Source organism: Paenibacillus xylaniclasticus, from assembly GCF_004001065.1.
Lineage (GTDB): Bacteria > Bacillota > Bacilli > Paenibacillales > Paenibacillaceae > Paenibacillus_T > Paenibacillus_T xylaniclasticus.
In genome coordinates, this window is record NZ_BIML01000023.1 from 1 (window position 1) to 57,671 (window position 57,671).

The window sequence follows — 57,671 nt, forward strand, 5'->3', positions numbered from 1 at the left end:
GGCTCGCGGCGCTGGAGCCGCTCGTACGGACGCTCGCGGAGCGGCGTGCTGAGGTGGATCGGCTGATTGCTGAGGAACGAGGGCTGGCAGCGAAGCTGCAGGAGATGGAGCGCACGCTTGCGCAGCTGCGCGGGGAGAAGCATGCGGCGGCCGAGCGTATCGCAGCGGACGATGCGAAGACAGCGAAGCTGCCGGAACTGCTGGAGCAGCTGGCGAAGCTGCGGGATCGGCATCGCATTCTCGGCGAGCTGGCTGAGGCGGAGCGAAAGCTCGGCGAGTTGGCCCGCGCGGAAGCGGAGCTGACAGCCTCGGTGAAACGGATGCGAAGCGAGCACGACCGGCTGGAGGAGGCTTGGCTTGAAGGTCAAGCTAGTTTGCTCGCTGTACATCTTCACGATGGTAAGCCGTGTCCGGTATGCGGCAGCACCGAGCATCCGGAGAAGGCGGTACCGGCGGGCGAGCTGCCGTCCCGTGAAGCGCTGCAGGCGAAGAAGGAGCAGCTGCAGGCGATCGAACGTGAGCTGAGCGCTGCGCTGGCGCAGGCAGCGGCCGAACGGGAACGACTTGATGGTCATAATCATCAGCTGGATGAATATGGTATAAGGAAGGACTTGCCGCTGCACGTACAGCAAGCATCGACGCTTGAGGATGGCAAGCGGCTGAAGCAGGAGACTGATCATTTGAAGGTCGTCCGCGATGGACTCGCTCAATTACGCGACAAAGCAGTATTTATCGACCGTCGTCTGGAGTCGGTTCAACGCGAGAAGGATCTTCTGTCCGAGCAGCTTCGTGAGCTGACGGTCAATCGAAGCGCGAAGCAGTCAAGGCTGGAGACAGAGCTTGAAGCGATTGATGAGCCGCTTCGCACGCCAGAGCGTCTTGCTGCCCGGCTGAGGGAATACAGCGATCGCGCTGCTGTGCTCACGGCAGCGTGGAAACAGGCGGAGGATGCGCTGCAATCTGCCTCTACTCGGCTTGCGGAGCTGCGTGCGGCGGCTGTACAGCTGGCGGAGTCATCCGCAGAAGCGGACAAGGAGCATGCAGAAGCGTCTGACCGCTTCGCGGATGAGCTGGAGAAGGATGGCTTTGCAAGTAAGGATGAATACTTATCTGCGAGGCTGACCGAATCGGCAAGGGCGCTGCTCCGAGAGCAAGTGGACAGCTATCGCGCTGCAGCAGCTGCGGCAGCCGATGCTGTTCTACAATTAGAGCGAGAGCTGGAAGGTCAATCACCGGCGGATACATCAGCGATTGAAGCGTCATTATCGCTTATTCGAGTCGAGCTGGAGGAAGCGCTGCTTGCGCTGCAGACGGCGGATCGTTATGCCCAAGCGTCTGACCGGCTTCGTGCTTCGATTGCACAAGCAGCCGAACAATGCGCATCGCTGGAAGGACAGCTGGAGCAAGTGGCCGATCTGTATCAGATGGTGAAGGGCGACAACCCGCTTAAGATGTCGTTCGAGCGGTATATTTTGATCGAATATTTGGATCAGATTTTGCATGCGGCGAACGAACGGCTTCGCAGCTTGTCCGATGGTCAATTCGTTCTGCTGCGCAGCGACCGGCTGGAGGCAAGGGGGAAGCAGAGCGGCTTAGGACTCGATGTTTATGATGCTTATACAGGGCAGAACCGCGATGTGAAGTCGCTGTCGGGCGGTGAGAAGTTTAATGCTTCACTGGCGCTGGCGCTTGGGATGACGGACGTTATTCAGTCGTATCAGGGAGGCATTTCGATCGAGATGATGTTCATTGACGAAGGCTTCGGCTCGCTCGACGAAGAATCGCTCAGTAAAGCGATCTTGACGCTTGTCGATCTGCAGAAGGCCGGCCGTATGATCGGCGTCATCTCGCACGTAGAGGAATTGAAGCAGGCGTTCCCGGCTGCAATCGAGGTGAGCAAGACGAAGGAGGGGCACAGCCGGGCGTCCATCGTTCTGAAGTAGGAGGAATGGGCTGCCGATGCACAACGACGTGCGTTACCCTGTTTTCCGATATACGCTTACGCTTGAAGATTACCGCCATTTTCATTTCTATCATAATCGGAGGCTGGCCGTCCTATGGCTGCTCCTCTTGTTTGCTTTGTTCGTTGGAACAGCGATTATTGCAGGACCAGAAAGCAGATCAATAGCTGAGACAGCATCAGTAGGCATATACTTCTGCTGCTTGTTTGGTGTGTTGATGTGGGCTGTTTATCGTTGGCAGACGCGGCGGTCGTTCAGAGCCAATCCGTTCATTCGTCAGGAGCAAGCGATAGAGTGCGGACCAGCCGGGCTTCGAGTAATAACCTCATCCAGTGATCTTACAATTCAATGGAAGGAAATATCGCAGGCTATTGAGTTTCCTCGACAATTTGCATTATATATTTCAGAAGGACAAGGGGTAGTAATTCCGAAAATGCATGTTGAGCCAGCGGCTTTTCGCCGATTACTGGTGCATTATATTCCTCATAACCGAATTAAGCTCATTGCACGATAGAATACAGATACGCTGCCGAGTCCATCGCTTGTGGATTCGGCTTTTTTATGTGCGGTGATAACAGGAGGAATAGCCTAGGTCGGACGATGGGATTCAGCGGATTAATAGAGTGTACATTCTAACATAAAGTTCCAAGAAATTTATTGTAATGTTGCTTTCATATTAAAAAAATAAAGTACAATCTTTAGTTCTTCTGGTAAAAGGTTTGTTAGAGGCAAGATATAATCTAATTTAGGAAAGGGGGACTAGTCCGACAAGTTAAATGTAAGCGCATAACAAAATTAATTAAGCTACTTCGGAGGGGATCGAACTAAATGAGCACAAAATTTAAAAGACTCGTCTCAATGCTGCTTGCAGCCGCATTGCTCATTCCGACCAGCTGGGTTGCACCTGCTGCTTCAGCTGCTTCGGACGTTACAACTGTGTATCATGAATCGTTTGAGAGCGGTGTTGGTTTTGCAACCCAAGCTGGCAATGCGCAGCTGACGCATGTGACCGGTATGACATTCACGGGGAACGATGACGGAGGCGCATTGTATGTCAGTAACCGGGTTAATAACTGGGACTCTGTTGATTTTAAATACGCCGACCTTGGTTTAGTAGACGGCAAAACATATACGGTAACGGTATCGATCTACGTTGATGCTAACGAAACAATTCCTGCCGATGCCAAAGCAGCGCTTCAAACAGTAGACAGCTATAGAAATTACGCTGATACTGCTTTTGTTGCGGGACAAGCGGTTACGCTGACAAAGGAATTCACTGTAGACAAGTCCAGTGATTCCGCTCTGCGTGTTAACTCCAATGAAGCGGGTAAGACTGTACCTTATTATATTGCAGATATTAAATTTACGACTGCTGCTTCGAAACCTATAGAACGTGAAGTCTACCATGAAAGCTTTGAGAACGGCGCTGGATTAGCGACTCAAGCTGGCGGTGCTACGTTGACGCATGTGACTGGATTGCAGTACACAGGTAATGATGACGGAGGCGCATTATATGTCAGCAACCGGGTTAACAACTGGGATTCCGTTGACTTCAAATACGCCGACCTCGGTCTTGAAGATGGCAAGAAGTATACGGTAACAGCATCCGTATATGTAGATGCTAACGAGACGATTCCTGCTGGCGCTCAAGCTGCTCTTCAAACGGTAGACAGCTATAGCAACAATGCCGGAACTGCTTTTATTGCAGGACAAGCGGTTACGCTGGTGAAGGAATTTACTGTGGACAAATCAGTAGATTCCGCACTGCGCATTAACTCCAATGAAGAAGGTAAGACCGTTCCTTACTATATTGGAGATATTCGGATCACTGAGCTAGTAAGTAATGAGCCAGAACCAGTAAGACCACCAGCGCAAACCTTTGAAACGATTACCTTCGAGGATGGTACAACTGGCGGATTCGAGGGACGTTCTGGTACTGAGACGCTGACCGTGACAGATGAAGCTAACCATACAGAGAATGGCTCTAAAGCACTCAAAGTCGAGGGTAGAACGGTTACTTGGCACGGTCCATCTCTTCGCGTAGAGAAATATGTTGACAAAGGCTATGAATATAAGGTTACAGCTTGGGTGAAGCTGATCTCGCCTGACAGCTCCCAGATTCAGCTATCGACGCAAATTGGTAACGGTGGCTCCGCTAACTATGTTGCCCTTGAAGCGAAAACAATCAGCACAGCTGATGGCTGGGTACAATATGAAGGTACGTATCGTTACAACAGTGTAGGCGATGAGTTTTTGACGATTTATGTTGAAAGCTCTAACAATGCAACAGCATCGTTCTATATTGACGATATCAGCTTTGTAAGCACGGGCTCTGGTCCAGTTGAAATTGATAAAAAATTGATTCCGATCAAAGATGCTTATAAGGATCACTTCCTGATCGGTAACGCAATTTCGGCTGAAGATTTGACGGGCGTCCGTTTTGACTTGCTCCAAATGCACCATAATGTCGTTACGGCAGGCAATGCGATGAAACCAGATGCGATGCAGCCTACGAAAGGAAACTTCACCTTCACAGCTGCGGATGATATGGTTAATAAAGTACTTGATGCCGGTATGAAAGTACATGGCCACGTGCTCGTATGGCATCAACAATCTCCAACCTGGCTGAATACGTCTGACGGCAGCACACCGCTTAGCCGCGAGGAAGCATTGGAGAACTTGAGAGCGCATATCAAAGGCGTTATGGAGCATTTCGGAAATAAAGTAATCTCATGGGACGTAGTCAATGAGGCTATGAACGATAACCCTCAGAACCCAACGGATTATAAGAATGCACTGCGCAAAGCTCCATGGTATAACGCTATCGGTTCGGATTACGTAGAGCAAGCATTCCTGGCAGCAAGAGAAGTGCTGGACGCTCATCCGGACTGGGATATCAAGCTGTATTACAACGATTACAACGAGGATAACCAGAATAAAGCAGAAGCTATCTACAGCATGGTCAAAGACATCAATGACCGTTATGCGGATGCGCATGATGGCAAAAAGCTGATTGACGGTATTGGCATGCAAGGACACTATAACCTCAGTACGAATCCGGAGAATGTAAAAAGATCCCTTGAGAAATTTATTTCCTTGGGCGTTGAAGTAAGCATCTCGGAGCTGGACATTATGGCAGGCAACAACTCGCAGCTTTCCGATGAACTTGCGAAAGAGCAAGGTTATCTATATGCCCAGCTGATGAAACTGTTTAAAGAGAACTCGAAATATATTTCTCGCGTGACGTTCTGGGGAATGGATGACCGGACGAGCTGGAGATCGACTCAAAACCCATTGCTCTTCAATGGAAATCTGCAAGCGAAACCGGCTTATCATGCTGTAATCGATCCGGATAAATTCTTAGAAGGCTATGTGCCTTATGTGCCGGATTCAAAGCAAGGTACGGCAGCATATGGTACCCCAACGATTGACGGCCATATTGATTCTGTCTGGAATAATGCCGAAAGCATTGACATTAACCAATATCAAATGGCATGGCAAGGTGCAAATGGTACTGCCAAAGCGCTGTGGGATGACCAGAACCTGTATGTGCTTGTGCAAGTAAGCGATGCACAGCTTGATAAGTCAAGCGCTAACGCTTGGGAGCAAGACTCTGTTGAAGTGTTCCTTGATCAGAACAATGCGAAGAAAACGTACTATCAAGAAGATGACGGCCAATATCGTGTCAACTTCGACAACGAGACGTCCTTCAATCCAGACAGTATCGCTGAGGGCTTTGTGTCCGCAACGAGTGTTTCTGGCACCAATTATACGGTTGAAATAAAAATTCCGTTGACGAAGATTACGCCGGCTAACGACAAGAAAATCGGCTTCGATGTTCAGATTAACGACGGTAAAGACGGCGCTCGTCAAAGCGCTGCAACTTGGAACGACACGACAGGAAACGCTTATCAAGATACGTCCGTATTTGGCGTACTGACGCTGAAGGGCAAACAATCGTCTGGCGGCGGCGGTGGCGGCGGCGGTGGTGGTGTTATTCCAAGCAACAACGACAACACTGACAACACCGACGATACCGGCAACACCGGCAACACTGGTGACACTGGCTATAAATCGAAATTCAGCGACGTACCATCCAATCACTACGCAGCTGGTGCAATCGGACGCCTCGCTGATCTTGGCATCATTAAAGGCGTAACGGGCGATACGTTTGCTCCTAAGGCAGATGTTAAACGTTCGGAGCTCGTCCTGATGATCACTCGTGCTCTCGGTCTGGAGACGATCGACGGCGCTGATACTGGCTTCAAAGACGTGCCTTCAAGCCGCAGCGATGCTGGTGCAATCGCAGCAGCAGTTCAAGCAGGTCTAGTCAATGGCGCGAACGGCAAATTCCGTCCGAGCGATTCGATGACTCGCGAAGAAGCGGTTGTCGTCCTGATGAGAGCATTCCGCTATGCGGTTGAGACGCTTAACCTTGATATTAGTAAGCTGCCTATGTCTGGGGCTGAAGCGTTCAAGGACCAAGGCTCGATCTCGAAGTGGGCTTCTGACGACATCGAAACAGCGGTAATCCTTGGTTTTGTAACGGGCGATACATCCGGTAAATTCCGTCCGCAAAGCACGATCTCCCGTGCGGAGACGGCGGTTCTTATTGACCGTATGATCACTGCCCTGTCGAGCTTGAAAGGCGATAAGTAATTGGATTTATAACATGACTTTCTAGGAAGGCTTGTCCGCTTAGATGCGGGCAAGCTTTTCTTAGTTTGCCGTTCATACTGAACATGTTGTCCGGATATGATAAAATAAAGCTTGATTGGAGGAGATTCGAATGAGTCGCATAGCTAACAATTTAACGGAGTTGATCGGCCGCACGCCGCTGCTGCAGCTTACGAACTACGGTAGAGAGCTCGGCCTGGAAGCTTCTATTGTCGCAAAGCTTGAATATTTCAACCCAGCTGGCAGTGTGAAGGACCGGATCGGCTTTGCAATGATCAAAGCTGCAGAGGAGAGCGGCAAGCTGCGCCCCGACTCCGTTATTATCGAGCCGACCAGCGGCAATACGGGTATCGCCCTTGCATTTGCCGCTGCGGCCCTAGGGTACCGGCTTATTATTGTGCTGCCGGAATCATTCAGCTTGGAGCGCCGGGCACTTATGAAGGCACTCGGAGCAGAGCTGGTGCTGACGCCAGCGTCGGAAGGAATGCGCGGGGCAATTAAGAAGGCAGAGGAGCTGAAGCAGCAGTATCCCGGCTCCTATATTCCGCAGCAGTTCGAGAACGAAGCGAATCCAGCTATTCATCGCCGCACGACAGCAGAAGAAATATGGGCGGATACCGATGGCGAGCTCGACGTATTCGTTGCAGGCGTTGGAACGGGCGGGACGATTACCGGGATCGGCTCCTTCCTCAAGGAACGCAAGCCATCCATTCAGGTTGTAGCGGTGGAGCCTGCTGACTCACCAGTTCTGTCAGGCGGCAAGCCTGGTGCTCACCGGATTCAAGGCATTGGAGCCGGCTTTGTACCAGCTGTTTTTAAACGGGAGGTTGTGGACGAGATTATTACGGTGGCGTCGGAAGACGCTTATGACACTTCTCGGAAGCTGGCGAAGCAGGAAGGGCTGCTGGTCGGGATTTCGTCCGGCGCTGCGGTATATGCTGCTACGGTACTGGCGCGCAGACCGGAATATAAAGGTAAGCGAATCGTTGTCATTTTGCCGGATACGGGTGAGAGGTATTTGTCTGCGGGCTTGTATGGAGCGCTTGAGTAATTTCTAGACAAATATTTTATTAAAATAGTTGACTAATGTTTTCATGAAGTGTATTCTATAAGAGTCGCTTCTAGCGAAACGAGGTTAATCGCTGATGTAGCTCAGCTGGTAGAGCAACGCATTCGTAATGCGTAGGTCGGGGGTTCGAATCCCTTCATCAGCACCATATTTACGAATTACGCGATCCATTAGGGGTCGCGTTTTTTTGTGTGCTTCTTGATTTCCGAGTCATCCATGCGGGGTCTCGTAGTATAATAGAATCATTTAAAGCCAATCGATGGAGGTCTGGCATGACGCAAATCAATAAACTGGTAAGCTCGGATGAGTTTACAGGCTTTTATTTATTGAAAGAATTGGATATTAGGCAAACAAATGCAACGCCACCCAAAGATTATTTCGATATCGTATTGTGCGATTCAACTGGCCAGCTGCCGGCTAAGATGTGGGACGTATCCTCGACAGATAAGGAAACGTTCTTCCCTATGGGACTTGTGAAAGTACGCGGTATCGTGCAGACGTATCGAGAGCGACTCCAGGTCAAAATTGTTCAGATGCGCCTTGCGAAGCCTGAAGATCAAGTGTCGATTACTGATTTTATTCGTTCGGCACCGATACGGCCTGTCGATCTCATTTATACCATTAAGCAAGCGACAGCTTCTATTATTGATCCGGAAGTGCGGACAATTGTCGAGTATTGTATTGGCAAAGCTGAGGATAAACTGATGCATTATCCGGCGGCAAAGACCCATCATCACGCATATTACGCGGGACTTGCCTACCATATCGTTAGAATGCTGGAGCTTGGTGACTTCGTGTGCCGTCAGCGGCCGTTCTTGAATGCGGATATGCTGAAGGCTGGCATTATTTTGCACGATGTGGCGAAGACGGAAGAAATGACGGCCCAACTCGGCGTCGTGTCGGAATACAGCGTCACTGGCAAATTGATCGGTCATATCGCACTGGCATCCTCTTGGATTACAGAAGCGGCAATTAACAATAATTTGCCTCTTGATTCCGAGAGGGTGATCGGATTACAGCATCTCGTCTTGTCGCACCACAATACTGGCGAGTGGGGCAGCCCTGTTCAGCCTCAGACGGCCGAGGCGGTTGCGCTTCATTACATCGATTCGCTTGATGCGAAGCTGCAAATGGTGGAGGACGCGCTTGATTCGACGCCTGCTTCGGAAGCGTGGACGCCAATCATACGCGGATTAGAAAATAAAGCGGTCTATCGAACGAAGCCTTAATGTATTGTCTACCAGGATAATGATTCTCGCCGTCTCATCAAGAAAGGAATATGGATTATGAAAGCATCAAGCAATCAGCCGGCTGTTCGAGCTAGACCGGCTGCTGCTTCGTTCATCCTGGGCGGTGGATTCGTCCTGCTGCTGTTCAGCATGGCACTATCTGCCTCCTTCGGTGCAGCAGACATAAAGCTTGTAACCGTGTGGACGGCTGTATTCCAATACAATCCGGAGCTGACGACGCATCAAATTATTCAAGAGCTTCGGCTGCCGCGTGTCGTGGCCAGCGCATTGGTCGGCGCAGCTTTTGCTGTTGCAGGCGCGCTTATGCAGGGCATGACGCGCAATCCGATGGCCGATTCCGGGCTGCTCGGCCTTAATGCTGGAGCCGGATTCGTACTTGCATTGTGTCTCGCATTGGCACCGAGTTTATCGTATAACTATACGCTGCTCTTCTGCTTTATTGGGGCAGGGATTGGTGCAGCGCTCGTATTCGGCATCGGATCGTTTGCCCGAGGCGGCATGACTCCGGTTCGACTTGTACTTGTCGGCTCAGCCGTTTCGCTGCTGCTTCACGCCTTGAGCCAAGGTGTCGCGATGTACTACCGTGTCGGACAAGACGTTGCGTTCTGGATAGCCGGCGGAACAGCTAATGTTAGATGGTTTCAGATCGAGATGCTGCTGCCTTGGATCATCGCTGCGATTGCAGCAGCTGTGCTGCTGTCGAGATCGATTACGCTGCTCAGTCTCGGCGAAGAGATTGCGACGAACCTTGGACAGCGGACCCGGCTTGTTCGAATTGCGGCAATGGCCATCGTGCTTGTGCTCGCCGGCGCATCAGTCTCGGTCGTCGGCGCTGTGTCATTCATTGGCTTGATCGTGCCGCATGTAACCCGCTATCTCGTCGGAGTCGATTACCGGTGGATCATCCCTTGCTCAGCTATGATTGGCGGCATCTTGGTCGTACTAGCCGATTTGGCTAGTCGAATGATTAATCCGCTGAACGAGAATGTTCCCATCGGTGCCGTCATTGCGCTGGTCGGTGTTCCGTTCTTCCTCTACATTGCACGGCATGAGAGGAGGGGGCTGTAATGCAGACCTTAGGACGACCTTCTGTCGAGAGTCGGCGTATCCGGCGAGCAATTGTTGTGATGACGATTTTGGCGGTGCTTATTATTATCACCTTCATCGTCAGCATGAATACAGGCTTTATCCGTCTGTCTCCGTCGGAGGTGCTTAGAACGATGGTCGGACTGGGAACGGAGCGGCAGTGGATGATCTTGTTTGATTTTCGCCTTCCGCGCATCCTCATTGCCCTGATGATTGGTGCTGGACTTGCCGTCTCTGGCTGTGTGATACAAGGCGTATACCGTAATCCGCTTGCTGATCCCGGCCTGCTCGGCATTCAGGCAGGAGCGGGACTGGCGGTTACAATGTTTACGTTATTTTCTACGAGCTCGAGTGTGTTATCTATCTTTATGCTTCCTCTGCTGGCTCTTGTTGGTGCAGGGCTCGCGGCAGTGCTTATCTATATGCTTGCCTATAAGCGTAATGAAGGGGTATCGCCGACCAGCTTGGTTCTGACGGGGCTTGCTGTTGGTGCAGGCATTCAAGCCGTTATGATTGTGCTGTCGCTGCGAATTAACACAGAGCAGTATCATAACGTACTGGCGTGGATTGAAGGCAATATTGGCGGGATCAGCTGGAGGTTCGTGCTGACCTTGCTCCCGTGGATTGTAATCCTGATTCCTTACGTGATGTACCGTTCGACCGTATTGAACATCCTTAGTCTTAGCGATCAAAGCGCGGTAGGGCTCGGTGCGCCCGTACAGAAGGAAAGACGCTTGCTGCTTATTGCCGCTGTTGCTCTTGCGGGCTCCTGCGTTGCAGTAGGAGGCGGGATCAATTTCGTCGGCTTATTAGGCCCGCACTTGGCTCGCGTGCTTGTAGGGCCGAAGCATCAGCTGCTGCTGCCGACGAGCGCATTCATTGGCGCTCTCCTGACGTTAGTTGCTGATACGATTGGACGTACGATTCTGATGCCTGTCATGGAGGTACCGACCGGTATCGTCGTAGCTGTCATCGGCGCGCCTTATTTTTTATATTTGCTCGCCAGAACGAAAGCCTAGTTCTATGAGAAAATACAGCCTCCGGAATAACGGCTAGGACGCAGCCGATCCGGAGGCTTTTTGCGCTTGCAGTCTTAGCTCGGCACTTGATCTCTTTTCCGGAAGAATGATTTGAGTGCGTTGTATACTTCTGTCTTCTCTCGAATGACGTGGTACATGAAATGCGGAAATTGAATGTGTTTGTACGCTGACATGAGGGTGCTTGAGCGGTTATATTGATTCACTTCGCCGTATCCGAACAGGTTCGCCCGCTTTAGCAGCTCGCCGATTAGCTTGACGCAGCGCTCATTGTCGCTTGTCAAATTATCGCCGTCGGAGAAGTGGAACGGATAGATGTTATACAAATTCGGAGGGTAACGGCTGTCGATGATTTCGATTGCCTTAATGTAAGCAGAAGAACAGATTGTACCTCCACTTTCGCCTCTGGTGAAAAACTCCTCCTCCGTCACTTCCTTCGCTTCGGTATGGTGGGCGATGAACACGATCTCGACCTTCTCGTACTGGTGACGTAAGAAGCGGGTCATCCAGAAGAAGAAGCTTCGGGCACAATATTTTTCGAACGACCCCATGCTTCCAGATGTATCCATCATTGCTATAATAACTGCGTTTGACTGCGGTTTTATAATTTCTTCCCATGTCTTGTAACGGAGATCGTCAGGCGAGATGTGGTGGATGCCCGGCTGCCCGCTTGTTGCGTTGCGGCGAAGATTTTCTAGAATCGTCCGTTTCTTGTCGATGTTAGACATAATCCCTTTCTTGCGGATGTCGTTGAACCGGACCTCCTTCGTCTCCAGCTGATCGCGGTCCTTTTGCTTCAAGAATGGCAGCTCAAGCTCCTCGAACAGCATCGCTTCAAGCTCTGCTAAGCTAATTTCCGCTTCAATGACATCCTCTCCAGGCTGATCGCCAGCTCCTTCTCCTTTGCCGGGACCCCGTGCCGCTTGTGGATCGACGCCGAGTACGTCCCCGACCTGGCTATCGCCATCCCCTTGGCCAACATGCTTGTTTTTGTTGAAATTGTAGACGATCCGGTATTCGTCGAGGCTGCGAATCGGCACTTTGATGACCTGCTTGCCGTCGGACATTACGATACTTTCCTCGGATACGAGATCAGGCAGGTTCTGTTTGATCGCTTCCCTTACTTTTTGCTGATGGCGCGCTTGATCCTGGTAGCCTTTGCGGTGCAGCGACCAATCCTCGCGCGATACGATAAAGAGGGGCTCGTTCTTGGAGCTCATGCGAAGGACACCTCCTGTCTATAGCAGATCGATAACGTATAATGGCAGCACGCTTCTCGATATAGCCTCTTGTTCCTAACTATATTCAAGCTGTAGATCGGATATGAGGGCGTATGTCCGCAGCTGATCGCTTGTTTATATGCTTACTTCGTCTTCTGCGAGTGTTCAGCACTAGAAGGGGGCTATGGTATAATGGGGCGATGTATATGAACTGAAAGAGTCTGGCTGTGGAAGGAGGATGTACAGGATGAAGGGAACAATGAATAAGTATGGCGCATTTGGTGCACTGCATGCACTGCTTGCGGTGGCGCTTGGCGCATTTGGAGCACATGGATTGAAGGATATGCTAGATGAGGACATGCTGTCGGTATTCGAGACAGGAGTCCGGTACCATATGTATCACGCGCTTGGGTTGCTTGCGGTTGCGGCGCTGGCAGGAAGAATCGAAAGTGTACAACTACTGAGAAGAGGCGCGTTGCTGCTGCATATCGGCATTTTTATTTTCTCGGGAAGCTTGTATGTGCTCAGCTTGAGCGGCATCGAAGTGCTTGGCGCTATTACGCCGATCGGAGGCGTGTCGTTTATTGCTGGTTGGGCGATGATCGCTTCTGCGTTGTGGAAGAGCCGTTTGGCCGGTTAAGCTGCTAATCGGAAGGCACTTAAGTGCAGCGCGAGCGAGCGAGCCGGCGAAAATAGGTGCTCCATGTCGTCGACACATTCTAGCATTTTTTTCTACCGTGAACCGAATCGTTCGTATATAATAAAACCAATATACAATGAACGTGAATTTTCGGTAGAGGAAGGTCTTTCATGTGAAGAATCGGAATAGGACGCCCAAGACAAAACAGAATAACTTCGATTCAGGCGGCAAGCGATCCTTGCGATGGCTGTTTGTTGCGGTATGGTGTGCTGTAGTGATGGTTACGGGATGTACGGTTACTCTCATCGTTCGTCAGCAGTTCATGTATGCTGTATTGACAGGGGCGGCGGCGGTTGTTACGGCACTCGCAGCGACGGCTATTGCGCGATGGGGGCTTTATGAGTGGAGCCGTTACGAGGCAGCAGCATCGGGAATTTTCCATACCCCTCTGCCCTTCATTGAACTAGACGCGGACCTTAGAATTGTACAGCTGAATGCGGCAGCTGCCGAATCGCTTGGGTATGGAGATACGCAGCAGTTGATTGGTGAACCGTTCGAACGTTTTGTAGAGGCCGCGGATCACTCCGCCATCATGGAGAATGCCGAGCTTGCGAGAAACGGAATAAAATCACAGCTGTCGATTGGCGTCTGCCCGTTATTCGGAGGTACTGCGCAATGGCGGGTGATATTTGCGCCGGCGTTAACACCGGGGAGCAGCGGAGCGATCGGCTGTATATTAATTGCTCAAGATTTAGCGGAGACGAAGAGGCATCATGAGCGAATTCGTCATATGGCATATTACGACGATATGACGGGGTTGCCGAACCGTCGTCTCTTCGTGCAAGAGCTTGGTAAGCTGCTGAAGGAATGTGAAGATTCTGATCTGGTCGTCACAGCAGCTTTGATCGATATCGATCATTTTAAACATATTAATGCCTCGTTCGGACATAGCTTCGGCGATATGCTGCTGCTGCAAGTCGCGGATCGGCTGCAGAACGGGCTTAACGCACAGCAATTCGTTTGTCGCATGGAAGGTGACATGTTCGGGATCATCTTAACCGATCAGTGCGGCGGGCAGCAAGCAAGTGAGTCACTCCAGGAGCTGCTCAAGACGATAGAGGAACCATTCGAGCTTCAGGGAATACCGATTCATGTATCGGCGAGCGCAGGATATTCGACAAGTCAACAAGAGCCGAATGACGGCGACCGGCTGCTGAAAAACGCCAATATGGCCTTAATTAAGGTGAAAGAGAATGGAAGGAACGACTATATCGCTTACTGCGAGGAGTGGGATGAAGCGTCTCTTGCTCGGTTGCGTATGCAGCATGATTTGCGGCGGGCGGTTATGAATCAAGAATTTTTCCTTGACTACCAACCGCAGTTCGATATGCTGACGGGTACCATTGTCGGAGTTGAAGCGCTAGTACGCTGGCATCATCCGGAGCGGGGGCTAATACCGCCGTCCCAGTTCATCCCGCTTGCAGAAGAGAGTGGCATTATCGTTCAGATCGGCCAATGGGTGCTGGAGGAAGCATGCCGCCAGAACAAACGATGGCAGGATGCGGGACTTCCGCCTATACCGGTGTCGGTTAATCTGTCTATGCGACAATGCTGGCAGCCGAATTTCCCGGACAATGTCGCTTCCGTACTTCACAAGATCGGGCTGGAGCCGCAATATTTGGATCTCGAAATTACGGAATCGATGACAATGGATACAGCTCGGCTGACGAGCTGTCTCGTGGAGTTGAATAAGCTAGGCATCAGCATTAGTATTGACGATTTTGGAACAGGATACAGCTCATTTAGTTACCTGAAAAATTTCCCTGTCGACCGACTGAAGATCGATAGATCTTTCGTGAGCGATATCGATCACGATCCCGACGATGCAGAGATCGTCGCGGCAATTATCGCTATGGCGCATAACCTGAATGTGCAAGTGATCGCAGAAGGCGTAGAGACGGCGCAGCAGGTTCACTTTCTAAAGCTGCACCGGTGCGAGAAGATGCAGGGCTATTACGGCAGTCCACCGGTGACAAGCGAACGAATTGCGGAGATGTTAGCCGCTGCTTAATACGAAGGCCGAGCTTCGAGCAGTACGAACTGCTTGAAGCTCGGCCTTTATACATCATAATACCACCGGTGAATCCACTAACAGCAGCCTCCCGCTGTAAGCCAACAGCTGCATCCAATGAACAGCCCCCCAAATATTTAGATTGGGGTACTGCTGTCACAGAAACGGCACTGCTAATTTAGAGTGAGAAATCGTCAATTTCGTTCATCTTGAATGTATAGACTTGTTTCTCATCGACATGATACACCGTAATTAATCTTGCATCCTCATCGATGTTAATGATTCGTCCCGGAATGTTGAGCGAGACGCCAAGTCCTTTGTTAACTTTAAGCCGAATCAACTTATTCTGCGTCATATATTCGCGGAATTGCGCTGAGATAAGTGCAAGCGGATTGTCTGAATCTTTCGCTGCAACTGCGGGTCGGCCGGCCGACTTCGAAGCGCTTGATGAAGCTGAAGTGGAAGTCGACTTGGTATTCTGCGAGCCATTAGCCGGAGCAGCTTGTGCTGCTGCAGTAACGGACTTGGTAGAGTTGTCTGGCGTGCTGGTGTTCATTTGCTGAAGCTGTTCAATAATATGTCCCAACTCACTGCCGGACAATACACGGAAATCAGGAAACCCGCCATTGTTGAGCACATGGAGTAAATACTCGAGCGCTTTCGCGTTCGTTTCTCCCTGGACGAGTATTTCCACTTGAAAAAGATGGGTCTTGAGACCTTTATTTGAAGCAGTCATGTAATTCCTCCGGCCTTGATTGTTTGTGTTACTAATATACCAGATTGACACCAGTAGGACAATAAAATGATGGCGCTTTCAATGAGGAAAACAATAGGCAGAAGCGCGCCATCACCACCTAAAATAGAGTGCATATAGTGAGGTAGCGGCAATACAGCCAGATCGAGTAAGAAGGAGGGGAGTCAGAGGCCTTATGATGCGTATGGTCCCTTACGAACTTGATAATGGACAGACGGTTATTGGTGTTGAAGTAAAGCTTCCTAAGACGACATTGTTAGCTTGGATGACGGATAAAGGTTACATCATGTGCGGTGCTTTAGACGTCGGATTGCTAAACCGCGATCTCGCCGACCGAGGAATACTGGCCGGAAGAGCAGTGGGCGTACGCACACTGGAGCAATTAATGGAGGCCCCGTTGGAGTCGGTTACGACACATGCTGAGTCGATCGGAATTCATCCGGGGATGACCGGCAAGGAGGCGCTAGTCCTTTTGTCCTAAAATAATTAGTTTCTTTGCTGCTATTATTGAAAAGCCTCTGAATCAAACTGAGTAATAGAGGAGCAGCTTGATCTAGAGGCTCTTGTTACGAGAACTTATTATTTATGCACGAACAGCTTCTTCAGATTGACGTTGAACGGGGGCTTTACGATCCCTTTTTCCGTAATGATTGCGGTCACATATTCGTTCGGTGTCACGTCGAAGGCCGGATTGAACACTTTCACGCCTTCCGGCGCTGTACGTTTGCCGAAGCCCTCTGTAATTTCTTCCGCATGGCGCTCTTCGATCGGAATAAGATCACCGCTAGGCGTATTCAGATCGATCGTGGAGAGCGGGCAGGCGACATAGAACGGGATACCGTGTGCTTTTGCTAGAACGGCAACGCTGTACGTGCCGATTTTGTTCGCGACGTCACCGTTCGCCGCTACGCGGTCTGTGCCAACGATGACCGCATTGATCCACCCTTTGGACATGACCATACCCGCCATATTGTCGCAAATAAGGGTAACGTCGACGCCAGCTTGCTGCAGCTCGAACGCGGTCAGACGTGCGCCTTGGAGAACAGGGCGCGTCTCGTCGGCGAACACTTTCAGGCTCATGCCCCGTTCCTTCGCTAGATAGAACGGTGCTAACGCTGTGCCGTATTTGGCTGTTGCCAATCCGCCAGCATTGCAATGCGTCAAGACGCCCATGCCGTCCTCGAACAGTTCAAGTGCATGCTCGCCAATCAGTCGGCACGTTTCTTCGTCTTCACTTTGAATTGCGATTGCCTCTTCCAGCAACGATTGCTTCAAGCTATCCAGCGTACCGCCTGCGGCAGCCAGCTCGGCAGCGCGTGCTTTCATCCGGTCCAGTGCCCAGAACAAGTTCACAGCTGTAGGGCGGGAGGTGGCCAGATAGTCGGCAGCTTGGTTTACAGCTTCCAGCCATTGCACTGGCGTTCCTTCCGCATCTCGTGAGCCGAGTATCACGCCGTATGCGGCAGCGATTCCGATCGCTGGCGCACCGCGAACGGCGAGATGCTTGATTGCATCCCATACGCTTTCAGACGTCCGAAGCTCAAGATATACGACTTCGCCCGGGAGCAGTCGTTGGTCTAGCAAGTCTAGATGTGTCGTTGCCCAGATGACCGATTGAAGACCAGCATATTGTGAAGCGGTTGTCATGCTTAGAATCCTTCTTTCTTTACAATTTCAATCACGTGCTCGATTGATTCCGCTTGGCGGTTCGTTCGGATCAGCTCCGTACCGATGGCGAGCGCCAGACGCTGCGCCTGCTCGCGGACGGCTACAACCGGGATTGTGTCAATGTCGGCAACGTGCGCAAGTCCATAGATGCGGCGAACCATTTTGCAGCCGGCGAAGCCGATTGAATCTTGAAGCAGACGCTTCATATATGCATCCTGATAGCCCGGTGTGGAAAGCGCCAGACGGTCAATGCAATGCTCGTTCCAGAGTGCGCGGAACTTCGTTTCGAATTGGTTCCAAATGCTGCGAACCATCTCCAGCAGATCGTTGCGGAAGCGTGCACGGGCATCGGCGTCTGCGCTCCAATGAGCTTGGCCGGCAAAGTTCAGCAACAGATTGCCCAGCACGGCGCCGATATCGAAGCCCATCGGTCCATAATAAGCAAATTCAGGATCGATTACTTTCGTCGATTCCGGCGTCGCGAAGATGCTGCCGGTATGGAGATCGCCGTGCAGCAGCGCCTCGGCGCGCGTCAGAAATTTCTCGCGAAGCAGAGCAACCTCGAAATGAAGCGCTTCGTCCTTCCAGATCTGTTCGACGGCGTCTTGAATTTCGGCCGGGATGTCATTGGTGTCTGCGTTGGTATAAGGGTGATCGAAAATAAGCTCTTCAGTTATTTTGCATAATTCCGGATTAATGAAGTCGCGTACGAGCAGCTTCTTCTCCTGTTGATTCATACCCAGATCGGATGTGAAGAACAGCGTGTTCGCCAGAAAAGTCGAAATATGGTCAGCGAATAGCGGATACGACGTTCCTTCGATCAGGCCGCGGCGCATAATGACGTGGCTGCTGAGATCTTCCATGACCGTCAGTGCAAGCTCCTTGTCATAGCGGTAAACATGCGGTACGAGGCCTGGCGCAAGCTTGCCCTGTAGGATAAGCGCCTCGCTCTCGATGCGAGCGCGGTCCAGCGTTAACGGCCAAGATTCGCCTACAACCTTCGCATATGGAAGCGCCTGTTTCAGAATAAGACTACTGCTACTTGCTGGATCTGTAATATGAAATACAAGGTTAAGGTTGCCATCGCCAATTTCACGCGATTGGAGCTTAGCGCCTTCCGGGAAGACGCCTTCGATAGAGCGTGCGATCTCGATCGCTTCCTGCTCTGTTAATGGATGATACGTTGTCGTCATTGCGGAACACCTCCGTGAGATTAATGTAGAAATGCTTATAGAGTAAACGGGATCGGTGCCCGCGAGAGCTGCCGGCCGTCTAACGTCGGAACGAATTGAAATTTGTCCGAATCACCTTACTTAGTATACTGAAATATGTTTCACGTTGGAATACCTTGTTGCTATAATGGAAAATGGACTGCAGGGCTTTAGCCGGCGGTATGATTGAACTAGGTAAAGGGGATACATATTATGGCAGATACTAATCAACCGGTTGCGCTCAAGGAATGGGCAGTTACCGTTCAATCGCTAGCGGCCGGCGAGCTGATCGTCGTCATGCGCAAAGGCGGAATTATCGAAGAGACGCGCGACTTTCGTTTGCTGCGACCAAGCTTTTATTTGATGCCTGCATATGAGCATCAGCGCGAGGAGCTGCTAAAGGAGCCGTATCGAGGGCGAATCGCCGGTACAATGGAGGGCTGGTCGGGCGATGCGGAGTTGATGACGCTGAATGCATATGCGGATGCGGTTGAAGATATTGAAGTATACGACAATGAGACATTGGAACGTATTTTTGACGAGCATATATGGACGGAGACATTTGCAGAAGACCGTCTGAAATGGAAGAAGAAGAATCCGCTGCACGTACTGCTGCTGCGCGTGTACAAGCTGGATCACCCCGTTCAAGTGCCGATGCGTCCCGCCTATACGGGCTGCAAATCTTGGGTTGTATTGGAGGACGGGGTGCCTGCTGTAGGTATGAAGCCGGTACTGACGGATGAACAATTCGAGCAGGCAGCAAGCAGGATTCGGAAGCTTCTTCAAGGGCAATAACAGCGTAAAGAAGCGATCGTAACGAACGTCTTCATCGAACCTTTATGAGGCCTCATGAAACGCACATTGATTTGTAAATAAACTTATAATAAAATAATTATTGAGAATCAATGAGAATCAGACAGGCTTGTACGTTGTGCATGTCTGCTTAAGCGGCACTTGCTTCGAACCCGTTCGACATTCGTGTGCGCCTAGTGAGTGGACTGCCACAACTGGAAAGATATTTTCAACTATTTGGAAGGAGCGGCATACATGTCGACACAATTCGTCATCAACGACCTGAGAGCGTCGGTAGAAGGTAAAGAGATTTTGAAAGGTATCAATCTTGAAATTAAGGGTGGAGAGATTCATGCCATCATGGGTCCGAACGGTACGGGTAAAAGTACGCTCGCATCCGCTCTGATGGGCCATCCGAAATATGAAGTAACGGGCGGAACAGCTGTACTCGACGGCGAAGATATTCTCGAAATGGGCGTTGACGAGCGCGCACTTGCAGGCTTGTTCCTTGCTATGCAATATCCGAGCGAAATTACGGGCGTTACGAACTCCGACTTCCTGCGCAGCGCGATCAACGCACGCCGCGGCGAAGGCAACGAGATCAGCTTGATCAAGTTCATTCGTCAGATGGAAGGTAGAATGAAGGATCTTGAGATGAATCCGGAGTTCGCGCACCGTTACTTGAACGAAGGCTTCTCCGGCGGCGAGAAGAAGCGGAACGAAATTTTGCAGATGATGATGCTGGAACCGAAAATCGTTATTTTGGACGAAATCGACTCTGGTCTCGATATCGACGCACTGAAAATTGTATCGAACGGCGTGAATGCGATGCGTTCTGAAGACCGCGGCTTCCTCGTCATTACTCACTATCAACGTCTGTTGAACTACATCAAGCCTGATTTTGTACACGTCATGATGCAAGGCCGTATCGTCAAATCCGGCGGTCCTGAACTGGCAGAACGTCTGGAGAATGAAGGCTATGATTGGGTGAAAGAAGAACTGGGCATCGTAGACGAAACGGTCGGCCAGGCTTAATCGGAGAAGGGGGCATTCGAGCATGAGCATTCAATTATCGACTCCCGTTAACCGGCAGGCAGCCGAGGCGTTGTCGCGAAGCAAGGGAGAACCGGAATGGCTGACGGCGAAACGCGCCGAGGCCGCAGAGCTGGCGGAGACGCTGGAGCTGCCGAAAGTGGAGAAAACAAGAATCGACCGCTGGAATTTATCGGCATTCGGTCAATATAAAGCGGCACAGCCGGTCGCACAGCTGACAGAGCTGCCGGAAGACGTTCAGACGCTTGCCGCGCAAGCGGAAGCGGGATTGCTCGTACAACGCGGTTCTGGCGCCGTGTATACGAAGCTGTCCGACGAATTAAAAGCGAAAGGCGTCATTTTCACCGACCTGGAAACAGCTGCCCGCGAGCATGCTAGTCTGGTGCAGTCTTATCTGCATACAGTCGTTGCGAATAACGAGAACAAACTGACTGCACTGCACGGTGCACTCTGGAACGGCGGCGTATTCGTATATGTGCCGAAGAATGTTGAGATCGAGCTGCCGCTGCAAGCGGTATTGTTCAACGACGATGCGGAAGCGGCATTTGCACCGCATATTCTGATCGTTGCCGATACGCACAGCCGCGTAACTTATGTCGACAACGTCGTGACGACGGGCGCTGCTGCATCGGCTGCATCTGTACATCATTCGGTTGTTGAGATCGTTGCCAAAGCCGGTGCGCAAGTCAATTTCGCATCCATTCATAACATGAGCGGAGAAGTGGTTGACCTGTCGATTCGTCGTGCAGCGCTTGACAATGATGCACGAGTTGAATGGGTAATCGGCGATCTGAATGACGGCAATACGCTGTCGGATACGAAATCGGTGCTCAATGGCAACGGATCGTCATCCGATTCCAAAGTCATCAGCATCGGTTCGAACGTACAGAAGATGAGCTTGACGACGCAAGCGGTACATTGGGGCCGCAGCTCCGACAGCCAGATGATAACGCGTGCTGTTATGCGTGATGAAGCAACAGCGATTATTAACGGCATTACGAAGATCGAGAAGGGCGCAACGAAAGCGAACGGCGAGCAGACGGAGAAGGTGCTGATGCTCAGCCCGAAATCGCGCGGCGACGCCAACCCGATTCTGCTGATTGATGAGGACGATGTGACGGCAGGCCACGCAGCAAGCGTTGGCCAGGTTAACCCAGAGCAGGTATATTACCTGATGTCACGGGGCATTTCCAAGAAGGATGCGGAACGGCTCATTATTTACGGATTTTTGGCGCCGGTTGTATCGGAAATTCCGATCGACGCCGTCCGTGAGCAGCTTCAGCGTCTGCTCGAAAGGAAGCTAGAAGCATGAATGTAAATGCGATACGGGAGCAATTCCCGATATTGCATCAGGAGATAAACGGGCACCCGCTCGTTTACTTGGACAGCGCGGCGACTTCACAGAAGCCGCGCTCCGTCATTGATGCAATAACCCGCTATTACGAATGGGATAATGCTAATGTTCACCGCGGCGTTCATACGTTAGGCTCGCGCGCTACGGAGGCCTATGAAAGCGCCCGCGCTAAGGTTGCAGCATTCTTGAACGCTGCAAGCGAAGAAGAGATCGTATTTACACGCGGAACGACAACTGCACTTAACCTGGTTGCAAGCAGCTACGCTCGCGCGGTATGCGGCGAAGGCGACGAGATCGTCATTACGCCGATGGAGCATCATAGTAACCTTATTCCGTGGCAGCAAGCTGCGAAAGCGACTGGGGCAACGTTGAAATATATTCCGATGCAGCCTGACGGCACGATTACGCTGGCGGACGTAGAAGCGACGATTACGAGCCGGACGAAGGTCGTCTCGATGACATATGCTTCCAACGTTCTAGGCACGATTAACCCGGTGAAGCAGGTAGCGGAGATTGCGCATCGCAATGGCGCCGTTATGGTTGTTGACGGTGCACAGAGCACGCCTCATATGAAGGTAGATGTACAGGAGCTTGACTGCGATTTCTATGCGTTCTCAGCTCACAAAATGTGTGGGCCTACCGGTATGGGCGCGTTGTACGGCAAGAAAGCGCTGCTGAACAAGATGGAGCCAATCGAGTATGGCGGTGAAATGATTGACTTCGTCGAGCTCTATGAATCGACTTGGAAGGATGCACCGACGCGGTTCGAGGGCGGCACGCCGCTTATCGCTGGCGCGATAGGATTGGCAGCAGCGATCGACTTTCTGCAAGAGGTTGGTCTGAGCAATATTCACGAGCATGAGCAGAAGCTTGCCGCCTACGCATACGAGCGGCTGTCCGAGATCGATGGCATTACGATCTATGGACCGAAGCAAGGACGCGTTGGACTCGTCACATTCAATCTGGGTGACGTACATCCACATGACGTAGCAACGGCGCTCGATTCCGAGGGCATCGCGGTTCGCGCGGGCCATCATTGCTGCCAGCCACTTATGCGCTGGCTGAATGTGAGCGCAACGGCACGGGCAAGCTTCTATCTGTACAATACCGAGGAGGATGTCGACCGGTTAGTCGGCGCCCTTGAGCGGACAAAGGAGTTTTTCGGCCATGCAATTGGATGATTTGTATCGCAGAGTCATCATGGACCACTACAAAAATCCGAGAAATCGCGGTACGATGGAGCATGAGTCGGTTACAATTAACTTGAATAACCCCACTTGCGGCGACCGTATTGCTTTGCAGTTGAGAGTGGAGGACGGCAAAGTAATCGACGCGAAGTTCAGCGGCGAAGGCTGCTCGATCAGTCTATCGTCGGCATCCATGATGACAGAAGCTATTAAAGGCAAGACGTATGAGCAAGCACTAGAGCTCGCAGACCGATTCTCTTCTTTGATGAAGGGAGAGCCGGTTGAGTTCGAAGAGCTGGAAGATATCGAGGCGCTGTCCGGCGTGAACAAGTTCCCGGCCCGTATCAAATGTGCGACTTTGTCGTGGAACGCGCTCCGCAAAGGGATCGAGCACCAACAGCAATAATATCGTAGAACGCGCTCGATTTCGGATCGAGTATTCCTATACAGACCTATTTTATGAGGAGGCGTAATCAGCCATGGCGAAGAAGATGCCAGAGTTGGAAGAGTACAAGTATGGCTTTCGTGACGAGCACAAGGCAATTTTCCAATCCGGTAAAGGGTTGACGCCGGAGATCGTTCGCACGATTTCGGAGATGAAGGGCGAGCCGGAATTCATGCTGAATTTCCGTCTGAAGTCGCTCGAACAGTTTAACAAAATGCCGCTGCCGCAATGGGGAGGCAAACTGGACGATCTCGATTTCGACGACATTCAATACTACGTCAAGCCATCCGAGAAACAAGGTAAGACGTGGGAGGAAGTACCGACTGAGATTAAGGAAACGTTCGATAAGCTTGGAATTCCGGAAGCGGAGCAGAAATTCCTCGCCGGCGTCTCGGCTCAATACGAGTCCGAGGTCGTCTATCACAGCATGCAGGAGGATCTGGCGAAGCAAGGCGTTATTTTTACTGATACGGATACGGCGCTTCGTGAGCATCCGGAGCTGTTCCAAGAATATTTCGGTACGGTTATCCCGCCGGCGGATAACAAGTTCGCAGCGCTTAACAGCGCGGTATGGTCGGGCGGCAGCTTCATCTACGTGCCAAAAGGCGTGAAATGCGAAATTCCGCTTCAAGCGTATTTCCGGATTAACTCGGAGAATATGGGTCAATTTGAGCGTACGCTCATCATCGCTGATGAAGACAGCTTCGTACACTATGTAGAAGGCTGCACAGCGCCTGTATACAGTACGAACTCGCTGCACAGTGCGGTTGTTGAGATCATCGTGAAGAAGAACGCTCGCGTTCGTTATACGACGATTCAGAACTGGGCACCAAACATTTATAACCTCGTTACGAAACGCGCTGTTGCGGAAGAGAATGCGACGATGGAATGGGTCGACGGCAACATCGGCTCCAAACTGACGATGAAATATCCTGCGGTTGTTCTGAAAGGTCGCGGCGCGAAAGGTATGGTTCTGTCGATCGCGGTTGCAGGCAAAGGTCAGCACCAGGATGCAGGCGCGAAGATGATTCACCTGGCGCCAGAGACGACATCGACCATCGTGTCGAAATCGATCTCCAAGCATGGCGGTAAAGTAACGTATCGCGGTCTCGCTTCGTTCGGACGCAACTCCGAGGGCTCGAAAGCGAACGTGAAGTGCGATACACTCATTCTCGATAACGAGTCGACGTCGGATACGATCCCATATAACGAGATCATGAACGACAACATTACGCTTGAGCATGAGGCGACCGTATCCAAAGTGTCCGAGGATCAGCTCTTCTACCTGATGAGCCGTGGTCTGTCGGAAGCAGAAGCGACTCAAATGATCGTCATGGGCTTCATCGAGCCGTTCACCAAAGAGCTGCCGATGGAATATGCGGTCGAGATGAATCGCCTTATCAAGTTCGAGATGGAAGGCTCGATCGGATAGAAGAGTCCCTCGACCCTATATTGTTTTGTGTGAAGGAGGCGGACTTTTATGAGTTCGCCTTCTTTTTATGTGTTATGTGCGCCTAGCATCGGCGCTATCAGTAAATGTCGCGTTCGAGGGTGGGGGTTTAGCTATCTCGAAGATATGGACTCTTTATTCCTGATTTGCTGCAGAGATACATTGAAGCACTCGTGTGATTGATGCAGGAGTGTTTTTGTTATGTTTTGATTCAAATTGTAGACTCGTCAAACTTCCGTAATAGTAGAATAATCGCAGGTAAAATAGATTCAGTCCAAAATAATCATTTTGATCGATATTTGTGAATGATTTGTGAAGTTGTGGCTGTGCAATCGGAGACGGTAAGTCTCTCGCAGTAAATGGAACTACATCCGATAGATAAGGGATAAGATCCGAAGAACTAGCTGTGAGGAAAACTGCTGAAAGAATACAACTATAACAATAATTTTACAATGTTATGAATATTTTACTAAAAATAATCTATCTAGTAGTATTTGCTTCGAGGTGCTGGCCAGCCCCAATGGTGTGCCAATTGGATGGAGCGGTTCGGCAGCAGCCTGGACTTCCGCTAATGGAAGCGCTGGTACGACTTCCGTGTATGTTAATCTCGTAGCTGGCCATAAGTACAGCGTCGCAATTCTTCCGAAGAGCGAATATAGTGAGACGATTCCGTACTACTTCGGCTCACCATATCTCTTCCCTATAACATAATATATGGGTTAAAGATAGATCGCCATCCACCTAAACTCACGGGCAGGATTGGCGGTCTTTCTTATTCACGGCTCCATGTCTGAATGAATACCAAAAAACGTCTGCTCATCGCCCAAACGAGAAGCAGACGTTTGATTTATAAGAATACGGATTTTACTTCTAACTGCCGCTCGTTCATCAGGTCGACGAATTGGTCTCCGATCTGAATGAGAGGGCGGAAAAACTCGGTCGGATGGGTCATGACGATCGTTCCCGTTCTACCGTCGCTTAGCTCTGCTTGTTTGCCAATAAAGTTCGGAATCATATGCTTGATGAACGTATGGGCGGTATGTGGATCAAGCTCCATAAAGCTCATCCGATGTATTTCTTTCAGAACATAAAGCAGATCACGTCTTTCACGGTAGACGCGCATCGAAATCATCGCGCTGTAGACGTCGACGACGGCAACGATCTTCGCGGCAGGATGAATCTCATCGCCTTTCAGACCTTGCGGGTAGCCGGTTCCATCCACCCGTTCATGGTGTTGTGCGGCTACGAGCGCTGCGAGCGTGTTATTCATCGAGTTGGTAATGATCTCATATCCATAAGTCGGATGGCGTTTGATCTCGGCAAACTCTTCATCCGTCAAACGTCCTGGTTTATTCAAAATTTGCTCGTTAATCCTGCATTTGCCGATGTCGTGCAAAAAGCCAGCCTGTCCAATATTGAGAGCCTCTTCTTCACTGTAGCCTAACCACGAAGCCAAGTAATACGACAGCATGCCGACTTGAACGGAGTGCTGATAAGTATAGTCATCCTTCGAGTTAAGCAGAAGAAGCATGGATACGACGTCGCGCTCAAGCTTGAATTGGTTGACAAGCGGTTGGTACGTATCTTGGACAAGCTCTTCATTAATGCGGCCTTCTTGAAACGCCTGCTCGAACATTAATTTGCAGCCTTGAATCGTGTCTTCATATACAGGTTGCACGGTAGGCATCCACTTGGGACTCATACCGGATTCTAAAGTTCGCCCCGCACTCTTATCATTTTCTCTTGGGACCTGTGAAGTTGATCTGGAAGCGATTTCAACATAATCGATTTGGTGTTGAAATAACATTGAGATCTCACGGTTGCTTAGAGTGGCACCCTTGGACAGAACGGGAAGGCCGAAGTCGTTAAAAGCATCCTCAATAAGTTGATCTCCGTCCTTTAAGTCGGTGACGTGTACCCGCATATGACACCCCTGCTAGTATAATTTGTTAGTCTGATAGTCTAATAGTATCAATTCTCACCAGTATTGGCAATATAACTAACGATGAATTTTAGCGCAAAATCTGGAGAATCTCCGATATATAGGGTCAAAAATTCCCTGTGTTAACGTTTTATTGTCGTAAAATAGTGGAATATTATGCCCCAAGTAATGATTCATATAGTTTTCTTGCAACAATTAGGTTGTCGGTCCCTTGTATTAATGCGCGTCCATCCGAGAATAAGACGAAAGTCATATTGCTGTCTTGGAGCTCTAGACGAAGCAAATAGCGGGTTAAAACAATACGACCAGCGGCCGACAGACGACGCGCAACTTCTGGCAGAACTGCTTGCATCTCTCTGGCCGGTGTAATTTGTACCGTATTTCGCCCACATAGAGAAGCAGCGCTCGTTTCATCATGGCACGCTTCCAGATGGTCAAACCGGCGTAACTGACAGACGGGACAATCCGGTTTGCTCGATTGGTCTGTCCGAATCCCGAACCATTGGTTATGCCACACATCGGCCTGCATCAGGGAGGCGTTCATTGCCTGCCGGTTGCCTGTAAGCCATTTTAGGGCATCAGCCGCCTGCATCGATGCAATGATATCGATGATAGGTGAAATGACGCCTGCTGTCTCGCAAGTATCAATGGCTCCGGCAGATGGAGGGACAGGGAACAGGCACTGAAAGCAAGGGGTTTCACCCGGAATGAATGAAGCTGTAACTCCAGATCCTCCTACCGCTCCTCCATATATCCATGGGATATTATGTTTAATACTAATTTCATTGATTAGATAGCGGGCAGTGAAATTGTCAGTCCCATCCAAGATGAGATCAAAGCCCGTTAGCAGCTGCTCGGCGTTGTGAGGCGCAAGATCAGCAACGACCGGTTCAAGCTCGACTAATGAGTTAGCCGCCTTCAAACGGTGATAAGCGGCTTGAGCCTTTGGCAGCATTTGCTCCGCATCTTCTTCCATATATAACAACTGCCGATGGAGATTGCTCCATTCGACGATATCGCGGTCGATCATACGAAGCTTGCCGATACCGCCGCGAACAAGATGCTGGGCGATGACGGAGCCAAGGGCCCCCATGCCGACGATGACTGCAGAGCTTCCGCTCAGTTTCAATTGACCCGCAGCGCCAATAGGAGCATAACGCATTTGGCGAGTATAGCGGCTGTGCGGACGGCTTTCGGATTGATGCTGTTCGGTCATAAGTTATCGCGCCTTTCCATACATTTAGCCTAATTCGAAGCACCGGAGCGTTCCAGCGGATTCCAAGGTCCTAGCTGATGTCCCTTCCATTCTGAACCGTCTTCCCATATTTCTTTTTTCCAGATCGGGACGATTTGTTTCAGCCGTTCGATCGCATAACGACTTGCTTCGTAACATGCATCGCGATGCGGAGAAGAGGTTGCGATGACAACGCTAATATCAGCAATTTCAACGACGCCGGTTCGATGGGCGATTGCGCATAGTGTGCCGGGCCAGCGCTCCGCAATTTCAGAGCCAATCTGCTCCATCGTCTTGATGGCCATTGGCGCATATGCTTCGTATTCAAGGCGGACGGTACGCTGGCCGAAGGTCCATTCACGCGTCGTGCCGATGAATGTGAGGGTCGCGCCGTTATTCGGAGAAATAACGAGGCGCGACACGGCTTCAACCGAAATTGGGCCGTCTGTTAATTGAAACAAGCTGTCGCTGCTCGCAACAGATGGCTGCTCTATATATTCTTCTCCTCCGGATACGGGAGGGAGCAGCGCCAGTTCGTCCGAATATCGAACGACTGTATCATCCTGCGCATAAGCTTGATTACAAGCGACAAAGCATAATTGGAGCAAATCCTGATGATCGGGATGCAGGCTCGCAAGCTGCTGCTTTAATTGGGCAGCGGCCATTTCGTCTTGCGGCAGCATTAGCTCGAGAACAGGTGTGCCGAATCGGTCATTCAACCCAGCGAATAATCGAATGGTCCATCTATAGTTCATGGAAGGAAACCTCTCATTGCTATGGAATAAATATGTCTATAGCATATCATAATCGAATAAAAAATGTTATGCTATTTCATATTGAAATGTTTGCGAATCGAAAGAAAAGGAGGCTGCCGACAATGCAAAGCTTGACGGATCGCTTCGGTCGAGTACACAACTATTTGCGAATCTCGGTGACGGACCGGTGTAACCTGAGATGTCTCTATTGTATGCCCGAAGAAGGTGTACAATTTACAGATGCATCTAACCTGCTCTCCTATGATGAAATAACCGAGGTCGTCCGTACGGCAGCTGCACTTGGCGTTACGAAGCTTCGGATAACAGGCGGCGAGCCGCTTGTCCGGCCTGGCTTGGACGGATTGATCCGCCAGCTGTCGAGTATTTCTGGTATAGCTGACATATCGCTGACGACAAATGGCTTACTGCTTGCGAAGCAGGCGGAGTCATTGCGGGAAGCCGGTTTAAATCGTGTAAATATAAGCTTGGATACGCTTGATTCGGCGAGATTTCGTTTCATTGCAAGACGAGGCGAGCTTCGCCGCGTAATGGAAGGCATCCAGGCAGCCGGACGAGCAGGGTTTGATCCGATTAAGCTGAACTGTGTGCTGCTGCGCGGCGTGAACGAGGATGAAATTGGCGCATTCCTGCAGATGGCACAAGAACAGCCGCTTCATATCCGGTTCATCGAATATATGCCAATTGGCCATGCTGATAATAATTGGCGCAGCCACTACTTACCGCTTTCACGTGTGCTAGATGTAGCAGACCAGATGGGGCTGCAATATCGAAGACGTGACGATGTGAAAGGCAACGGTCCATCGGAAGATTATGAGCTGATCGGAGGTCGAGGCTCGTTCGGGCTGATTCATCCAATCAGTGACGAATTTTGCAAACGATGCAATAGGCTTCGACTTACGGCTGACGGATTTTTGAAGCCGTGTCTATATTGGATGGATGAATTGAATGTGAAGCCGGCGCTAGGAAACGGTGAAGCGATGGAGGCGATATTCCGCAAGGCCATGGATTTGAAGCCAGAAAGTCATGAAATGGCGGCTAAGCTTGCGGATGCTGCGTTATCTCATATCCCGACGGATCGAAGAATGTCCCAGATCGGCGGCTAACTGTAAATCTTAAAGCCGAAAGGAGAACTGACTTTATGGCGCATATATCGTACAATGGAGGGAAGCAAGACTGCGTAGAGATTGAGCATGAGCAATTCGGAATCGAGCTGTGGACACCTAGTATGATGGCTGAGCTGGCAGGCACTGTTTTTCCGATTGATGAGAGGGTGCCAGGCGCAGTTGGTTACGCTTTTGATTGGGCAACATGGTTTGACGAGTGGCTGCACTTGATTACTCATACGAGCCAGTGTACGCTTGCTCCAGCAACCCATCTGAAGCTGTATGCTGCAGATTCGTTCGAGGCGGTTATTCCATGGCCACAGCTTAAGGATGCAGCTGTATTGTACGCGAATGAAGAGGAGCTGCCGCTCGAAGCTGCTGGTCCAATACGCTTCTACGTTCCGAACGGTACGAGCAAATGCTTAAACGTAAAGAACGTTGTCCGTATCGTTGTCTGTGTCAATGATGACAGTGTAACGGAAGCAGCTTACGGCTTTAAGAGCCAGTTCTCCCCCGATGATTTATTATTGAAGAAACGATCAACGAGTTAAGGATGCTCTGCTAACGAGTCGATCAGCAAGGAGGTAAGCATGAACGCAGCAAACGATTGGCCGGTTGAAGCTGTATTGCTTCACAGCAACGACATTCATAGCCGTCTGGAGAATGCCGCCAGAATGGCGACGCTTATTGCGGAAGAGCGTCGTATATATGGGAGCGACCGTGTCCTTGCAGTCGATATCGGGGATCATATGGACCGAATGCGTCCGGAGACGGAAGGCAGCGACGGCTTGGTTAATATCGAGCTGCTCCATGCCGCTCACTGCGAAGCGGCTACACTGGGCAATAATGAAGGTCTGACGTTCGTTCCTGAATCGTTGGAGACGGTATACCGGAACTATGCGAAGTTTCCAGTCCTTGTTGCGAATGTGAAGCAAATACAGGACGGTAAGTGTCCTTCTTGGATGGCGCCTTCGACGATCATTCTTAAAGGCGGCATAAGGATCGGGTTAATTGGTGTAACGGCGAAATTTTCCGACTTCTATGAGCTGCTTGGATGGGAAGTGACGGACCCGATTGCGGCGGCGGCTACCGAGGCGGCGAAGCTTCGACCTCATGTTGATGTATTGGTTGTGCTGTCGCATCTCGGACTGCCGCTGGATCGTCGAATGGCGGAAGAGGTTCCGGATATCGATTTAATTCTAGGCGGCCATACGCATCATCTGCTCGAAGAGCCGCTCGTTATCGGATCAACAACGGTCTGTGCAGCCGGCAAATTCGGAGATTGGATCGGTCGAATCGAGATTGGCATCGATCCGGAGACGTCCAAGCCAAGGTTTCGGGCGGCCTGTGTACCAGTGGCAGCCTACGATGAATATCCAGAGTCGAGTGAGATCATTGAACGATACCGCGTGCTTTCGGCTGAACGACTCGGGCGCGTTGTCGCTCAGCTTGATATGGCATTAGAAGCTCGGACGGATCAAGAATCTCCGCTACCGAACTTGCTTGCAGCAAGTATAAGGCGTTGGACGCAAGCGGAGATCGGGATTGTGAACACGGGTCAGCTGCTTGCCGGACTGCCTATTGGCGATGTCACGGCTGGAGATCTTCATGCGATATGTCCATCACCAATTAATCCTTGCCGGGTGAAGCTTGCCGGCTCCCATATTCGGGTGGCGCTTGAGCAGTCACTGCGGCCCGAATATACAGACATGGAGATTCGCGGTTTTGGATTCCGAGGTGTGGTGCTGGGTACACTGGCGGTTGACGGACTGCGGATTGAAGTGGATCATACGGCATCCGGGCAACTGCAGCTTGCTGCTGTATATGTCGGAGACGAGCTGTTGAATGATGAATGGGAGTACTCTGTTGGAACGATCGATATGTTTACGTTTGGAGTAGGTTATTTGTCGTTGAAGCAAGGTACGGAGATTCGTTACTATTTGCCGGAATTTATTCGGGATCTTCTAGCAGACGCGCTGCGCAGCAGTGAAGCTATTCAAGAAGCATTGAGAGAGAGAATGATCGTTCGTGGTGGAGCGGCAACTTAGCTCTGCGCGGACGTTTTTTTTGTCGAAATATTTGGATATATACTACTAATGTTACGCTTGTATTAACAATACCAGCGTTAATAACCGATATAATAGGTAGAATAATGCTCGACAAATGCCGACAATGCATCTTTATGCGGTTGGAATGGAGTATACAACAGTTGCGGGGCGGGGTAAGAAGATGCGCTTAATGCCCATATCAATGTGTCAGCCTGGTATGAGGCTGGCGAAAAAAATTTTTTCCGATGAAGGTCTTGTTCTGCTGGCTGAAAATATAGAGTTAACGGCTCGGATGATCAGAAGGCTGAAAGAAACGGGATTTTCATTCGTCTATGTAATGGATAAACGTCTGGATGACATTGTCGTTCCGGAAATCATTAGCGACGAGACGCTTCGTTATGCGCTCAAAGAGATTAGACATACATTTCGACAAATGATGGACCGCCCAAGCGGCAAGCGGGGCGTTACTTACCCATATATTTCGAGAAATTATCAAAAAATAATGAATATGGTTTTGGACGATTTGATCGGTAATCCGGACGCTATGATTATGCTGATGAATTTAGGCTCCGTTGATCATTATGTATACCAGCATTCATTGAATGTCTGTGTCTATACGACGTTGCTAGGCATTGCCGAAGGCTACAGCAGAGATGAATTGATGACGCTAGGTATGGGGGCGATTCTGCACGACGTCGGAAAAAGCCTTATACCGGCTGAGATATTGAATAAGCCGGGTAAGCTGACGAATGATGAGTTCGAGCTGATGAAGCAGCATACGGAGATCGGCTTCAAATTGCTGAAGGATGAGCCGAATATTCCGCTTGTGGCGGCTCACTGTGCCTTTCAGCATCATGAAAGAATCGATGGCAGTGGATACCCGAGAGGGCTTAAAGGGAACGAAATCCATGAATATGCTAAGTGGATCGGGCTTGTCGACTCGTATGATGCTATGACCTCGAGGCGAGTATACCGGGATGCGATGCTGCCCCATCAGGCGATCGAGCTATTGTATGCTGGCACAGGAACGTTGTTCGAACAGCATATGGTTCAGCAATTCCGTGATAAGGTTGCGATTTATCCGATAGGATTAACCGTTACGATGAACAGCGGTGAGACGGGAGTCGTTGTCGATATTAACGGCGCATACCCGCATCGTCCAATTATTCGTGTCTTAGAGGCATGTGGAGAAGCGGTCAAATCCCCTTATGAAATCGATTTATCCAAACAATTAACAATGATGATCGTCGAGGTGAATACCGAGACGACAGAAGCTCCGAATGCCGCCAGTTAATCGTCATGGAACATCCCGCCTAATCGGCGGGATTTATTTTTGCTTACGGGGGCTTGAATTTGTCGCCGTGTGCCGGTCGGGATGGAAAAACGTTATTTGCGTCCCGCCGCTTCGAATATTACAATGGAAGGTAAAGCTTTCATTCATTAATGTTGAAAATAGGTGCTGAACATGAACCATATATTAGCGTTGAATCATCAGTCTGTTCCGAGCAAGCCGCTGTCACCGGCGAACGATCCTTGGGACCCGATCTTATCTCTGCAGCGGCATGGACGCCACGTGCTGACGAGTGTCGAGATGACGGTATCTAACCTGTGCAATATGCGCTGCGAGCACTGCGCGGTTGGTGACACGCTTGTCATGGCGGAGCCTGCGAAGATCCCACTGGATCTCATGCTGCGTAAGCTGGATGAAGTGGAGCATCTTGAGACGATCAGCATTACAGGAGGCGAACCGTCCTTCTCAGATGCTACAGTAAGGAACTACATCGTTCCGCTGCTGAAATATGCAAGAAGTCGGGGCATCCGATCACAAATAAATTCAAACGTTACGCTCGATTACAAACGGTATGAGCAGATGGCGCCTTATTTGGATGTTATGCACATCTCGTTCAACTATACGACAGCAGACGATTTTCATCAGGTCGGGTTTGCGAAGGCCGGACATTCCGTTTCCAGGGAAACGGCCGTTCGTCTGTATGAGCGGATGATCGACAATGCGCGTCGGTTAAGTGAAGCGGGCGTTCTTGTATCGGCTGAATCGATGATCAATTATCGGACACATCATCGAATCGCGGAGATCCATCAGCTTATCGTCGAAATGGGCTGTAAACGGCACGAGGTGCATCCGATGTATCCAAGCTCCTTCGCACGCGATTTGCCGATGCTATCTCGTGAAGAAATGCGTGCAGCTATCATTCGCCTGCTTGATGCGCGAGACACCTCGATCTGGATGCTATTCGGCACATTGCCGTTCTTCCGTTGCAGCACGAATGAGGAGGATCGTCAGCTGCTGGCACGGCTTGCTGCCGAGCCTAACGTTACTGTCCGCAACGATCCGGATGGACGTAACCGACTTAACGTCAATTTATTCACGGGCGAGGTGTTCGTTACGGATTTCTCCGATGTACCTGCGTTCGGAAATGTGAAGGAAGATCGGCTTGATGACGTGTTCGATCGCTGGCTCGAAGGCGAGCTGGCACAGACAGTCGGGTGCCACTGCCCGGCAGCCAGCTGCTGTGGTCCGAACCTGCTCGTCAAAGATATGTACTATAAGAATGATGATTTCCTTCAGCGTACAGCCATTATGGATTAATGAATGAATCGATAAATGGTTAGACGTTTGATGGTTTTAACGCCGACAAAGCTGCATGATATGGCGATAAAGGAGAAGTGCGATTTTGGACCATACGGAATTTATGCCGGGATCGATTATTACGAATTTGCTAATTGTTATTGTGCTCGTTATGCTGAACGCATTTTTCGTCGCTGCGGAATTTGCGCTTGTGAAGGTGCGCCAGACCCGGTTGACACAGCTCGCGAACGAAGGCAACGTCCGCGCTCGTTATGCTTTGAAGGTGAATCGGAAGCTTGATGCTTATTTGTCTGCGACACAGCTTGGCATTACGCTAGCATCGCTCGGACTTGGCTGGGTAGGCGAGCCGGCGATATCGGAGTTGATCGTCGAGCCGCTGCTGCATACGTTTGGCGTGACGGACCAGGTGCTCATTTCGACCTTGTCGGTCGTCATCGGTTTTATCGTCATCACGTTTATGCATATCGTGCTCGGGGAGCTTGCACCGAAGTCGCTTGCCATTCAGAAGTCGGAGAGCGTCTCGTTATGGCTGTCTTGGCCATTAATGATGTTTTATCGGATTTTTCTGCCTGCGATCTGGCTCCTGAACAGTACCGCGAACGGGATGCTCCGGTTAATCGGCGTACAGCCTGCAACCGAACTGGAGGGTGTCCATACGGAAGAGGAGATTCGTATTCTGATGGACCAGAGCGCACAGAGCGGCGTTATTGATAAGGATGAGATGACGCTGTTCGATAATATATTCGAATTCTCGGACCGGCTGGCAAGAGAAGTCATGCTGCCGCGTACGGATATGGATTGTATTTATACCGATCAGCCGTATGACGAGATTATTAAGCACGTCTATGCAACGAAGCATACTCGGTACCCAGTCGGGATTGAAGATAAGGATCAGATTATCGGTTTCGTTCATATTACGGATCTGCTCACGGCAGACGGTCTGGGCAAGAAAGATATTCGTCAGTTTATTCGTCCGATTCTAAGCGTGCCTGAGTCGATGGAGATTAGCGACGTACTGAAGTTGATGCAGCGCAAGCATTCGCAGCTGGCCATCGTCGTCGACGAGTATGGAGGCACAGCGGGCATGCTGACGACGGAGCTTATTCTCGAAGAGATTGTTGGCGAAATCCATGATGAATTCGATACCGAGCAGCCGAGCGTCATTGTGAAGGGCGACATAACATCTGTCGAGGGACGGATGCTGATCGAGGACGTCAACGATATGTTTGGTCTTGATATCGTGGACGAGGACGTCGATTCGATCGGGGGCTGGCTGTTTACAAGGCTGGAGGGCGTGCTTGTTCAAGGCTCACGCATTGCCTACGACAATTATTGGTTCGAGGTTGCGGAATGCGAGCCGCTGCGGGTACTGCGGGTAAATATTTATAAGCAGGAGGCCGAGTCAAAGTCAGATTCTGATTCCAGAGAATAGGCCTGCTGTAGTTGAAGAAACTCTCACTAATCGAATGAAGGCTTTGCCTTGTATTCGTCTAGGGAGAGTTTTTTTTTGTTCATCTTCGCGGGGAACATCGCTGACAGATAATAATTGCCTGGGAAATGAAACCTTAATTCGGTACTTAGGACATGCAGAGTCAACATACGATGAAGGAGAGCGAATTCCATTAGGGAGGTAGCGCGATTGAACTCAAGCCTGAATGCTAACCTGACCGCGAACGCAAACGTATATGCTCAGCCTTTTGTTGCAGGTGTGAGTCAGGCGGGATATCGGCAGTGGTATCCTTTTATCGGTCCATTCGATCCATGTCCGCCCGTGTACGTGAAGACGTATGTTGTGCCGCCCAATCAATATATCTCTTATCAGCCCATGAATTTGCCGCAATTCTCGCTGAGTGAAGCATTGAAGTTCGGAACGTTATGGCCTGCGTTATTCAGTCCGTATGAGTCGAAATCAGGCAAAGCGAGGTGAGCTTCGTTGAGTGAACAGCAAGAGCAGATCGAGGAACGTAAGCTGGACGAACAGTACTATCACAAGCTTCGCGAGCTGCAGGAGCTTGATTTTGCTCTCGTTGAGCTGACGCTGTATCTGGATACTCATCCGAATGATTTGCATGCTCTGCAGCAATTTAATCAACTGGCGCAGCAGCGGCAGCAATGCGCGTATCAATTCGAGATGAAGTATGGACCACTGCTGCAGTTCGGCCATAGTTACTCCCGGTTCCCGTGGCAGTGGTCGGAGCCGCCATGGCCTTGGCAAGTCTAATATCGAATCGGGAGGGGGCGCTCAAGCATGTGGATATACGATAAAAAGCTGCAGTACCCAGTACGCGTCAGCAAGTGCGATCCGATGATGGCGAAGTTTCTGCTGGAGCAGTACGGAGGAGCGGACGGCGAATTGGCGGCTGCGCTTCGGTATTTGAACCAACGGTATTCGATTCCGGATAAAGTTATAGGGTTATTGACAGATATTGGGACTGAAGAATTTGCCCACCTCGAGATGATTGCGACGATGGTGTATAAGCTAACGAAGGATGCGAGTGTAGAGCAGTTAAAAGCGGCGGGGCTGGGTGACAATTATGCGCAGCGCGACCATGCTTTATTTTATGCGAATTCCTCGGGTGTCCCATGGACGGCTGCCTATATCCAGGCCAAGGGCGACCCGCTTGCGGATTTGTACGAGGACATTGCGGCTGAGGAGAAGGCGCGTGCGACTTATCAATGGCTGATTGATATGACGGACGATGTCGATTTGCAGGACAGCTTAAAATTCCTTCGGGAGCGGGAGATTGTCCATGCACTCCGCTTCAAGGAAGCGGTGGAGATTATTAAGGAGGATCGGGCGACGAAGAAGGTGTTCTAGGCGTTCTTGAAGGTGTGGAATATTCGAAGGGCACATATGAAGGAAAAGTCATCCATAGGGTGACTTTTTTGTTTGGCCTTGACGCACGGGTAGATAACGAAGTTCCCTTTATGACAAGTGGCTCTCTACATTGTTAACAATGTAGGGGTAAATCTTTAATTTGCTAGGTTATTCCTCATTTTTTTTCATTCTATAATATGCATATAAATCTAAAAATACAAAAGGCGTGTAAAGAGAAAAACTACTATACCGGGGGAGAAATACGATTTGTTTACCATCTATGATCATCGCTACAAATCGTACGAAGGGATGGTTGCTTCACCGGATCATCAGGTCACCGCATCGACAGTACTTGATGTAATCCGGATTATCCGTGAATATGGAGTGATCTCGATTTACGGTAAGGACGAAATGATCATCACTCGATTGCAATTCAAAGCGGTTATGGAAAGCATAAGCGCGCATTAATGATCCTTACAACAAGGTATACCTGCATAAGAGAAGCTTGTCCTGCATAACTGGCAGAACAAGCTTTTTTTATTCGATGGATCCGTCAGCTCACCCATCTATAAATTTTAATATCGACTCCTGATTCAGTTGGGATGCCTTCCCCTAGAAAGAGATCATGATTTAAAAATGACAACGCTTTACTGTTCGTAATTAACTTAGGGTAGGTACGAAACATAGCATCCTTCCACTTTATGTTGGCATCGCCGTTATTTTCGATATAGATTCGACAGGCTTGGCCCTCATGATCGGTTCCTTCAAGCATATATCTTGCCGATAACGTATGGCGTTCGCCGGACTTGCCGATGATTTGGGTATCGATCCCGCCGTCGAGCACCTTTCCTTGAAAATACTTCCCCGTAACATTTCCTGAGAAAGAGATCATCACGACGGTATCTCCAATCTCATTGTGCAAATCGATCGACTGCTCGATCTTGACATGAACCGTGAAGATTTCTTCTAATTCCATTCTCGACACCTCGCAGTATTGTTAGTCGACCTCATGCTGGAACGGAGGCCTTTCGATAATCGGTCGATACAAGTTAGAGGATAAGAACCGTTCGGTAATGTCTAGCACTTGAGGATTCCAGACCCCGATCCCATGATCGGCCCCCGTAACCTTGTAAAAGAACGCCTTATGCCCATGTGCCTTGAGCGCTTTGTACATCTCGATACTCTGGTTCACATGAACGATTCCATCGCTGTCTCCATGGATAATGAGAAACGGCGGAAGTTCTTTATCCATATTCTGGTGGAGAGGACTCGCCTTCTTCGCCAGCTCTAAATGATCTTTCACTCTTCCTCCAACGAATAAGCCTTCAGGAGCATCTGCTGCATCATGGTCAAGAATATCGTTATATCTCCCTAGCGAAAGAAGATCGGAGACTCCGTAGTAATCAACAACAGCGCTGACCTCGTCCGATTGTTCGCTATAAAGACCGTTATTATATTCGCCAATAGTGAGCCCTGTCATTAAGGCAAGATGGCCCCCCGACGAATCGCCCCATACAGCGACCCGCTGCGGATCGACCCCATACTGCTCTGCGTGCTTGCGCATGTAGCGGATCGCACATTTGACGTCCTCAACTGCAGCCGGGAATGGGGCGATATCGGTATCTCGAATTTCAACGCTAGCAATAACATATCCCTTCGCTGCCAGATGGCATAGATTCGGTATTCCGGTGTATAGGTCCTGCTGTCTCCATGCCGAGCCTTGAACGAATACGACTAGAGGAAATAACTGTCCGGCACGCTGCGGAATGATGAGTTGAAGTCTTCTTACGATATCGCCATATTGAGCATAGACGACATCAGGCTGATACGAGCAAGAGTAATAGCTTCCTCGTTCGGCATACTCGCCATAAATGATCTGAGTTCCTTCTGGCGTTTCGTTGGCTGCAATAGCGGCTGCTTTTTTATCCATTCTTGTATTCCACATCCTTTAGCATATTCATATTCTCTTTCTCGTAATTAAAAAACGTTACTGACCACGAAATTGATTGGGGGATAGACCGTATTTCTCCTTGAATGCACGGTGAAAATAAGGATAGCTGTTAAAACCGCAATCAAAAGCGATCTGCTCGAGCTTCAGCGGCGTATGCTTCATCTTCTCTACCGCCATCGAGAGACGGACGTCGAGTGTATACCGGATGATCGTCGTGCCGCTGCCTTCCCGGAACAGATGTACGGCGCGCGATACGCTTAGCCCTACATGACGCGCAACGTCATCGATTCGAAAAGGAGTCGCGGCATGCTCTTCTATGAACCGCTTCATTTGAGTAATTTTGTACGGCTCGTTCGATTCCTTGATCGCTCGGTCGAGGCATAGACATAACGATTGAAGCAGATAGCCGCTCAGCTCATTCGAATCATGTGACATGCTGCGATTCTCGAATACCATCTGCCGCCACAGCGTTACGATCCGATCATCAGGATTTATCCGGACATGATTGCGGCGCTCATTTCGATTCCACCATTGATCCAGCCAGTCTCCCCGGCAAAATAAGTAATAATCGGCGCTGACCGTTCCTTGCAAGTCTTGTTCTTCGATTCGAAGCTCGTATGGATCGCCTGGTTTAAATAGGAGCAGGCTGCCTGGCGTAACGTCGATCATATTGCCCTCGACAAGCGCGCGTCCATGACCTTCCGTCTGCAGACGAAATAGATAAGTTGTAAGAGCGGCTTGCTTCTGGGTCGGCATTGGCGCTGCATGTCTTGAATAACCGCAGCTTAACAGTTCGGTGTTCATGTTGTCCTCCAAGACTTTTAGCCAAATAAGTGAACTGTCAATCACATTATGTATGTCCTTACGTGAAGTTTATCCCTACAATAAATAATGAAATAAGCTAACGCTTACATTCTATAGGAAGAAGGTCTTGCAATGCAACGGATGGGAATTGGCGTTCAGCTATATACGCTGCGCGATGAGATGGAGAAAGACGTACCGGGCACGCTTCGTAAGGTTGCCGAATTAGGCTTTGAAGGTGTCGAGTTTGCAGGATACTTCAATATACCAGCAGATCAGATGCGTGCGCTGCTAGATGAGAACGGACTGAAGGCGTTTAGTACGCATGTAGATTTGACACGTTTTAAGAAAGACCTCCAGGGAGAAATTGAATATGCTAAAGTAATAGGCGCTCAATATATACCTTGCTCATTCATTCAGCCGGAGGATCGTCAGCATCCGGAAGACTGGAGCGGCATTTTCGATTTCCTTCTAACGGTGGCCGAGGAGGTTAGCAAGGAAGGCTTGCAATTCTGCTACCATAATCATGAATTCGAATTTGAGACGAAGTTGGATGGCGTGAGCGTATATGACAAGCTGTTCGCTACTATCGACGGGAAGATTATGCAATCCGAGCTAGACGTTTGCTGGGTGCAATATGCGAAGGAAGATCCGATCTCGCTTATCCGTCAATTGTCTGGCCGTATCCCGCTGCTGCATACGAAAGATTTTAAACGCGGTGAAGATAATAGCATGATTACGCTGCAGCTTGGCCAAGGAGAGGTCGATCTGCTATCTGTACTTGAAGAGGCGAGTCGAGCAGGAGTGCAGTGGCTTGTCGTCGAACAAGATTATTGCCAGAATCCACCGTTCGAGAGCGTTGAGGCGAGCTTGAATTGGCTGAAACAACATTACTTAACGAGAGTGGGTGTGTGTTAGAATGTCACAACTGCTTAGAGTGGCTGTTATCGGCTGCGGCGCGATTGCAGTCCGCCGACATATTCCTGAATATGCGAACAATCCGAATGTGAAACTGGTCGCTTTCGCGGACCCTGTCATTGAACGTGCACAAGAGCTTGCGAATCAATACAATGCGAAAGCCTATAGCGACTATGAGCAGTTGCTAGCTGAAGTGGAAGTAGATGCTGTCAGTGTATGTACGCCGAACTATCTTCATGCTCCAGCGACGATCGCTGCTGCAAAGGCAGGGGCGCATGTGCTTGTCGAGAAGCCGATGGCGACTAGCAGGCAGGAAGCGCTTGATATGATCGAGGCAGCGAAGGCAAATGGTGTTATGCTGATGGTCGGCCACAATCAACGTCTGATGCCTCCACATGTGAAGGCGAAAGAAGTGCTTCAATCGGGCCGTCTGGGCAAAGTCATCTCGTTCCGTACGTCATTCGGACATCCAGGTCCGGAGGGTTGGAGCATTGACGGCCGTAACAGCTGGTTCTTCCGTAAAGAGGAAGCGGTTATGGGCGCAATGGGCGACCTTGGCGTGCATAAATCGGACTTGATCCGTTGGCTGCTCGATGACGAGGTAGCAGACGTTGCGGCATTCGTCGGTACGCTTCATAAGGAAGATACAGCCGTCGACGACAACGCCACTTGTATTCTTCGGATGAAGAGCGGTGCAATTGGCACCCTCGTCGCAAGCTGGACATACTACCGCGGAGAAGATAACTCGACCATTCTGTGGTGTGAGAACGGCGTTTTGAAAATCGGTACCGATCCGGAGCGTCAAGTGATTGTCGAGCTGCGCGATGGAACAAGCGAAAGCATTGAGGCAGGAGCGATCTCGACGAACGAGAAGCAGCTGCCAAGCTTCGTAATCGATGAATTCGTAAACTGCATCATTCATAATCAAGCGCCATCGATTTCCGGCGAAGAGGGCCTTCGTTCGCTGCAAGTCATTCTGGCCGCTTTCGAATCTCAAGAGACTGGCAGAGTCGTTCCGGTACAATAGAATGATTATATTTGCAGGCAGCCGCCAAGCTGATTGTCATCAGCTACTGCGGCTGTCTGCTTGAGTTTATCCCTACCAATCTCATATTCGCCTCGTTATATTAAAATTCCCCCGCTGTACGTAAGTTCGTATACGATTTCTCCATGCCTCTCAATTCGTTCTGCGCCGCTGAACTTGTCGAAGCTGCCTGTATTATCATTCATATATAAGAATCCGTCATGCTCGTAATAGTTAGGTCCGCGGTACACCGAGTTTGTATTTCCATGAGCCAGGGCTTGTCTGAGGAATGCGTATACCTTGGCATTATCCTCCCACGATTTCGGCTTGATGATGCCGCCTGAATAGACCAAAGACCAAACGGGGCTTTGCTCGACCTGAACCGTTTCTTGTCCAGCGCAGAACAACATGCCGAAATAAATATTTCGATAGAAAAAAGGGCCTCTTCGGTATTCCAGCTGCTTAGACCCGATCCATAGCGGGAGTACGCAGGCTCCGTCGCCATTCGCTGTGCAAGTATGCTTCTTAGCTTCGTTAAGAAATTCTACCAACTTTTCATAAGCTGCTGCTGGTTCCAAAGGAATTTCCTCCGATCATAAAGAAAATGTCATTTTGTAACGAACATATGTTCCTATACTATTGTATCGTTGATTGGAACCGTCTGGGAAGCATTTTGTTTAAAAAAAGATGTCTTCATTCCGATAACGTAAATAGCCAGATATTTCAGTGGCATGATGGAATAATAGGCAGCAGCGTAGTAAAAACTAGAACAACGTCTAGCGCCGATTGAGATGATTTACATCAAATGCTCGGCATATTGTAAAGAATTTCGGGGTGAAGGGAGACAAAAAACGAACAATACGGACTTAAATCGACCAAATCTAACGGGAATATCAAATAATTGTGCGACTTATACGGATTTGAATTCATCTCTGTGTGAGAACGATATCATTCCAAAGTGTTATTTCTGTCTCACAGAGGTCTATACTATAATGGTTTCAGGAATGAATATGATTTTCCTCCATATTGAATATCCAATATAATCCAAGACGGAGGTCACACATCCATGTCAATGGACAACAGCAATTCACAACGGCCTTGGGAAGGGTTCTACGGGCCTAACCTTGGTTACGCGCAAGAACAATACGAGAAATATGTTAACGATCCTGCTTCGGTAGATGAAGCAACGCGTGCTTTGTTCGAGCGCTGGGGGCAACCGCCGGCAGTCGAAACGACAGTTATAAGCGGAACGTCTGGTTCCGCGGCTATAGATGCGAATTTGTTGAAGAAAGCGGTTTCAGCAGGCAAGCTGGTTTCGAACATTCGGAGCTACGGCCACCTTGCTGCTAACATCGATCCACTCCAAATCGGACCGAAAGCGGAGACCGGCATGATGGAAGCGTCCAAGTTCGGTATGACGGACTCGGATCTGGCAGCCATTCCGGCTGATCTGGTTTGGTTCAATGCACCTGCTGGAACGGCTAATGGTTACGACGCGATTACGAAGCTTAGAAAAGCATATACGGGCACAATCGCTTATGAGTTCAGCCATGTTCATGTTGAACAAGAGCGCGATTGGTTGTATGAACAAGCGGAGAAAATGGCTCCGTCGTTCTCTTTGTCGAACGACGAGCGTAAAGCACTGCTGAAGTCTCTTGTTGAAGCAGAGTCCTTCGAGGACTTCCTGCACCGCACCTTCGTTGGTCAGAAGCGTTTCTCGGTAGAAGGTAACGAGGCGACTGTGCCGCTCGTGAACGAGCTTGTGAAGAATCTTGCTGACAGTGGCGCGAAGAACATTCTGCTTGGAATGGCTCACCGCGGCCGTTTGAACGTGCTTGCGCACGTACTTCGCAAACCGTATGCGAAGATTTTCTCGGAATTCCATCATTCTCCGAACCGGAACCTTGTTCCGTCTGAAGGCTCGATGGGCATTAACTACGGCTGGTCCGGCGACGTGAAATATCACCTTGGCGCTGATCACGACCTGAAGAACGGCGAGGTTGTTCAAACTCATATTACGTTGGCGAACAACCCGAGCCACCTGGAATATGTCAATCCGGTTGTGCATGGCTACACCCGTGCTGCACAGGATGACCGTTCGAAGCCTGGCTATCCGGTTCAAGATAAGAAGAAAGCAGGCGCTATCGTCCTTCATGGCGATTCCGCATTCCCGGGCGAAGGCATTGTAACCGAGACACTCAACCTTGGTCAGCTGAAGGGCTATACCAACGGCGGCTCGATTCATGTCATCGTCAATAATAAAATCGGCTTTACGACAGAGAGCGTCGATTCGCGCTCGACTCATTATTCCAGTGACCCGGCCAAAGGCTTCGAGATCCCGATCGTCCATGTTAACGCCGACGATCCGGAAGCGGTCTTGCTCGCGGCTCGCATTGCGGTGAGCTACCGCACGAAATTCGAGAAGGACTTCCTGATCGATTTGATTGGCTACCGTCGTTACGGACATAATGAAACAGACGATCCAGAGACGACGCAACCGACGATCTATGCGAAAGTCAAATCGCATCCTTCGGTTTCCCGCATCTATGCAGACCGTCTCGTTCAAGAAGGTGTGCTTACGGCTGCTGAAGTAGACAGCATTCGCGAGGAAGCGCTGAATCGCTTGAAGGAAGCGTATGAAGAGATGAAGAGCAGCGAATCGCAGGAGCAGGTTCATCAAGTGGAGGACGTTCGTGCAGTGCGCCAAATCGGCAGCATCGCGACGGGCGTATCGCTTGAGCAGCTGCGCCAGATGAACACTCATTTGCTGCAATGGCCAGCTCAGTTCAAGGTATATCCGAAGCTGCAACGCATACTGGAGCGCCGCGCGAACGCGTTGAACGAGGGCGAGAAGGTCGATTGGAGCCATGCCGAGACGCTTGCATTCGCCTCGATTCTGGCAGACGGCAAGCCAATTCGGATTACCGGACAAGATGCAGAACGCGCAACGTTCGCACATCGGAATCTCGTTCTTCATGATGTCGAGACGGGAGATACGTTCTGTCCGCTTCATAAGCTTCCAATGGCTAAAGCATCGTTCGCCATTCATAACAGCCCGCTGTCAGAGTCGGCAGTGTTGGGCTTCGAATATGGATATAACGTTTATTCGCCGGAGACGCTGGCGATCTGGGAAGCGCAGTTCGGTGATTTCGCGAATGTCGCGCAAGTGCTGATTGACCAATTCATTTCGGCAGGCCGCTCCAAGTGGTCGCAGAAATCAAGCCTTGTTATGCTGCTTCCACACGGCTTCGAAGGCCAAGGACCGGAGCACTCCAGTGCACGTCTGGAACGCTTCCTGCAGCTATCGGGCGAAGAAAACTGGACGGTCGCGTACTTGTCGAGTGCTTCGCAATATTTCCACCTCCTTCGCCGCCAAGCTGCGATTACGGAGACGGAAGCGGCTCGTCCGCTCGTTCTGATGGCACCGAAGAGCCTGATCCGCAATCCGCGCGTCGCATCGCCTGCTTCGGAATTTACGGAAGGCAACGAGTTCCGTCCGATTATCGAGCAGCCAGGACTTGGCACAAAGCCAGAGCATGTGAAACGTATCGTATTCACGACTGGTAAGATGGCCATCGATCTGGAAGACGCGCTGCATAAGGAAGAGAACAAGGATAACGATTGGCTGCATATCGTGCGCGTAGAGCAGCTCTATCCGTTCCCGCAAGCTGAGATCGAGGCTGTACTCGCACGGTTCCCGAATGCGAAGCAGCTCATCTGGGTACAGGAAGAGCCGCAAAACATGGGCGCATGGTCGTATATCGAGCCTCGTCTGCGTGCAGTCGCGGCGAAGGGAACGACCGTAAGCTACATTGGACGTCCTGAACGTTCGAGCCCTGCGAGCGGATTCCAGCATGTGCATGCATATGAACAACAACAAATTATCGCATCGACATTTAGCCAAAGACCAAGCTTGACATATAGCACTGGGAGGTAACCGCTGTGAGTGATATCATCGTACCCGCAATGGGAGAATCTATTACAGAAGGAACGATCTCGAAATGGGTCGTTCAAGAAGGAGCAGCCGTTCGTCAAGGCGACGTACTGCTCGAACTCGAAACGGACAAGGTTAACATCGAAATCGGAGCGGAAGCGGACGGTATCGTAACGAGCATTCTGAAGAAAGAAGGCGACACGGTTGCGATCGGTGAAGTAATTGGCACGATCGGCGAAGGCTCGGGCGCACCTGCGGCTCCTGCAGCGCCGGCACAACCGGAAGCGGCAGCTCCTGCTCCTGCAGCGGCACCAGCTGCGCCAGCAGCAGCGCCTGCACCAGTCGCTGATACGACGGGCGTGAACGCATCTCCAGCAGCACGTAAGCTTGCTCGTGAGAAAGGCATCGATCTGAGCGCAGTACCAACTCGTGATCCGATTGGCCGCGTTTATTCCGATGATGTGAAATCGGCATCGAACGCACCTGCACCGGCGCCTGCTGCTGCTCCTTCGGCAGCAGCAGCGGCACCAGCTGCCGTACCAGGCAAGCCTGCTGAGCGCAAGCGCATGTCGCGTCGCCGTCAGACGATTGCTAAACGTCTGGTTGAAGCGCAGCACAATGCAGCGATGCTGACGACGTTCAACGAAGTCGACATGACAGCTATCCTGGACGTTCGCAAACGCCGTAAAGATAAATTCAAAGAGAAGTACGATGTCAACCTCGGCTTCATGTCGTTCTTTACGAAAGCAGTCGTAGGGGCGCTTAAAGCATTCCCGCTCTTGAACGCTGAAATCGACGGCAACGACATTATCGAGAAGCACTATTACGATATCGGCATCGCCGTATCGGCACCGGACGGTCTTGTTGTCCCTGTCGTTCGCGACGCTGACCGTCTTGGCTTTGCCGAAATCGAGCGCAACATCGTCGATCTGGCGAAGAAAGCTCGTTCCAACTCGCTGAGCCTGTCGGAGCTTCAAGGCGGCACGTTCACGATCACGAACGGCGGCGTATTCGGCTCTCTGCTGTCGACGCCAATCTTGAATGCACCTCAAGTTGGTATTCTCGGTATGCACAAAATTCAGCTTCGTCCGGTCGCTATCGACGCAGAGCGGATGGAGAACCGTCCGATGATGTATATCGCTCTGTCGTACGATCATCGTATCGTAGACGGCGCTGAAGCAGTAAGCTTCCTCGTTAAAGTGAAAGAGTTGCTCGAAGATCCTGAATCGCTGCTGCTCGAAGGTTAATTCTTAACAATATAAGGTTGTGCGAAAACAGTGAGTCTGTTTTCTGCACAACCTTTTTTGTGTTCGTACTCTGGCCACTCAATTCGATTTGCAGCGAAAGCTAAGTTACTGCACTTCTTGCACTAATGTAGATGAAAACGAGGGATGAGCTGAAAAATACTTGCAAAAAATGTAGAAAACCTGCCTAACAAGCTCATTCGTTTATAATTTTTGCGTTTTGTAAAGGGATAAATTAAAAAGGGGCGGTCCATTAATATGGACAGGCCCTATTCCCTTTGCTGAGATACAGTAAACGTTAGATCAGCCTCTTCGTCATGACAACGTGAGGAATGCCTGCTTCCTCGAACACGTCGGACACGATCTCGTAGCCCTGCTTGGCGTAAAATGGCGCTGCTTGTGTCTGTCCGTGAAGCTTTGCTTGTATTGCACCTAGACGTTTGCCTTCCTCCTCAAGCGCCTTCGTAACCGCCGCTCCTATGCCATGCTTGCGGTACTCAGCGAGTACGCATATGCGTTCGAGCTTAGCCGTATCGTTCACAAGGCGAACTCGTCCGGTACCGACCGGGTCACCATTATATTTGACAAGAATATGAGAAGCCGTCGAATCGTGCTCATCATACTCCTCGTCCTCCGATACGCCTTGCTCGTCGACGAATACGGTCCGGCGTATGCGGAAAACGTCCTCCAGCTCCTTATCCGTTCGTACGTGTTGTGCATTTATCATTTTGAAGCCCCTTTCCTAAAGCGAAATTCAGTTCTAGCGTCAAGCAAGCCACAGCTGGATGGCCATCAGCGTTGTTGTACCATGATTGAATGGATAAAAGCAAGGTCAGAACGAAAGTTCCAAGTGGTTGGTTTGATTATACAATGGGTAATTAAGGATTTATGACCTATATTAAGAAGTTAATTGATGTGTTATATTGAGTCTAAATAACCGCTCAGCGTGAATATCGCAGGGGGATTTTTTTATTTCAAGGGGTTTATCAATGGTAAAAGAATGGAAACAGTTTTGGGCACAGCCTCAATATTGGTCATTATTTGTCGGTGCAGAGATTATCGTTATTTTAGTCACACAACGATTATTAAGCAGCTGGCAGGACATACCGGGCATGATCTTCTTTATTATGGCGTTTAATATGTTATTTCTACTATTTGGCACTGAACAGGCTAGACTTGAGAACAAGCATCATACTGCGGAACTCATTTCATCTTTACCTAAAGCCGTACGTTACTATGGTGCGAAATTGTTATTTTGGCTGACTAATGTTGCTCTGTGGTATCTCTTATTCGTTGCGACATTGCTTATTAGTCTTGAACTGCGCGATGGTACAGATTTGTCAGTTGGTATCGTTCGAATCATTTTGGCTTATACGTTTTGTAATTGGTATATTCCGTTCTTAGTGTTCGTTATTATTGGTTATTCTTTATTTACAATTTGGCCGTCCATTGGTACCTACGTCATATTAGCGGCGGTATGGATTTTATTGAGTCCATATAATCATTTTATCCACTTACTTCCGTCCAAATTGTCTCAATGGTTAGCAATAAGCGATATCAATTTTGAACATACGCTCAATTATTACGTAACCGAACATATGATCATTAATGATGGTGTAAAGTGGCAGAGATTGTTAGCGGTAATGGTTTCCGTAATGATCTATTGCGCTGCTGTCTCGGTTATACGAAAAATGAAAATGTTCCGATTGCTTTTGCCGGTACTTCTCCTATTAGTCATCATGATTCCGATGGTTGCTCCTAGCCAGCAAGTATCAGACATTGGCATGAATATGTCGATTGAATCGAACTCTCTACCAAAGAGCGAGTACGTCATACATGAATATCAAATGGACATCCGTCATGAACGTAGAGATCATTCGTTCTCATATACCGCAGATCTATCTATTACTGCAAATTCGAATACGATTACCTTCGCACTGTGGAAAGTCATTCATATCAATAACTTGAGCTGGAACGGTACAGAATTACCCTACGAACGACAAGGCAATTGGACAAGCTTTACCGTTCCTAATGGCATGTCACTACAAGGGACGCTTCATCTGGAGACTAGCTCGGAGCAGTACAGCGATGTTAATGCGAGCTCATTCGAGCTGCTGCCGACAATGCCATGGTACCCGATGCATCCAGAGGAAGCAGAAGACCCAATGGGAAATGCTAAGAAAGAGCAGTATCGAATTACTGTACATACAGGTGGTACGGGTAAGCTCATAACCAATCTTTCGATAAATAAGGACGGCATATTGACCGGGGAAGCCTATGGTCCGACGCTGCTAAAAGCTCATTATGTTCATAACGATTCTACGGTTCGATTAATTCAATATGACGACAAAGCAGCCGATCAGCGTTGGAAATCGGTCACCAGCATTGTAGATCGATTGAATAAGGAGACGCACTCGAATCTTACATTACCGAAGCAAGTCTATTACGTTGCGTCTCGCTCCATGTTCTCAGCAAACCCGGATGAGGCTTTCCTCAAGCCGTTGCCGGTTTCCTTAGAGGCTTCAATACGTCAGAGGTTTTACGGCCAATCATGAAATACGATTAGAGGAGACAGTTGAGCATGCTGCAATTAACAGGTATCACCAAACGGTTCGGCAGACGGGAAGTGCTGCACGAAATTAACGTATCTCTCGATAAAGGAGTTATTGGCTTGCTCGGTCCTAATGGAGCAGGCAAAACGACGCTGCTGCGTCTCTTAGCTACGGTGTATGAGCCGACATCCGGAAGCATCAGCCTCAATGGTGTTCAGTGGGCGAATAATATCGAGCAAATACGCAGACTTACAGGTTATTTGCCTCAGCATGTCGGTTTATTTCCAGCCTTAACCTCGTATGAATATTTGGATTATATTTGTATTTTGCGCGGAATTACATCGCGGAAAGAACGGCGAAGCTGCATCGAGCAAGTGCTTCATGAAGTAAATTTGGAAGATCGAGCGAATATGAGAATTCGTCGTTTGTCCGGAGGAATGAAGCAGAGGCTCGGAATCGCGCAAGCGATTATCCATGAGCCGGAGCTGCTGTTAGTGGACGAACCGACTGCGGGTCTGGACCCGGAAGAGCGACTTCGCTTCCGTGGATTGCTTCGCCGATTGGCCGAGAAGCGGATCGTCATTTTGTCCACCCATATTACCGAAGATGTGACGATGACGTGTGATAAAGTTTGTATGATGAAGAATGGCCATTTGCAATATTTTGCATCGTTATCGGATGTCGTTCAAATAGCTGCCGGGCATGTCTGGACATTGAAAGCAGATGCAGCGGAATATCGCCGAATTGCTGACAATCCGGCGATGCATTTAATTAACGCATCGGAGCGAGAGGGGAGCTATGATTTGCGGTTAATGTCAGTGGACCGTCCATTGCCCGATGCTGTGCCGTCTGATCCAACATTGGAAGAGGGGTACATGAGGTGGTTAAAAGCATTATAAGCTTATGGACGTATTTGGCTAAATCACAAGCTGTGTTTATTTTTCTTCCGATTGCGGCTTGCTTGATTAGTATTGCCTTGAGGAATCAGACTGCCTTCTCGGCACTCGATTTTCTTGCATTAATCGGATTCTTAACTATTGTATTTCCGGCGGCAGGAATGAATGGAACATTAGGTTCATTGCATCAAAAGGAACTGTTCGTCTCCATGCCCATCTCGTCCTTATCGCTTGGGATTGTTCAACCTGTCGTGTGGCTTACAGGCTATGGAGCTGCTATATCCGGTACATACTATGTAGTTGCCTCAACTGATGAGCGTTCATCGAATGTTGTATTCGCGCTGTTTGCTGCGCAAGCTGCTTTATTCGCATTAACTTGTTTCATCATTAATTTATTCAAGAATGCTGCAATTGGATTGAGTCTAGCGCTGATCTATATGATCTTCGGTATGTTTACTACTGGTACCGGACAAGGACCTTTATATCTATTTCAATGGTACAGACCTCGGCCATTTACGGCCCCTGATGATTTAATGCTGGGGCAGCTTGTCGGAACGGCTGTACTGCTTGCTGCCAACTATATCGTTATTAAATATCGAAGCAAGTTTCAACTGCTCCCTTACTAACCGGTGGGATAACAAAGAACTGCCTCTTCCGATAGGAGAAATGTCGGGACAGGCAGTTTTTTTATTAGGGAGGAACGACTTCGAATTCAATAATCATCAAGTTTTGACAATCGTTGGTCATTGACGATCGCGTGTCCAGTCTTTTACAATGTATCTAGTCATTTAGTCCCTTCAGGATAATTTTTCCTACTATGGGGTATTAGAAAGAAAGGCCGATTATGTCTAGAATTAGAGCAGTTGCAGTAAGCTTTTATTTAATGGTCGTGTATTGGGTATCATCGCATTTTCCAGATGCGCATACGTTGTTTTTTCCGACACTTGGTGCGTTCTGTTTATTATTCATGACTCGGGCGTTCGAACGGAAAACGTGGACTCGGATAAGCTTCGGCGCTGTCATTGGCTCCACAGTCGGCACGATGCTTTATTCGATTAACGCGGGACCAGTTACGTTCTTCATTAATGCATTGTTGATGATCGGGCTTATTACGCGGATGAAATGGAATGCCCCGCCGATTATGGCGGTATCGTTCATTCCTTATTTCTCGCACCCGTCTGCAGTATGGGTGCTGCCGATTTCGGTCGCGTTGTCGCTGTTAGGGCTGATCGCGACGCTATGGCTGACGGAGACGCTGGAGCAGGGCTTTGTCGCTAGAAGGAGCAAGCAAATAAATATGGAGATGGAATCCGGAATGTAAGGGCCGGAATGATATTGTCCATACCAATTATCATATCTACATATTGGGTTTAATTGAATGTATTACGCCATATTGCGTGAAGGGTTCGTCGGAAAACGAGGAGAGACAGGTGGGAATGGCGTGTCAATTAGACAAGGTGAAGGCAGCGGTATGTTCTATAAATGGAAGAGCTTAAAGCTCGCTGCTTTGCTGGCAGTACTGCTAGTGCTGTCAGCTCCTTCATATACCGTGAATGCGGAGATTGCGGCAGACAGTCAAGAGCAGTCGAAGCAGGTGGAGGAGATTGAGCCTCCCATTCTTCAATCGGAAGCAGCGATCCTGATCGATGCGCGGTCCGGTATGACGATGTATGAGAAAAATAAATCGGAGAAGCTGTATCCGGCTAGTATTACGAAGATTGTAACGGCTATCGTTGCAATGGAGCACTCGGCTTTATCTGATACTGTAACCGTTTCCAAGGCGGCTCGTTGGGAAGAGGGTACTCGCGTCTATTTGGAAGAGGGAGAGCAGATGTCGATGGAGCAGCTGCTGCAGGGCTTGATGATTAATTCGGGCAACGATGCAGCGACTGCTATCGCTGAACATATCGATGGGTCGAACGAAGCGTTCGCGCAGCGAATGACGGCGTTCGTGCGGGAGAAGGCCGGGGCGATGAACAGCCAGTTCCGCAATCCGCACGGGCTGCCGGATGAAGAGCACTACACGACGGCGGAAGATATGGCGCGTATTGCGCAGTATGCAATGCGTAATGAGAAGTTCCGAGAGATCGTCGGGACGAAGCGGGTGGCTTGGAACGGTCAGTCGTGGCAGACGACGCTGGTGAATCATAACAAGCTGCTCGGCTCCTACGAAGGCGCGACCGGAATTAAGAACGGCTACACGCAGGCGGCGGGCTCTACGCTTGTCGCGTCAGCAGAGCGCAACGGCATGGAGCTAATTGCTGTTATCTTGAAGGCACCGACGTCGAATCAGCTGTATACTGAGATGAGAAGCCTTCTAGATTACGGCTTTGCTGCTTACGAGCCAAAGCTGCTGTTCGATGAGAGTGAGACGTATCGGATGAACGGTATGCCAGCAGTCTCCTATATAGCGGAGGAGCCGATCTGGGCCGTTGTTCCGAAGGGCGAGACGCCGAAAATTATCGTTGACACGACAGGAGTTGTAAGGATTCTGACCTCGCACGGCTTGGAAGAAGCCGGCCGTTTCCAGGTGAGTCATGAAGAAGCAGAAGTGAGGACACTGGCAGCTCGGGTGAATGCGGGCGAGGTGTCGAGTATGTCTGCTGCTACTAAGGACGGTTCGAACGGTGCAATGATCGGTTCGATGATCGGGCTATGTCTTCTCGCTGCAATCGGGATTGTGTTGTATAGGTATCGGATTAAACGAAAGAATAATATGCTGGAGCCTTAATTCATGTTAGGAGCTTTCCATTAAGTAAAGGTTGGGTGGAAAACAATAGAATTGTTTTCTGTCCAACCTTTGTTCGTTTCGGCTGTATAGACTTTCACGGAAGTGTGTAACGAATGTATGATGTGTAGGAATTTCTCCGTACTCCGTACAATGAGTGAAGAGGTGTCTAAGCCTCTGCTGCTTTCGTACAAGGTGCCGGTTCAGGTGCTGGTGCAGATGCCGCTGAGCATGAGGCTTGCAGGCGGCGGGTGGTATCGGTATGGAAGCGGTCCGTCTGCAGCAGAAGCGTCGGCTTGCCTGTCGGCCCGTCTTCCAGCGCGACCGCTTTCAGTCCCGCACGGAAGAACAGCCGCAGGCTTGCCGTGTTGTCGGCAGAGACATGGCAGCACAGCTCGCCGAATGTCTCTACCAGCTTGCGAATAAGCGCAAGTCCGACGCCTTGACCGCGAGCCTTAGGATGGACGACGACAAGGCAGGCTTGACGTCCGGCGTCGGCAGCAAAAGCGAAACCAAGCAGCTCACTTCGATGATATGCGATGACGGCAGCGAACGTAGGTGCCGTTCGAGCAGGCGCATAAGGCGGAGAGGACGTGACTTCTTGTACGGCTAAGATGGGTCCCTCACCGCCAGTACCGAGTATGGTGCGTAGTCCGCTAGTCGTCAGCCGTCGTTCGCCATAACGTAGTGCGAATCGATACAGACGGTTTCGCCAGAGCGGCCACTGTGCCGGTCTTAGCCGTACGATATCCATCTTATGCACCTCCAAGCTTCGCTTTTTTCTTGCTGTATAAGAATAAGCCGTAGTGAAAAATTCGCTCCAGCGATTTTTTGCGGATGTGCGGCTCGTCGAACTTCATTGGCTTGGAGTTCGCCTCGAAGAACCAGACGTTACCTGTTTCATCCACCCCTAGATCCATCGACATCTCGCCCAGCTCCATGCCCGAAGCACGCTCGATCTGCTTGGCGATGAGCAGCGCTGTATTTTTCGCCTTAATCATAATGATCTTGGCTCTCTCCTCACCAAAGGCTTTGATGAGCAGCTTCTCTGGGTCCTCGATGCTGCCGCCGCGCGGAACATGAGTCGTAATGCTTAGCGAACCCGCTACACGGGCGCCGATGCCGGTAATGTCCCATTGGCCGCGCTGATTTTTCTGCACGAGCGCCCGCAGGTCGAACCGCCGGTCGTTCACCGAGGCGAGCGGTATGCCCTGCTGTGCAATGTAGGCTTCGCCTAAGCTTTGCTTGCGGATTCGCGTCCACAGCTTCGGAATCGTCGAGCAATTGTACGTAATGCTCTTCTTATCCTCTTGTATTCGCAGACGGTAGGGCAAATGCTTCTCCGGCTCTACCTTAATGGTCATGATGCCTTTACCTGCTTTGCCGCTGACTGGCTTCAAATATAAATAAGGATGCTTGCGGATCAGGCGGGATAGCCCAGAGCAGGATACCATTCGGCGTGTCGTCGGAATGTACGGCTTCGTCGTTTTGGACATTTTAAGCCATTCGAACAAATTCCATTTGTTAAAAAAAGTTGGATTAAACAGCTGCGTATTCGGATTTCGCATACAGCTCTCGATCTTGCCTTTGACCGAAGGGAGTATCTCATCCTCGCGCTGCGGTATCCGGTTATAAATAACGTCCGGGAATGGGAACAGCTGCTCATACCATACTTCCTTCTGTTCGTCGTAGGTAAAGCCTTTGAGCTGTTTCTTGGAGAAGTTCAAATGCTTAGTCGTCAGCACATAGACGATGAAGCCCATTCTGCGGCCGGTCCGTAGAAGGTCGGCGAAATTTTCCCGGTTACCGCGAAATAAGAGGATATCGTCTTCAATGGTTAGAATGGCCATAACGGGACGCTTCGTGTGTAATTCGACCGATTTCGATTTCGCTTCGATGACCAAATCAGGCTGTTCCATCCGCTTTTCCTCCCTGGAATCGGCTGAGGTATAAGCAGTGGTCCAAAATATAGGATAGCGATGCGCGGCCTTGCTCCCTTAATGCAGGATGTTTAAAGATGGAGCGGCCTGGCTTCGCGTTCGCCTCGAACATCCATACCTCGCCGTCTTTGTCGATACCGATATCAAGACCAAGCTCGCCCAGGCGGTGAGGATAGTTGCGTTCGATCGCTTCGCACATCTTGATCGAAACCTGCTTCGCTTTCTCCAATATTTCGTTAGCTTTGTCGCCGAACACTCGGTTCAGCGCCTGCTCCGGCGTCATGAGCGAGCCGCCGTTCTTAATATGCGTCGTCACGCTGCCGCGGCCTGCCTTCTTGGCGCCTATGCCTGCTGTCACCCATTCGTTCTTGCCGTTCTTGTGCATATGGAATCGAAAATCGATTGGGCAGCCGTCGATCTCGATCAGGCGAATGCCTTGCTGGCTTACGTAATTGCTTAGTGTAATGCCATGACGTGCCTGCAGCATCCGCATCAAGCTGTTAAAGTTGGAGAACCGAAGCAGCACGTTTCTGCCGCCTCTGCGGAAGCGGGCGAAATAACCACGTTTGGGCTGATACGTTAGTCTATAGATGCCGACGCCGAAGCTGCCGCCTGTCGGCTTGAAATAGAGGAAGCCGTGCTTCTCGAGCATTTCTTTTATTTTCTCAGCGCTTGGCCTGGAGACGGAGTCGGGCAAGTGCTTCAATGCTTCTACGTCGTTGTCGAGTATGCGGTATATATCGGATTTATTAAAAAACGTCCAATTAAAATACGGGATTTTGCGCTTGGTGAACCGCTCGCGGAATGCTGCAATTTCTGCTGACGTCTCTGCTCTGCGATTCGGCAGACGATTGTAGACAACATCGGGCAGCGGCACGACGCGTCTAACCCAGCTGCCGTTCGCATTCAGAAAATAGCCGTTAATCGTTTCCTGCTGCCAGTTCACATCTCTAGGCGCGAAAGCAAAGAAATAAGCTTTTTTCTCGCCTGCCCGCAGCAGCTGGCGAATAAAGCCGGTGTTGCTGCCGAACGGATTCGTCTCGGTACGGTAGGTCGAGTCGCAGAGCACGCCGACCAATGGACCGAGCTGGAGCTCGTTGTTGCCGTCCTGAAGCAGGTAGACGCTGCCTGTCTTCGGGACGCGAATCGATTGGCGGACACCTGCGGATAAGTAGACGTGATGACCGGATCGTTTGAGCGGTCTCACCGCTGCTTTAATGATCTCATTGCCGAGCTTGATATGGACCGTTTTTTTGCCTGCAAGATTCAGCGACTTCAGCACCGGATTCGATAGGTAGACGACACGGTCGGATTGTTGCGAGAATTGCACGTTACATAATGTCAAACTCATGGATGAACCTCCTGAACGTAGTCCGATGGGAAGAGTGCGTATCGGTTGCTGCGGGTAATGGTGTTCACCGAATACAGGTTCGGTGTTTTGCAATCTGCCAGTTTGCGTGCATAAGCGAGCAGGCGGGTGTAAGACAGCCGCTCTGTCTGTTCTTCTTCGATGAGCTTGAACGATTGCCGTCCGGGCTTCGAATTGGCTTCCAGCAGCCATAGCTTCCCGTCCGGCGAAAGTCCGAAATCAAAGCCGAACTCAGCAAATCTGCCGAAATGCTGTTCAATGATACCTGCTGCGCGTAGACCGGCCTCTTGAATCGACTTCAGCAAAGTATGCGCCTTACTGTTTCCGTATAGCTGAGTTAACCGGGCTTCGGCGCGATCAGCGGTCCCGCCGCCATGCAGATTAGAGGTCACGCTGCCGACATGGCCGATTCGGCATACCGCACCGGTAACGACCCATTGGCTGCGGTGGTTCTTCTGAACGAGCAGCCTTACATCGTGTGGCTTGCCCTGTGAATCGGTCAGCGGCAACAATGGCTGCGTCAGATAGCGGCGCGGACCGATGAACCGATCGATTAACCTGAATGATTGATGGTCATCCTTCGGGGTGAAGCGGAACGTCCGATTGCTTCTTGTACGACCTTCGATCGTAATTGCGCCTTGCGTGTCTTTGCGTACACAGATTGCGCCGCGTCCTTGTGTCCCGCTAGACGGCTTAAGGAACAACCCTTGCGGATAATGAATCAGCCGCATCGGAAGCTCTTCACTTCTATACAGCCATGTAGGAGCCAGTATGGAAGAGAGGAGAGGGTCGCTGTTCAGAGCTTGATGGACAGTCCATTTGCCAGGAAGCCCGCTGCTTAGCGACAATGCGCCGGCTTC

Annotated in this window: 51 protein-coding genes and 1 tRNA gene (1 of these 52 running past the window's edge); 36 read left to right on the forward strand and 16 right to left on the reverse strand. The window is 50.1% G+C overall.

Annotation, left to right across the window (positions count from 1 at the left end; genetic code table 11):
• The 8 genes from PXY01_RS17305 to PXY01_RS17340 form a co-directional block, all read left to right on the forward strand.
• Positions 1-1,943, forward strand: a 1,943-nt coding sequence (locus PXY01_RS17305; protein ID WP_281277894.1) for an SbcC/MukB-like Walker B domain-containing protein, incomplete at its 5' end; no start/stop codon positions are given.
• A 16-nt stretch (positions 1,944-1,959) separates the two neighbouring features.
• Positions 1,960-2,475, forward strand: coding sequence for a YcxB family protein (locus PXY01_RS17310; RefSeq protein WP_127571577.1), 516 nt, complete (start codon positions 1,960-1,962; stop codon positions 2,473-2,475).
• 314 nt (positions 2,476-2,789) lie between these two features.
• Complete coding sequence (locus PXY01_RS17315) at positions 2,790-6,620, forward strand: endo-1,4-beta-xylanase (protein ID WP_127571579.1); 3,831 nt, start codon at positions 2,790-2,792, stop codon at positions 6,618-6,620.
• Between the two features lie 130 nt (positions 6,621-6,750).
• A complete protein-coding gene (gene cysK, locus PXY01_RS17320; RefSeq protein ID WP_127571581.1) occupies positions 6,751-7,689 on the forward strand; it encodes a cysteine synthase A in 939 nt (312 codons plus the stop codon).
• Between the two features lie 90 nt (positions 7,690-7,779).
• Positions 7,780-7,855: transfer RNA gene (locus tag PXY01_RS17325), tRNA-Thr, on the forward strand.
• A 124-nt stretch (positions 7,856-7,979) separates the two neighbouring features.
• Positions 7,980-8,936, forward strand: coding sequence for a 3'-5' exoribonuclease YhaM family protein (locus tag PXY01_RS17330; RefSeq protein WP_127571583.1), 957 nt, complete (start codon positions 7,980-7,982; stop codon positions 8,934-8,936).
• Positions 8,937-8,993: 57 nt separating this feature from the next.
• Positions 8,994-10,025: a FecCD family ABC transporter permease gene (locus tag PXY01_RS17335; RefSeq protein WP_127571584.1), complete on the forward strand. Its 1,032-nt coding sequence runs from the start codon at positions 8,994-8,996 to the stop codon at positions 10,023-10,025.
• Positions 10,025-11,062 (forward strand): FecCD family ABC transporter permease, encoded by a 1,038-nt coding sequence (locus PXY01_RS17340; protein WP_127571586.1) that lies wholly within the window; start codon positions 10,025-10,027, stop codon positions 11,060-11,062. The genes PXY01_RS17335 and PXY01_RS17340 overlap by 1 nt, the downstream gene beginning before the upstream one ends.
• Positions 11,063-11,136: 74 nt before the next feature.
• Here PXY01_RS17340 and yhbH read toward each other — a convergent pair whose 3' ends face one another.
• Positions 11,137-12,300, reverse strand: coding sequence for a sporulation protein YhbH (gene yhbH / locus PXY01_RS17345; RefSeq protein WP_127571588.1), 1,164 nt, complete (start codon positions 12,298-12,300; stop codon positions 11,137-11,139).
• 247 nt (positions 12,301-12,547) lie between these two features.
• On the opposite strand from yhbH, the gene PXY01_RS17350 reads away from it, so the two are divergent.
• Positions 12,548-12,940 carry a DUF423 domain-containing protein gene (locus PXY01_RS17350; protein ID WP_246027992.1) on the forward strand — a complete coding sequence of 131 codons (393 nt, stop codon included), beginning with the start codon at positions 12,548-12,550 and terminating at the stop codon, positions 12,938-12,940.
• A gap of 172 nt (positions 12,941-13,112) precedes the next feature.
• Entirely contained in the window at positions 13,113-15,011 is a 1,899-nt protein-coding gene (locus PXY01_RS17355) for a putative bifunctional diguanylate cyclase/phosphodiesterase (RefSeq protein ID WP_246027993.1), read from the forward strand.
• 178 nt (positions 15,012-15,189) lie between these two features.
• Here PXY01_RS17355 and PXY01_RS17360 read toward each other — a convergent pair whose 3' ends face one another.
• Entirely contained in the window at positions 15,190-15,747 is a 558-nt protein-coding gene (locus PXY01_RS17360) for a hypothetical protein (protein ID WP_127571590.1), read from the reverse strand.
• Positions 15,748-15,940: 193 nt separating this feature from the next.
• Between PXY01_RS17360 and PXY01_RS17365 the strand changes: the two genes are divergently transcribed.
• On the forward strand, positions 15,941-16,246 hold the full coding sequence (locus PXY01_RS17365; RefSeq protein ID WP_127571592.1) for a YunC family protein: 306 nt from the start codon (positions 15,941-15,943) through the stop codon (positions 16,244-16,246).
• 98 nt (positions 16,247-16,344) lie between these two features.
• Here the strand turns inward: PXY01_RS17365 and mtnA are convergent, their stop codons facing one another.
• Together mtnA and mtnK are read right to left on the reverse strand one after the other, a co-directional pair.
• Positions 16,345-17,412: an S-methyl-5-thioribose-1-phosphate isomerase gene (gene mtnA, locus PXY01_RS17370; RefSeq protein WP_127571594.1), complete on the reverse strand. Its 1,068-nt coding sequence runs from the start codon at positions 17,410-17,412 to the stop codon at positions 16,345-16,347.
• Between the two features lie 2 nt (positions 17,413-17,414).
• Positions 17,415-18,626, reverse strand: coding sequence for an S-methyl-5-thioribose kinase (gene mtnK, locus PXY01_RS17375; protein WP_127571596.1), 1,212 nt, complete (start codon positions 18,624-18,626; stop codon positions 17,415-17,417).
• Positions 18,627-18,857: 231 nt separating this feature from the next.
• Here mtnK and PXY01_RS17380 point away from each other — a divergent pair, with 231 nt between their 5' ends.
• From PXY01_RS17380 to sufB, 6 genes are all read left to right on the forward strand, one after another.
• A complete protein-coding gene (locus PXY01_RS17380; protein WP_127571598.1) occupies positions 18,858-19,439 on the forward strand; it encodes a DUF1802 family protein in 582 nt (193 codons plus the stop codon).
• Between the two features lie 252 nt (positions 19,440-19,691).
• Positions 19,692-20,471, forward strand: a complete 780-nt coding sequence (gene sufC / locus PXY01_RS17385; RefSeq protein WP_127571600.1) for a Fe-S cluster assembly ATPase SufC — start codon at positions 19,692-19,694, stop codon at positions 20,469-20,471.
• 22 nt (positions 20,472-20,493) lie between these two features.
• Positions 20,494-21,801 carry a Fe-S cluster assembly protein SufD gene (sufD, locus tag PXY01_RS17390; protein ID WP_127571602.1) on the forward strand — a complete coding sequence of 436 codons (1,308 nt, stop codon included), beginning with the start codon at positions 20,494-20,496 and terminating at the stop codon, positions 21,799-21,801.
• Positions 21,798-23,024, forward strand: coding sequence for a cysteine desulfurase (locus tag PXY01_RS17395; RefSeq protein WP_127571604.1), 1,227 nt, complete (start codon positions 21,798-21,800; stop codon positions 23,022-23,024). Before sufD ends, PXY01_RS17395 begins: the two co-directional genes overlap by 4 nt.
• Positions 23,011-23,436 carry a Fe-S cluster assembly sulfur transfer protein SufU gene (sufU, locus tag PXY01_RS17400; RefSeq protein ID WP_127571606.1) on the forward strand — a complete coding sequence of 142 codons (426 nt, stop codon included), beginning with the start codon at positions 23,011-23,013 and terminating at the stop codon, positions 23,434-23,436. Before PXY01_RS17395 ends, sufU begins: the two co-directional genes overlap by 14 nt.
• A gap of 73 nt (positions 23,437-23,509) precedes the next feature.
• Positions 23,510-24,907, forward strand: coding sequence for a Fe-S cluster assembly protein SufB (gene sufB / locus PXY01_RS17405; RefSeq protein ID WP_127571608.1), 1,398 nt, complete (start codon positions 23,510-23,512; stop codon positions 24,905-24,907).
• 865 nt (positions 24,908-25,772) lie between these two features.
• On the opposite strand, the gene PXY01_RS17410 is transcribed toward sufB, so the two are convergent.
• From PXY01_RS17410 to PXY01_RS23090, 3 genes are all read right to left on the reverse strand, one after another.
• Positions 25,773-26,612 carry an HD-GYP domain-containing protein gene (locus tag PXY01_RS17410; RefSeq protein WP_307719394.1) on the reverse strand — a complete coding sequence of 280 codons (840 nt, stop codon included), beginning with the start codon at positions 26,610-26,612 and terminating at the stop codon, positions 25,773-25,775.
• A gap of 409 nt (positions 26,613-27,021) precedes the next feature.
• The gene (locus PXY01_RS17415) at positions 27,022-28,083 is read right to left on the reverse strand and encodes a ThiF family adenylyltransferase (protein WP_127571612.1); all 1,062 of its coding nucleotides are present in this window, start codon (positions 28,081-28,083) and stop codon (positions 27,022-27,024) included.
• 29 nt (positions 28,084-28,112) lie between these two features.
• Complete coding sequence (locus PXY01_RS23090; RefSeq protein ID WP_127571614.1) at positions 28,113-28,856, reverse strand: molybdenum cofactor biosynthesis protein; 744 nt, start codon at positions 28,854-28,856, stop codon at positions 28,113-28,115.
• Between the two features lie 122 nt (positions 28,857-28,978).
• On the opposite strand from PXY01_RS23090, the gene moaA reads away from it, so the two are divergent.
• The 10 genes from moaA to PXY01_RS17470 all read left to right on the forward strand — a co-directional run bounded on the left by moaA (position 28,979) and on the right by PXY01_RS17470 (position 37,922).
• Complete coding sequence (moaA, locus tag PXY01_RS17425; RefSeq protein ID WP_127571616.1) at positions 28,979-29,980, forward strand: GTP 3',8-cyclase MoaA; 1,002 nt, start codon at positions 28,979-28,981, stop codon at positions 29,978-29,980.
• Positions 29,981-30,015: 35 nt separating this feature from the next.
• Positions 30,016-30,531, forward strand: coding sequence for a molybdopterin-binding protein (locus PXY01_RS17430; RefSeq protein ID WP_127571618.1), 516 nt, complete (start codon positions 30,016-30,018; stop codon positions 30,529-30,531).
• Positions 30,532-30,570: 39 nt separating this feature from the next.
• Positions 30,571-32,028 carry a bifunctional metallophosphatase/5'-nucleotidase gene (locus PXY01_RS17435; protein WP_127571620.1) on the forward strand — a complete coding sequence of 486 codons (1,458 nt, stop codon included), beginning with the start codon at positions 30,571-30,573 and terminating at the stop codon, positions 32,026-32,028.
• A 181-nt stretch (positions 32,029-32,209) separates the two neighbouring features.
• Positions 32,210-33,322: an HD-GYP domain-containing protein gene (locus PXY01_RS17440; RefSeq protein WP_127571622.1), complete on the forward strand. Its 1,113-nt coding sequence runs from the start codon at positions 32,210-32,212 to the stop codon at positions 33,320-33,322.
• Positions 33,323-33,493: 171 nt separating this feature from the next.
• A complete protein-coding gene (yfkAB, locus tag PXY01_RS17445) occupies positions 33,494-34,636 on the forward strand; it encodes a radical SAM/CxCxxxxC motif protein YfkAB (RefSeq protein ID WP_127571624.1) in 1,143 nt (380 codons plus the stop codon).
• Between the two features lie 103 nt (positions 34,637-34,739).
• The gene (locus PXY01_RS17450) at positions 34,740-36,068 is read left to right on the forward strand and encodes a hemolysin family protein (protein ID WP_127571695.1); all 1,329 of its coding nucleotides are present in this window, start codon (positions 34,740-34,742) and stop codon (positions 36,066-36,068) included.
• A 276-nt stretch (positions 36,069-36,344) separates the two neighbouring features.
• The gene (locus PXY01_RS17455) at positions 36,345-36,563 is read left to right on the forward strand and encodes a spore coat associated protein CotJA (RefSeq protein WP_127571696.1); all 219 of its coding nucleotides are present in this window, start codon (positions 36,345-36,347) and stop codon (positions 36,561-36,563) included.
• Positions 36,564-36,569: 6 nt separating this feature from the next.
• Positions 36,570-36,857, forward strand: coding sequence for a spore coat protein CotJB (locus tag PXY01_RS17460; RefSeq protein WP_246027995.1), 288 nt, complete (start codon positions 36,570-36,572; stop codon positions 36,855-36,857).
• A gap of 27 nt (positions 36,858-36,884) precedes the next feature.
• Positions 36,885-37,454 carry a manganese catalase family protein gene (locus PXY01_RS17465; protein WP_127571626.1) on the forward strand — a complete coding sequence of 190 codons (570 nt, stop codon included), beginning with the start codon at positions 36,885-36,887 and terminating at the stop codon, positions 37,452-37,454.
• A gap of 267 nt (positions 37,455-37,721) precedes the next feature.
• Positions 37,722-37,922: a hypothetical protein gene (locus PXY01_RS17470; protein ID WP_127571628.1), complete on the forward strand. Its 201-nt coding sequence runs from the start codon at positions 37,722-37,724 to the stop codon at positions 37,920-37,922.
• A gap of 85 nt (positions 37,923-38,007) precedes the next feature.
• Here PXY01_RS17470 and PXY01_RS17475 read toward each other — a convergent pair whose 3' ends face one another.
• The 3 genes from PXY01_RS17475 to PXY01_RS17485 are packed head-to-tail and all read right to left on the reverse strand — an operon-like array spanning position 38,008 to position 40,209.
• Positions 38,008-38,430 carry a DUF3237 family protein gene (locus PXY01_RS17475; protein WP_127571630.1) on the reverse strand — a complete coding sequence of 141 codons (423 nt, stop codon included), beginning with the start codon at positions 38,428-38,430 and terminating at the stop codon, positions 38,008-38,010.
• A gap of 21 nt (positions 38,431-38,451) precedes the next feature.
• Positions 38,452-39,384 (reverse strand): alpha/beta hydrolase, encoded by a 933-nt coding sequence (locus PXY01_RS17480; protein WP_127571632.1) that lies wholly within the window; start codon positions 39,382-39,384, stop codon positions 38,452-38,454.
• A 57-nt stretch (positions 39,385-39,441) separates the two neighbouring features.
• A complete protein-coding gene (locus PXY01_RS17485) occupies positions 39,442-40,209 on the reverse strand; it encodes an AraC family transcriptional regulator (RefSeq protein ID WP_127571634.1) in 768 nt (255 codons plus the stop codon).
• 132 nt (positions 40,210-40,341) lie between these two features.
• Here PXY01_RS17485 and PXY01_RS17490 point away from each other — a divergent pair, with 132 nt between their 5' ends.
• On the forward strand, positions 40,342-41,124 hold the full coding sequence (locus PXY01_RS17490) for a sugar phosphate isomerase/epimerase family protein (protein WP_127571636.1): 783 nt from the start codon (positions 40,342-40,344) through the stop codon (positions 41,122-41,124).
• 1 nt (position 41,125) lies between these two features.
• Positions 41,126-42,151, forward strand: coding sequence for a Gfo/Idh/MocA family protein (locus PXY01_RS17495; RefSeq protein ID WP_127571638.1), 1,026 nt, complete (start codon positions 41,126-41,128; stop codon positions 42,149-42,151).
• 95 nt (positions 42,152-42,246) lie between these two features.
• Here PXY01_RS17495 and PXY01_RS17500 read toward each other — a convergent pair whose 3' ends face one another.
• Positions 42,247-42,726: a DUF5680 domain-containing protein gene (locus PXY01_RS17500; protein ID WP_127571640.1), complete on the reverse strand. Its 480-nt coding sequence runs from the start codon at positions 42,724-42,726 to the stop codon at positions 42,247-42,249.
• A 488-nt stretch (positions 42,727-43,214) separates the two neighbouring features.
• Between PXY01_RS17500 and PXY01_RS17505 the strand changes: the two genes are divergently transcribed.
• Complete coding sequence (locus PXY01_RS17505) at positions 43,215-46,085, forward strand: 2-oxoglutarate dehydrogenase E1 component (RefSeq protein WP_127571642.1); 2,871 nt, start codon at positions 43,215-43,217, stop codon at positions 46,083-46,085.
• A 5-nt stretch (positions 46,086-46,090) separates the two neighbouring features.
• Positions 46,091-47,329, forward strand: a complete 1,239-nt coding sequence (gene odhB / locus PXY01_RS17510; protein WP_127571644.1) for a 2-oxoglutarate dehydrogenase complex dihydrolipoyllysine-residue succinyltransferase — start codon at positions 46,091-46,093, stop codon at positions 47,327-47,329.
• A 295-nt stretch (positions 47,330-47,624) separates the two neighbouring features.
• On the opposite strand, the gene PXY01_RS17515 is transcribed toward odhB, so the two are convergent.
• Positions 47,625-48,050, reverse strand: coding sequence for a GNAT family N-acetyltransferase (locus tag PXY01_RS17515; protein ID WP_164744481.1), 426 nt, complete (start codon positions 48,048-48,050; stop codon positions 47,625-47,627).
• Between the two features lie 265 nt (positions 48,051-48,315).
• On the opposite strand from PXY01_RS17515, the gene PXY01_RS17520 reads away from it, so the two are divergent.
• The 5 genes from PXY01_RS17520 to PXY01_RS17540 all read left to right on the forward strand — a co-directional run bounded on the left by PXY01_RS17520 (position 48,316) and on the right by PXY01_RS17540 (position 53,505).
• Entirely contained in the window at positions 48,316-49,881 is a 1,566-nt protein-coding gene (locus PXY01_RS17520) for a hypothetical protein (RefSeq protein WP_127571648.1), read from the forward strand.
• Between the two features lie 26 nt (positions 49,882-49,907).
• A complete protein-coding gene (locus PXY01_RS17525) occupies positions 49,908-50,777 on the forward strand; it encodes an ATP-binding cassette domain-containing protein (RefSeq protein ID WP_127571650.1) in 870 nt (289 codons plus the stop codon).
• Positions 50,759-51,400 carry a hypothetical protein gene (locus tag PXY01_RS17530; protein ID WP_127571652.1) on the forward strand — a complete coding sequence of 214 codons (642 nt, stop codon included), beginning with the start codon at positions 50,759-50,761 and terminating at the stop codon, positions 51,398-51,400. The genes PXY01_RS17525 and PXY01_RS17530 overlap by 19 nt, the downstream gene beginning before the upstream one ends.
• A 218-nt stretch (positions 51,401-51,618) precedes the next feature.
• A complete protein-coding gene (locus PXY01_RS17535) occupies positions 51,619-52,095 on the forward strand; it encodes an HPP family protein (RefSeq protein WP_127571653.1) in 477 nt (158 codons plus the stop codon).
• Positions 52,096-52,215: 120 nt separating this feature from the next.
• Positions 52,216-53,505, forward strand: a complete 1,290-nt coding sequence (locus PXY01_RS17540) for a D-alanyl-D-alanine carboxypeptidase family protein (protein ID WP_246027996.1) — start codon at positions 52,216-52,218, stop codon at positions 53,503-53,505.
• A 166-nt stretch (positions 53,506-53,671) separates the two neighbouring features.
• Here PXY01_RS17540 and PXY01_RS17545 read toward each other — a convergent pair whose 3' ends face one another.
• The 4 genes in view from PXY01_RS17545 to PXY01_RS17560 are tightly spaced (at most 1 nt apart) and all read right to left on the reverse strand, a layout consistent with a single transcriptional unit that may run on beyond the window.
• Entirely contained in the window at positions 53,672-54,256 is a 585-nt protein-coding gene (locus PXY01_RS17545; RefSeq protein ID WP_127571655.1) for a GNAT family N-acetyltransferase, read from the reverse strand.
• Position 54,257: 1 nt separating this feature from the next.
• Entirely contained in the window at positions 54,258-55,421 is a 1,164-nt protein-coding gene (locus PXY01_RS17550; protein WP_127571657.1) for a YheC/YheD family endospore coat-associated protein, read from the reverse strand.
• A complete protein-coding gene (locus tag PXY01_RS17555) occupies positions 55,408-56,793 on the reverse strand; it encodes a YheC/YheD family endospore coat-associated protein (protein WP_127571659.1) in 1,386 nt (461 codons plus the stop codon). The genes PXY01_RS17550 and PXY01_RS17555 overlap by 14 nt, the downstream gene beginning before the upstream one ends.
• Positions 56,790-57,671, reverse strand: partial view of a YheC/YheD family endospore coat-associated protein gene (locus PXY01_RS17560; RefSeq protein WP_127571661.1) — the 3' portion only. 339 nt of this gene lie beyond the right edge of the window; 882 of the gene's 1,221 nt are visible here — the last part of the coding sequence; its start codon lies off the right edge, out of view; its stop codon occupies positions 56,790-56,792. The genes PXY01_RS17555 and PXY01_RS17560 overlap by 4 nt, the downstream gene beginning before the upstream one ends.

Bases quoted from the DNA above. Each gene is read 5' to 3' on its own strand.
- yhbH (WP_127571588.1), bottom strand. From the start codon at position 12,300: ATGAGCTCCAAGAACGAGCCCCTCTTTATCGTATCGCGCGAGGATTGG.
- PXY01_RS17535 (WP_127571653.1), top strand. From the start codon at position 51,619: ATGTCTAGAATTAGAGCAGTTGCAGTAAGCTTTTATTTAATGGTCGTG.
- PXY01_RS17485 (WP_127571634.1), bottom strand. From the start codon at position 40,209: ATGAACACCGAACTGTTAAGCTGCGGTTATTCAAGACATGCAGCGCCA.
- PXY01_RS17440 (WP_127571622.1), top strand. From the start codon at position 32,210: ATGCGCTTAATGCCCATATCAATGTGTCAGCCTGGTATGAGGCTGGCG.
- PXY01_RS17480 (WP_127571632.1), bottom strand. From the start codon at position 39,384: ATGGATAAAAAAGCAGCCGCTATTGCAGCCAACGAAACGCCAGAAGGA.
- PXY01_RS17360 (WP_127571590.1), bottom strand. From the start codon at position 15,747: ATGACTGCTTCAAATAAAGGTCTCAAGACCCATCTTTTTCAAGTGGAA.
- cysK (WP_127571581.1), top strand. From the start codon at position 6,751: ATGAGTCGCATAGCTAACAATTTAACGGAGTTGATCGGCCGCACGCCG.
- PXY01_RS17380 (WP_127571598.1), top strand. From the start codon at position 18,858: ATGGCAGATACTAATCAACCGGTTGCGCTCAAGGAATGGGCAGTTACC.
- PXY01_RS17335 (WP_127571584.1), top strand. From the start codon at position 8,994: ATGAAAGCATCAAGCAATCAGCCGGCTGTTCGAGCTAGACCGGCTGCT.
- PXY01_RS17525 (WP_127571650.1), top strand. From the start codon at position 49,908: ATGCTGCAATTAACAGGTATCACCAAACGGTTCGGCAGACGGGAAGTG.
- sufU (WP_127571606.1), top strand. From the start codon at position 23,011: ATGCAATTGGATGATTTGTATCGCAGAGTCATCATGGACCACTACAAA.
- PXY01_RS17550 (WP_127571657.1), bottom strand. From the start codon at position 55,421: ATGGAACAGCCTGATTTGGTCATCGAAGCGAAATCGAAATCGGTCGAA.
- sufD (WP_127571602.1), top strand. From the start codon at position 20,494: ATGAGCATTCAATTATCGACTCCCGTTAACCGGCAGGCAGCCGAGGCG.
- PXY01_RS17495 (WP_127571638.1), top strand. From the start codon at position 41,126: ATGTCACAACTGCTTAGAGTGGCTGTTATCGGCTGCGGCGCGATTGCA.
- PXY01_RS17465 (WP_127571626.1), top strand. From the start codon at position 36,885: ATGTGGATATACGATAAAAAGCTGCAGTACCCAGTACGCGTCAGCAAG.
- PXY01_RS17395 (WP_127571604.1), top strand. From the start codon at position 21,798: ATGAATGTAAATGCGATACGGGAGCAATTCCCGATATTGCATCAGGAG.
- PXY01_RS17315 (WP_127571579.1), top strand. From the start codon at position 2,790: ATGAGCACAAAATTTAAAAGACTCGTCTCAATGCTGCTTGCAGCCGCA.
- mtnK (WP_127571596.1), bottom strand. From the start codon at position 18,626: ATGACGACAACGTATCATCCATTAACAGAGCAGGAAGCGATCGAGATC.
- PXY01_RS17555 (WP_127571659.1), bottom strand. From the start codon at position 56,793: ATGAGTTTGACATTATGTAACGTGCAATTCTCGCAACAATCCGACCGT.
- PXY01_RS17435 (WP_127571620.1), top strand. From the start codon at position 30,571: ATGAACGCAGCAAACGATTGGCCGGTTGAAGCTGTATTGCTTCACAGC.
- PXY01_RS17340 (WP_127571586.1), top strand. From the start codon at position 10,025: ATGCAGACCTTAGGACGACCTTCTGTCGAGAGTCGGCGTATCCGGCGA.
- PXY01_RS17415 (WP_127571612.1), bottom strand. From the start codon at position 28,083: ATGACCGAACAGCATCAATCCGAAAGCCGTCCGCACAGCCGCTATACT.
- PXY01_RS17505 (WP_127571642.1), top strand. From the start codon at position 43,215: ATGTCAATGGACAACAGCAATTCACAACGGCCTTGGGAAGGGTTCTAC.
- PXY01_RS17330 (WP_127571583.1), top strand. From the start codon at position 7,980: ATGACGCAAATCAATAAACTGGTAAGCTCGGATGAGTTTACAGGCTTT.
- PXY01_RS17430 (WP_127571618.1), top strand. From the start codon at position 30,016: ATGGCGCATATATCGTACAATGGAGGGAAGCAAGACTGCGTAGAGATT.
- PXY01_RS17350 (WP_246027992.1), top strand. From the start codon at position 12,548: ATGAAGGGAACAATGAATAAGTATGGCGCATTTGGTGCACTGCATGCA.
- PXY01_RS17475 (WP_127571630.1), bottom strand. From the start codon at position 38,430: ATGGAATTAGAAGAAATCTTCACGGTTCATGTCAAGATCGAGCAGTCG.
- mtnA (WP_127571594.1), bottom strand. From the start codon at position 17,412: ATGACAACCGCTTCACAATATGCTGGTCTTCAATCGGTCATCTGGGCA.
- PXY01_RS17410 (WP_307719394.1), bottom strand. From the start codon at position 26,612: ATGCCTACCGTGCAACCTGTATATGAAGACACGATTCAAGGCTGCAAA.
- sufB (WP_127571608.1), top strand. From the start codon at position 23,510: ATGGCGAAGAAGATGCCAGAGTTGGAAGAGTACAAGTATGGCTTTCGT.
- PXY01_RS17365 (WP_127571592.1), top strand. From the start codon at position 15,941: ATGATGCGTATGGTCCCTTACGAACTTGATAATGGACAGACGGTTATT.
- moaA (WP_127571616.1), top strand. From the start codon at position 28,979: ATGCAAAGCTTGACGGATCGCTTCGGTCGAGTACACAACTATTTGCGA.
- PXY01_RS17520 (WP_127571648.1), top strand. From the start codon at position 48,316: ATGGTAAAAGAATGGAAACAGTTTTGGGCACAGCCTCAATATTGGTCA.
- PXY01_RS23090 (WP_127571614.1), bottom strand. From the start codon at position 28,856: ATGAACTATAGATGGACCATTCGATTATTCGCTGGGTTGAATGACCGA.
- yfkAB (WP_127571624.1), top strand. From the start codon at position 33,494: ATGAACCATATATTAGCGTTGAATCATCAGTCTGTTCCGAGCAAGCCG.
- PXY01_RS17450 (WP_127571695.1), top strand. From the start codon at position 34,740: ATGCCGGGATCGATTATTACGAATTTGCTAATTGTTATTGTGCTCGTT.
- PXY01_RS17310 (WP_127571577.1), top strand. From the start codon at position 1,960: ATGCACAACGACGTGCGTTACCCTGTTTTCCGATATACGCTTACGCTT.
- PXY01_RS17545 (WP_127571655.1), bottom strand. From the start codon at position 54,256: ATGGATATCGTACGGCTAAGACCGGCACAGTGGCCGCTCTGGCGAAAC.
- PXY01_RS17490 (WP_127571636.1), top strand. From the start codon at position 40,342: ATGCAACGGATGGGAATTGGCGTTCAGCTATATACGCTGCGCGATGAG.
- sufC (WP_127571600.1), top strand. From the start codon at position 19,692: ATGTCGACACAATTCGTCATCAACGACCTGAGAGCGTCGGTAGAAGGT.